Origin of the sequence: Paenibacillus sp. UNC451MF (genome assembly GCF_000686845.1) — a bacterium.
GTDB lineage: Bacteria > Bacillota > Bacilli > Paenibacillales > NBRC-103111 > Paenibacillus_S.
Window position 1 is genome coordinate 1 of the sequence record NZ_KK366026.1, and the last position, 57,671, is coordinate 57,671.

48 protein-coding genes (1 of these 48 running past the window's edge) are annotated in these 57,671 nt (G+C 48.0%); 24 read left to right on the plus strand and 24 right to left on the minus strand.

Features of this window, described 5'->3' with window-relative positions:
* Positions 1–138: 138 nt before the first annotated feature.
* From aspA to BP97_RS0133780, 7 genes are all read right to left on the minus strand, one after another.
* Positions 139–1,560, minus strand: a complete 1,422-nt coding sequence (aspA, locus tag BP97_RS0133750) for an aspartate ammonia-lyase (RefSeq protein ID WP_028553022.1) — start codon at positions 1,558–1,560, stop codon at positions 139–141.
* 214 nt (positions 1,561–1,774) lie between these two features.
* A complete protein-coding gene (locus BP97_RS0133755) occupies positions 1,775–2,641 on the minus strand; it encodes a protein phosphatase 2C domain-containing protein (RefSeq protein ID WP_028553023.1) in 867 nt (288 codons plus the stop codon).
* Between the two features lie 68 nt (positions 2,642–2,709).
* Positions 2,710–3,138 carry a threonine/serine exporter family protein gene (locus BP97_RS0133760; protein ID WP_028553024.1) on the minus strand — a complete coding sequence of 143 codons (429 nt, stop codon included), beginning with the start codon at positions 3,136–3,138 and terminating at the stop codon, positions 2,710–2,712.
* 50 nt (positions 3,139–3,188) lie between these two features.
* Entirely contained in the window at positions 3,189–3,944 is a 756-nt protein-coding gene (locus BP97_RS0133765) for a threonine/serine exporter family protein (RefSeq protein ID WP_028553025.1), read from the minus strand.
* A gap of 252 nt (positions 3,945–4,196) precedes the next feature.
* Complete coding sequence (locus BP97_RS0133770; protein ID WP_028553026.1) at positions 4,197–5,786, minus strand: SagB family peptide dehydrogenase; 1,590 nt, start codon at positions 5,784–5,786, stop codon at positions 4,197–4,199.
* 66 nt (positions 5,787–5,852) lie between these two features.
* The gene (locus BP97_RS0133775; protein WP_028553027.1) at positions 5,853–7,793 is read right to left on the minus strand and encodes a TOMM precursor leader peptide-binding protein; all 1,941 of its coding nucleotides are present in this window, start codon (positions 7,791–7,793) and stop codon (positions 5,853–5,855) included.
* A complete protein-coding gene (locus tag BP97_RS0133780) occupies positions 7,790–9,763 on the minus strand; it encodes a putative thiazole-containing bacteriocin maturation protein (protein ID WP_028553028.1) in 1,974 nt (657 codons plus the stop codon). Before BP97_RS0133780 ends, BP97_RS0133775 begins: the two co-directional genes overlap by 4 nt.
* Here BP97_RS0133780 and BP97_RS0133785 point away from each other — a divergent pair.
* Positions 9,742–10,188 (plus strand): hypothetical protein, encoded by a 447-nt coding sequence (locus tag BP97_RS0133785; protein ID WP_156043503.1) that lies wholly within the window; start codon positions 9,742–9,744, stop codon positions 10,186–10,188. The two genes, BP97_RS0133780 and BP97_RS0133785, sit on opposite strands and share 22 nt — an antisense overlap.
* 515 nt (positions 10,189–10,703) lie before the next feature.
* Here the strand turns inward: BP97_RS0133785 and BP97_RS40535 are convergent.
* Together BP97_RS40535 and BP97_RS0133795 are read right to left on the minus strand one after the other, a co-directional pair.
* Complete coding sequence (locus BP97_RS40535; RefSeq protein WP_064745769.1) at positions 10,704–11,351, minus strand: hypothetical protein; 648 nt, start codon at positions 11,349–11,351, stop codon at positions 10,704–10,706.
* Between the two features lie 137 nt (positions 11,352–11,488).
* On the minus strand, positions 11,489–12,508 hold the full coding sequence (locus BP97_RS0133795) for an NADH:flavin oxidoreductase/NADH oxidase (protein ID WP_028553030.1): 1,020 nt from the start codon (positions 12,506–12,508) through the stop codon (positions 11,489–11,491).
* 175 nt (positions 12,509–12,683) lie between these two features.
* Here BP97_RS0133795 and BP97_RS0133800 point away from each other — a divergent pair, with 175 nt between their 5' ends.
* The 4 genes from BP97_RS0133800 to BP97_RS0133815 all read left to right on the plus strand — a co-directional run bounded on the left by BP97_RS0133800 (position 12,684) and on the right by BP97_RS0133815 (position 19,431).
* Positions 12,684–13,022, plus strand: coding sequence for a winged helix-turn-helix transcriptional regulator (locus BP97_RS0133800; protein WP_028553031.1), 339 nt, complete (start codon positions 12,684–12,686; stop codon positions 13,020–13,022).
* A 617-nt stretch (positions 13,023–13,639) separates the two neighbouring features.
* Entirely contained in the window at positions 13,640–14,044 is a 405-nt protein-coding gene (locus BP97_RS0133805) for a hypothetical protein (RefSeq protein WP_028553032.1), read from the plus strand.
* Between the two features lie 109 nt (positions 14,045–14,153).
* Complete coding sequence (locus tag BP97_RS0133810) at positions 14,154–18,500, plus strand: NEAT domain-containing protein (protein WP_028553033.1); 4,347 nt, start codon at positions 14,154–14,156, stop codon at positions 18,498–18,500.
* 148 nt (positions 18,501–18,648) lie between these two features.
* Positions 18,649–19,431 carry an MBL fold metallo-hydrolase gene (locus BP97_RS0133815; RefSeq protein WP_028553034.1) on the plus strand — a complete coding sequence of 261 codons (783 nt, stop codon included), beginning with the start codon at positions 18,649–18,651 and terminating at the stop codon, positions 19,429–19,431.
* A 118-nt stretch (positions 19,432–19,549) separates the two neighbouring features.
* Here the strand turns inward: BP97_RS0133815 and BP97_RS0133820 are convergent, their stop codons facing one another.
* Positions 19,550–20,464 carry a dihydrodipicolinate synthase family protein gene (locus tag BP97_RS0133820; RefSeq protein WP_028553035.1) on the minus strand — a complete coding sequence of 305 codons (915 nt, stop codon included), beginning with the start codon at positions 20,462–20,464 and terminating at the stop codon, positions 19,550–19,552.
* A 230-nt stretch (positions 20,465–20,694) separates the two neighbouring features.
* Between BP97_RS0133820 and BP97_RS41375 the strand changes: the two genes are divergently transcribed.
* Positions 20,695–21,192 (plus strand): hypothetical protein, encoded by a 498-nt coding sequence (locus BP97_RS41375; RefSeq protein ID WP_028553036.1) that lies wholly within the window; start codon positions 20,695–20,697, stop codon positions 21,190–21,192.
* Positions 21,193–21,210: 18 nt separating this feature from the next.
* Here BP97_RS41375 and BP97_RS0133830 read toward each other — a convergent pair whose 3' ends face one another.
* The 3 genes from BP97_RS0133830 to BP97_RS0133840 all read right to left on the minus strand — a co-directional run bounded on the left by BP97_RS0133830 (position 21,211) and on the right by BP97_RS0133840 (position 24,036).
* Positions 21,211–21,963, minus strand: a complete 753-nt coding sequence (locus BP97_RS0133830) for an IclR family transcriptional regulator (protein ID WP_028553037.1) — start codon at positions 21,961–21,963, stop codon at positions 21,211–21,213.
* Positions 21,964–22,092: 129 nt separating this feature from the next.
* Positions 22,093–22,950, minus strand: coding sequence for a sugar phosphate isomerase/epimerase family protein (locus BP97_RS0133835; protein WP_028553038.1), 858 nt, complete (start codon positions 22,948–22,950; stop codon positions 22,093–22,095).
* Positions 22,951–22,971: 21 nt separating this feature from the next.
* Positions 22,972–24,036 (minus strand): Gfo/Idh/MocA family protein, encoded by a 1,065-nt coding sequence (locus BP97_RS0133840; RefSeq protein WP_028553039.1) that lies wholly within the window; start codon positions 24,034–24,036, stop codon positions 22,972–22,974.
* A 101-nt stretch (positions 24,037–24,137) separates the two neighbouring features.
* On the opposite strand from BP97_RS0133840, the gene BP97_RS0133845 reads away from it, so the two are divergent.
* The 9 genes from BP97_RS0133845 (at position 24,138) to BP97_RS0133885 (ending at position 33,622) form a co-directional block, all read left to right on the plus strand.
* The gene (locus tag BP97_RS0133845) at positions 24,138–24,986 is read left to right on the plus strand and encodes a helix-turn-helix domain-containing protein (RefSeq protein WP_028553040.1); all 849 of its coding nucleotides are present in this window, start codon (positions 24,138–24,140) and stop codon (positions 24,984–24,986) included.
* A gap of 202 nt (positions 24,987–25,188) precedes the next feature.
* Positions 25,189–26,667, plus strand: a complete 1,479-nt coding sequence (locus BP97_RS38415) for a fibronectin type III domain-containing protein (RefSeq protein WP_051621203.1) — start codon at positions 25,189–25,191, stop codon at positions 26,665–26,667.
* 75 nt (positions 26,668–26,742) lie between these two features.
* Positions 26,743–28,080 (plus strand): ABC transporter substrate-binding protein, encoded by a 1,338-nt coding sequence (locus BP97_RS0133855; protein WP_028553041.1) that lies wholly within the window; start codon positions 26,743–26,745, stop codon positions 28,078–28,080.
* Between the two features lie 252 nt (positions 28,081–28,332).
* Positions 28,333–28,665 carry an ArsR/SmtB family transcription factor gene (locus tag BP97_RS0133860; RefSeq protein ID WP_028553042.1) on the plus strand — a complete coding sequence of 111 codons (333 nt, stop codon included), beginning with the start codon at positions 28,333–28,335 and terminating at the stop codon, positions 28,663–28,665.
* A gap of 62 nt (positions 28,666–28,727) precedes the next feature.
* Positions 28,728–31,106: a heavy metal translocating P-type ATPase gene (locus BP97_RS0133865; protein WP_028553043.1), complete on the plus strand. Its 2,379-nt coding sequence runs from the start codon at positions 28,728–28,730 to the stop codon at positions 31,104–31,106.
* Between the two features lie 212 nt (positions 31,107–31,318).
* Complete coding sequence (gene yqeK, locus BP97_RS0133870; RefSeq protein WP_051621205.1) at positions 31,319–31,939, plus strand: bis(5'-nucleosyl)-tetraphosphatase (symmetrical) YqeK; 621 nt, start codon at positions 31,319–31,321, stop codon at positions 31,937–31,939.
* Between the two features lie 32 nt (positions 31,940–31,971).
* Positions 31,972–32,496, plus strand: coding sequence for a DNA topology modulation protein (locus tag BP97_RS0133875; RefSeq protein WP_028553045.1), 525 nt, complete (start codon positions 31,972–31,974; stop codon positions 32,494–32,496).
* A gap of 42 nt (positions 32,497–32,538) precedes the next feature.
* Positions 32,539–33,216 carry an HAD family hydrolase gene (locus BP97_RS38420; RefSeq protein WP_036747086.1) on the plus strand — a complete coding sequence of 226 codons (678 nt, stop codon included), beginning with the start codon at positions 32,539–32,541 and terminating at the stop codon, positions 33,214–33,216.
* A 31-nt stretch (positions 33,217–33,247) separates the two neighbouring features.
* On the plus strand, positions 33,248–33,622 hold the full coding sequence (locus BP97_RS0133885) for a zinc ribbon domain-containing protein (RefSeq protein ID WP_028553046.1): 375 nt from the start codon (positions 33,248–33,250) through the stop codon (positions 33,620–33,622).
* A gap of 124 nt (positions 33,623–33,746) precedes the next feature.
* Here the strand turns inward: BP97_RS0133885 and BP97_RS39325 are convergent, their stop codons facing one another.
* From BP97_RS39325 to BP97_RS0133900, 3 genes are all read right to left on the minus strand, one after another.
* Positions 33,747–35,210: a glycosyltransferase gene (locus BP97_RS39325; protein ID WP_051621207.1), complete on the minus strand. Its 1,464-nt coding sequence runs from the start codon at positions 35,208–35,210 to the stop codon at positions 33,747–33,749.
* A complete protein-coding gene (locus tag BP97_RS0133895; RefSeq protein WP_028553047.1) occupies positions 35,203–36,660 on the minus strand; it encodes a glycosyltransferase in 1,458 nt (485 codons plus the stop codon). Before BP97_RS0133895 ends, BP97_RS39325 begins: the two co-directional genes overlap by 8 nt.
* 95 nt (positions 36,661–36,755) lie before the next feature.
* A complete protein-coding gene (locus BP97_RS0133900) occupies positions 36,756–39,614 on the minus strand; it encodes a hypothetical protein (RefSeq protein ID WP_028553048.1) in 2,859 nt (952 codons plus the stop codon).
* 325 nt (positions 39,615–39,939) lie between these two features.
* On the opposite strand from BP97_RS0133900, the gene BP97_RS0133905 reads away from it, so the two are divergent.
* From BP97_RS0133905 to BP97_RS0133930, 6 genes are all read left to right on the plus strand, one after another.
* The gene (locus BP97_RS0133905) at positions 39,940–40,899 is read left to right on the plus strand and encodes a carbohydrate ABC transporter permease (protein WP_028553049.1); all 960 of its coding nucleotides are present in this window, start codon (positions 39,940–39,942) and stop codon (positions 40,897–40,899) included.
* The gene (locus tag BP97_RS0133910; RefSeq protein WP_028553050.1) at positions 40,896–41,717 is read left to right on the plus strand and encodes a carbohydrate ABC transporter permease; all 822 of its coding nucleotides are present in this window, start codon (positions 40,896–40,898) and stop codon (positions 41,715–41,717) included. Before BP97_RS0133905 ends, BP97_RS0133910 begins: the two co-directional genes overlap by 4 nt.
* 169 nt (positions 41,718–41,886) lie before the next feature.
* Positions 41,887–43,260: an ABC transporter substrate-binding protein gene (locus BP97_RS0133915; protein WP_028553051.1), complete on the plus strand. Its 1,374-nt coding sequence runs from the start codon at positions 41,887–41,889 to the stop codon at positions 43,258–43,260.
* A 213-nt stretch (positions 43,261–43,473) separates the two neighbouring features.
* Positions 43,474–44,685 carry a hypothetical protein gene (locus BP97_RS0133920; RefSeq protein WP_028553052.1) on the plus strand — a complete coding sequence of 404 codons (1,212 nt, stop codon included), beginning with the start codon at positions 43,474–43,476 and terminating at the stop codon, positions 44,683–44,685.
* Between the two features lie 164 nt (positions 44,686–44,849).
* On the plus strand, positions 44,850–45,320 hold the full coding sequence (locus BP97_RS0133925) for a DinB family protein (RefSeq protein WP_028553053.1): 471 nt from the start codon (positions 44,850–44,852) through the stop codon (positions 45,318–45,320).
* Between the two features lie 108 nt (positions 45,321–45,428).
* A complete protein-coding gene (locus BP97_RS0133930; protein ID WP_028553054.1) occupies positions 45,429–45,611 on the plus strand; it encodes a hypothetical protein in 183 nt (60 codons plus the stop codon).
* A gap of 199 nt (positions 45,612–45,810) precedes the next feature.
* On the opposite strand, the gene BP97_RS0133935 is transcribed toward BP97_RS0133930, so the two are convergent.
* The 5 genes from BP97_RS0133935 to BP97_RS0133955 form a co-directional block, all read right to left on the minus strand.
* On the minus strand, positions 45,811–47,037 hold the full coding sequence (locus BP97_RS0133935; RefSeq protein WP_036747087.1) for a Ger(x)C family spore germination protein: 1,227 nt from the start codon (positions 47,035–47,037) through the stop codon (positions 45,811–45,813).
* Positions 47,030–48,136: a GerAB/ArcD/ProY family transporter gene (locus BP97_RS0133940; RefSeq protein WP_028553056.1), complete on the minus strand. Its 1,107-nt coding sequence runs from the start codon at positions 48,134–48,136 to the stop codon at positions 47,030–47,032. Before BP97_RS0133940 ends, BP97_RS0133935 begins: the two co-directional genes overlap by 8 nt.
* Positions 48,137–48,160: 24 nt before the next feature.
* Positions 48,161–49,654 (minus strand): spore germination protein, encoded by a 1,494-nt coding sequence (locus BP97_RS38430; RefSeq protein WP_051621209.1) that lies wholly within the window; start codon positions 49,652–49,654, stop codon positions 48,161–48,163.
* Between the two features lie 163 nt (positions 49,655–49,817).
* Entirely contained in the window at positions 49,818–51,602 is a 1,785-nt protein-coding gene (locus BP97_RS39330) for a methyl-accepting chemotaxis protein (RefSeq protein WP_051621211.1), read from the minus strand.
* Between the two features lie 273 nt (positions 51,603–51,875).
* The gene (locus tag BP97_RS0133955; RefSeq protein ID WP_028553057.1) at positions 51,876–52,325 is read right to left on the minus strand and encodes a GreA/GreB family elongation factor; all 450 of its coding nucleotides are present in this window, start codon (positions 52,323–52,325) and stop codon (positions 51,876–51,878) included.
* A gap of 255 nt (positions 52,326–52,580) precedes the next feature.
* On the opposite strand from BP97_RS0133955, the gene hprK reads away from it, so the two are divergent.
* Positions 52,581–53,492: an HPr(Ser) kinase/phosphatase gene (gene hprK / locus BP97_RS0133960; RefSeq protein ID WP_036747089.1), complete on the plus strand. Its 912-nt coding sequence runs from the start codon at positions 52,581–52,583 to the stop codon at positions 53,490–53,492.
* Positions 53,493–53,509: 17 nt separating this feature from the next.
* Here hprK and BP97_RS38440 read toward each other — a convergent pair whose 3' ends face one another.
* Positions 53,510–54,403, minus strand: a complete 894-nt coding sequence (locus BP97_RS38440) for an alpha/beta fold hydrolase (RefSeq protein ID WP_051621215.1) — start codon at positions 54,401–54,403, stop codon at positions 53,510–53,512.
* A 98-nt stretch (positions 54,404–54,501) separates the two neighbouring features.
* A complete protein-coding gene (locus tag BP97_RS0133970) occupies positions 54,502–54,999 on the minus strand; it encodes an LURP-one-related/scramblase family protein (protein ID WP_036747090.1) in 498 nt (165 codons plus the stop codon).
* Positions 55,000–55,230: 231 nt separating this feature from the next.
* On the opposite strand from BP97_RS0133970, the gene BP97_RS38445 reads away from it, so the two are divergent.
* On the plus strand, positions 55,231–56,094 hold the full coding sequence (locus tag BP97_RS38445; RefSeq protein WP_051621217.1) for a helix-turn-helix transcriptional regulator: 864 nt from the start codon (positions 55,231–55,233) through the stop codon (positions 56,092–56,094).
* A 98-nt stretch (positions 56,095–56,192) separates the two neighbouring features.
* Complete coding sequence (locus BP97_RS0133980) at positions 56,193–57,068, plus strand: phytanoyl-CoA dioxygenase family protein (protein ID WP_028553060.1); 876 nt, start codon at positions 56,193–56,195, stop codon at positions 57,066–57,068.
* A 113-nt stretch (positions 57,069–57,181) separates the two neighbouring features.
* Here BP97_RS0133980 and BP97_RS0133985 read toward each other — a convergent pair whose 3' ends face one another.
* Positions 57,182–57,671: the 3' portion of an acrylyl-CoA reductase family protein gene (locus BP97_RS0133985; RefSeq protein ID WP_028553061.1), read on the minus strand. It continues 500 nt past the right edge of the window; 490 of the gene's 990 nt are visible here — the last part of the coding sequence; the start codon falls outside the window, past its right edge; its stop codon occupies positions 57,182–57,184.

Here is a 57,671-nt window from a genome sequence, read left to right on the forward strand (position 1 = left end):
TTTTTTGCCATAACGAAAAGCACCCCCTACAGTTTTCATCGGTTATTAACACCAGGGTGTTTTACCAATGTCCACTATAAGGGGTGCAGTTCAGATATGAGGGGGTTTAATGATGCTTCCTTACAGTGCAATCTTCTATTAATTCTTGTCCAGCAAAGACGCACCGGCGATGCCCGGATGTGTCATTTCAAAAGGATCAAGGATTAGATCCAGCTCTTCTTCTGTCAGCACGTTGTAAACCAAGCACAGCTCACGCACCGATTTACCCGTTAAAGTCGCTTCGCGGGCAATCCGTGCCGCTACTTCATAGCCAAGATGCGGATTTAGTGCCGTAATGATTCCGATACTTCGGTCAACATATTCTTTACATTGTTCTGCGTTCGCTTCGATTCCGTCAACGCAATGGATTTTAAACACTTTGAAGGCCTGATTCATAATGCTGATCGATTGCAGCAGGTTGAATACCAGAACCGGCTCCATTACGTTAAGCTCCAATTGGCCAGCTTCCGAAGCAAGACAAATTGTATGGTCATTACCGATGACCTGGAAGGCCACCTGATTAACGACTTCGCACATAACCGGATTGACTTTACCAGGCATGATCGACGAACCCGGTTGGCGGGCCGGAAGCTTGATCTCGTACAAGCCTGCGCGAGGACCTGATGCCATCAAGCGAAGATCATTGGCAACCTTGGACATGTTGATCATACATACCTTCAAGGCAGCCGATACCTCGGTGTATGCATCCGTATTTTGCGTAGCATCGACTAGATCCTCCGCATTCTTAAGAGGGAAACCGCTCCATTGAGCAAGCAGCTCGACTACACGTTTAATATACCGTGGGTCAGCATTCAGACCGGTTCCTACGGCCGTCGCCCCCATATTGACCTCATACAAATGAGCGCGGCTTTGTTGAATCCGCTTGATATCGCGCTCCAATACTCTCGCATAGGCGGCAAATTCCTGCCCAAGCCGAATAGGCACCCCATCCTGTAAGTGGGTACGCCCCATTTTGATCACACTATCGAATTCTACTGCTTTTGCAGCGAAAGCACCGTGCAGCTCTTGCGCTGTCTCCAGTAATTTATCCATAAGCGATAGTACAGCAATATGAATGGCAGTTGGAAAAGCATCGTTGGTAGATTGCGCCATATTCACATGAGAGTTCGGGCTGACCTTGAAGTAATCTCCCTTGGTTCCTCCCAGCAGCTCAATCGCCCGGTTGGCGATGATTTCATTGGCATTCATGTTGATGGATGTTCCCGCTCCACCCTGGATCGGATCAACGATGAATTGGTCATGCCATCTGCCTTCGATCATTTCATCGGCAGCTCTGACAATCGCTTCAGCCAATCCAGGCTGCAGACGGCCTATTTCCATGTTAGCTGTGGCCGCTGATTTTTTCACAATCGCCATAGCTTGAATTAATTCCTCATGAACCCGGTAGCCGGTAATCGGGAAGTTCTCTACAGCCCTCAAAGTCTGTATGCCATAGTACGCGTCAATGGGAACTTCCTTAGAACCTAAGAAATCTTTTTCAATTCGTACCGTTTCCGTCATCTTGCTTTCCCCTTTCATACCATCCAGCAAATTAATTATCCAAAGGTTAAATAAAATTGTAAGTTGAATCCGGTTTCATTGTAATCCAAATAGGTAGAAGATGCAACGTGTTGAATATTGTCGATAGAAACTCGTCTCCCGCAGGTATACGCGTACAAAAGAACCCCCGAAGCCGGAGGCATCTCTAATCCAGTATGTCAGTATTTAACAAGTTTCATTCAAACCGAATCCAAATGCCAGTCTTATCGTCAGATACCTTGAACCTCGGATAAAGCAGGCAATCCGGATCTTCTCTTTCCAACCGAACCAGCTTGTCGGCATATTCAGCCAATGACTGCTCCGCAACCTGCAGGGTTAGTTCCCTCATTGCATCATACGCCGGATTCTCTCTGGTTGCAAGCTCTGCAGGAGGGAACAACCCATCAGTTACTAATAGCAAGGCCTTTAGCTGAATCCGGTTGATTCTGCCATACTCAATGAAATCGGCTAGCTCTGGCTCACCGCTGAGGACAGAATAGCCTTCCGGCTTGTTCATTTTTGCTTTATTGCCCACAATAACCGGTCTTGCCAGTTCCCAGAGACTTTCCCGCTTTGTAATGCCTTGCCTGATCCCTTGCTCCCAGACACGCTTGGACAGTAGATCGACATGCGCAACCTGGTCCCTGGAAAGAGTCCGAATGGCTCCATCCTTATAGACAGCTGCAATCATGCAATCGCCGGCTTGCGCAAAATCAATATAAGTGTCATGAACACGAATAAGGGCTAGTCCACTGGTCCAAAGGGAGGCTTTATCCGTGACATCAACACCGGCTTCGAGCATCTTGCTTCTTAAGCGAGCATTCGCTTGGACGACCAACGGCTTTAAGCTGTCCTCTGGCATATCCGCCTCTTCTAGTGATTCCAAAAAGCTCTGAATGTGCCTTGAGGCAAGATGACCACCAGTCTCATTGTTTGGGCCCCTATACGGATGCAGTGAAGTAGCACCATCCAATACGCCGTACATTCGTAAACGTTCATGATTAACTAGAGCATCCTCATTCCATTCGGCCGTCCCTTGCAGAGATATCGTCTCGATTTTCATCTGAATTCTTCCTCCAGTACTCCTATGAATTTTCCGACCCGATTGCTGATCATTACCGCTCTTTTGCGCTATAAGCGAGACTTTCTAATGACTTGATTGATAACCTCCGAGAAAATAAGTCCAATGGCTATAGCACCCGAGATCATAAACGCCTTGGCTGCCAGCTGAACTGCAAGATCGTATTGATTTTCAACAATATTACGCATCGCATCATAAGCCAGTCCCCCCGGAACGAGAGGGATAATGCCCGAGACGCTAAAGATGATGATCGGGGTTTTATATATTTTGGCTAAAAATTGGCTGATCACCGTAACGAAAAAGGCGGCGACTAAGCTCGAAACGATCGGATTGGCAGACACTTTCATGCATGAAATGTAAAGCAGCCACCCCATCATGCCTACAAATCCACATTGCAGTAAATTACTCTTAGGTACGTTAAATATAATGCCAAAGGCTGCAGAAGCGATGAAGCTGGTTACCAGCTGTTCTATGATCAAGGTTGCGAAACCTCCTGTAGGTATGTTAATTAACCGGACAACCTGCTGCTTCAGTAAAGAGCTATGACAAGAGCAATCCCTGCCCCGATAGCGAATGCCGTTAAGAGAGCTTCCGCCCCTTTGGACAATCCGGAGACTAGATGACCCGCCATTAAGTCACGAACGGCATTAGTAATCAGAAGACCCGGAACCAGCGGCATGACAGAACCGATAATGATTGTGTCCAGCTGGTGACCTATGCCCTGCTTAACGAATAAAAAAGACATCGCACCAATCATTAACGACGCTAAAAATTCGGCAAAGAACTTGATTTCGATCCACCGCTGAATATATATGAGGAATAAGAAGCCACACCCACCGGAGATGATTGCCGGCAGCACATCCTGCCATATCCCCTGAAACATGATAAGGAAGCAACCGCTGGCCAAAGCCGCCGCCGCTACTTGTACCCATACCGGATAAGCGATTCTGGCCGCATCAATTTGTTTTAGCGCCTCATGAGCCTCCGTAGCCGACAGCTCTCCTGCACTTATTTTTCTGGAAATATCGTTAACGAGAGCCACCTTCCGCAGGTCGGTAGACCGCTCCATAATACGAATCAAACGAGTCATCGGTTCGGTTCCATCAATCGAGAAAAATATCCCCGTAGGAGTCACATAACTATGAGAATTGTCCACTCCGAGTGCCGCTGCGATACGCATCATCGTATCTTCTACCCGGTAGGTCTCTCCGCCGCTTTGCAGCATGATTTTCCCGGCCAGCAGGCAGATTTGCGTAATTTCAAAATGTTGCTTCGATGGCTCCATCAAGCTTCTCCCCCGGAATGTGTTTGCAATTTCGACTGTTCTCAGTATTCCTAATTTTGTAACTTTATAAAGAAAACGCTACGGCTTCGTAAGCCTTTCAGTTCCAAAGCCTCCCATGTCTCCAATGTAACGCAAAATGTAAGAAAAGCATAGTGGATGACAGCAAGATTCTGGTTGAATAAAAAAAGCAGCCTCACGGCTGCTTCCTGGTCTGTCGAGAAGCTCAACTTTTCCTACAAACCAAAAGCCAATTTAGCCATGCAAGCCTGCCGTCAAACGAGGACTAGGGCGATAAGGGCCGACAGGAATTTGGATCAAGCTGCATAGTCCCTTCTCTGATATCCCATAAATGCTGTCGCTCAACCTGGTATCATATCCGAGCAGCGGATGGCCCCCTAACCCGAGAGCGGATGCCGTCAACAGCAGCCGCTGCACGAGCATTCCCGCCTCCATCTGCTGTATCCTGAAGCCTCTGTAGCCAAGCGCTGCTGCAAGATGCCGTCTATCTCCCGCCACATGAAAGCAGAGCGGAACCTGAAGCACATTCACATTGTCGGCGGGCATTCCCTGCTGTATCCATAGCCGCTGATCACCGCTCCGTGCCAGCTGCAGTGTGTGCTTCGCTCCGTCGTAACCATAAGCTCCGTCCGGCAGGTCTTCCACCTTATGTGTACATACATGCAGCGATACACGTGGTAACGCATGCTCACTGGAAAAGTCCAGATCATTCTGGTAAGCAAAAGAAGCCACGGTCTCCCTCAGCAGTATGGCAAGCTCTTGTCTGCTCACTTCACCGAATATAAAATCACCGTCCGGCGAATAACGATTCCGGCTCACTGCTGCAAAATCGTACGTTAGCCGCTCCGGGGAAGGCAACGACATGGATCTTTCTTCCCCGAAGATCGAAGTCCTACCTGTTGCAAAAGGGAGCAAGGGCTCTATAGAGTTAAGCATTGCGGCCTCATTCATCTCAAGCAGCAGCGGAAATGGTTGGATCGTGCGCGACCGCACATAGTGCACATGCTGCAATGTAGGAAGCTCCCGACTTAGTGAGGAGGAGACATCAAGCCGCTCCCGGGTTTCATTCATGCCGGGTGCATTAAACCATGCGGCTGCAGGCTTCGCTGACAGCGCAATCGCTGCATACACGCTTTCTTCCTGTTCCGATAAGCCCAACAGATGGTTTACCGCCCGGTCCAAAAACCTGAAGCACACACCGGCATCGTAACCATAACGTTTGGCTGCTTCCAGCAGCTGGCCGATCATTGCCCCCGCATCCAAACCCTGCAAACGGTAGGAAAAACTGCTGTATTTAAAAAGGTTTTTCCAAAACATAGCCGTCACGAAGACAACCGCGAAGCATTCTTCTACATCACAAGAATAGCCCAGCGCACGCTTTAAATAACTGTCAAAGCAGCCTTCGCGAAGCTGCACGAGACGATGATGGGCCGCGTCGTAATGGTACACTCCCTTAGACAGCCCCTCGATATTCAAATACACGTAGCACTCATTTGGATACAACGCCCCTCCGGATGGGGCAAACCTGCGGTACATCTGGAACAAGTCTCGTTCCGACTCCTTACCAGGAAGAATGCAATGACTTAATTGCGCCAAACCGCAAGAATACCATAAAAAGTGGCCGAGAGTCTTGAGATCAGGAGGCTTCCTCTGCTTCATCCCCTCTGTTAGTGTCAATGGGATGTCGGCAGAAAGAGGCACAGCAGGTAAGCCACGGTAAAGCTTATAGGGAAGCGGTCCATCCTCCCAATCCACGACACGCTCCGGCGGCTTGGTTTTGTCGATGTCGTATAACAGATCGTACAAAAATGAGTCAAGGCTCATCCTTTTCCCCCCGGTCAGAGCAAGATGGGTCACACATATTTATACTCATCGTGTCACCCGTTACGGCTACGGAAACGGGTGAGGATAGGGATTCAGTTGTTCAGGTGTTAACGTATGCTTCGCATAGCCAAGCTGCACCGGCACCTTGAATATCCTTTCCAGCCCGGTTACACGAGTATAATGATGACCGAACGTCATCGGAAGCAAGCCCGGTATCAGCACTTTGACGCAATAGAGTCCGTTGCGTTCGATTTCCGGAGCTGTCACATCCACTACGACTACATCAAGGTCGCAACGGCGAAACGCCTGAATGATATCCTTCACATCCTCTGTCAGGTCAGCATGAACAGTCCTGCTCTTGAACTGTTCGTCGAACCTATGGAGCGGACGTTGGCCACCAAGCAAAAAATGCAGCCGCTCCTCAGCCTGCGGCAATCCGTACAGCAGAGCGTGGTCATCCATCGACCACACGAGTGAAGAGTCGTGAAGCATGCTCTCACACGCCTCCCGCTTCGCCTCCAACTTCGAATCCAGATTAATCACCATCCCTGCCAATTCATGAAGGGAACCTTTGACAGCCCGGATGGGATCAAGGTGTGCTCCAGCGGCACAGATGAGATTCATTCCACTTTGCTTGCGATTCTGCGCGACCCCCCACACGCTTGGAATTCCATGCTCCATCGTTGAATTAAAAAACCTTACGTCAAACCCAGAGATAGCCCGCAATCGTTCAACCATCCATAGCAGCTCCGTATCATCGGAAGAAGAGAGATCCAGCTCCGGAATAGGAAGACGGCCATACCAGGTCATCAGGAACGAGTCTCGCTCGACCACTTCCAATATGCCGTACAGAGCTGCTTCTACCAAGCTGCCACCCAACGCGCAGCCGTTAGACGATTCGAACACATAAGGATTACCGGAAGTCATGCTGTAATACGCTAACTGCTCCGGAACCAAGATAGGACGCTCCTGCGTCAACGAATACCCCCAAACCCAAGAAAGCGAGGCTTCTGGATCGAATGGCTTAAACGGGAAGCCATCCCGAGCATATTGCTCCTGCGAGTGAACCCCTACGGAGAACGGGTTCAGTGCATGATGGGACAGCTCCCTATAGCTGCCGCTAATGACTGTCCGTTTTGCCCGGGGCTCCAAGCTGGAGTACCGTTCAACGCCCTCCAATATAGCCGTGAAATGACTTAAATCAAATGAGTGTGTTCTTCCCGCAGTGCCTACGTCCTCATTTATTAACGGCAGGTTCACGCTGGCATCGGCAAAAGGCGAAACCAGATCGGTCATTTCCCCATTCAGCAGGCCGGTACGATAATCCAAATAATCGGCATTCAGAGTGTGCTTCAGGTCATTCATGGTTCGGGTACGATAGCTATCCGCACTTAGTTTGGGACATGGCTCTAGTACAAGAAGCGCGGCTTCTGCAGTATCATCCGCAGCTAGACTGCAGAGCGGACAAAGCGAATCCGGTAGAACGAAATGGCGAGTGCATTCCAGCGTTGACAAGTTGAGCAATACGAGGCTGCCTTCCTTGTACTTCGAACTTAACAACATGCTCCTGATCTCAGCCCCGAGCAAATACGCAGCGTGCCGCAGCCCTGTTCGCGATGCCCATGCGTCGCCAGAAGAGCCTCCCGACTCCACCAATTGTGTCCGCAGCTGTGTCATTTCCCATCGCTCTTGTCCTGCACGGATTCGCCTCCGTTCAGCGCATTGGGAGCATCCGGGAACACCTGGGCGGACAAGGGGGCCCAGAACTGCATCTCCAAACGTTACAAAGCCTCCAAACCAAGGGATTCCAGCTGGCTGCAGTAATTCTTCTGTCCTAAGCTGAAGCGAAGGGTCCCAGCCATCGCTTAATACGATGACCAGCTGGGCAGCCTCAGGAATGCCGACTTCCCAATCCTCCTGCCGGGAGACCTCGAATTGGGATGCTAGATCCTTAGACACATAATCTGCCAGCTGTCCGGCACCTACTATGGTAACGACAGCGTTCACTCTACCTCCTCCTCTCGCAGTACAACGCCGAATACTCCGGCAAGCTCTTCCTTCAGAAACGGCTCTACGGCCAGATTGAATACCTCAAGTCTCAATCCGTGGCTTTCCAATCCTTGCACTGCCGATTGCAGCAGATCCAACGGAACCGCTGTGCCGCTTGCAGCAATTTCAAGGCGAAGGGGTTCATTGGCTTCCACCCTGACGTAGGATGATTCCAGTGCTTGAGCGAGTGAATGCTCGATACCATTCTGCTCATACAGCAGTGCTTGCTGCAGTGCCCTGCGCAATGCGAAGGTCAAGTTCAAGCCGACGCCGGCAAACCAGCGTGAGTGATGACCTACCCAAGCTACGGGGAAACCGAATAGTTCCTCCCCTAGCCCAATGATTGGTGCGCCTTGTTTCACCGACAGAGCTTGAAAATAAAACCGGCAGCGTGTATCGTCTATTCCCTCCAGCTGGACTAGGCGAATGGAGGGCATCTGCTCCTGATGTCGCCGAACCATTTCGGCAAGCAGCTGTTGATGCAATCCCCGCCCTACAGCTTCAGCTACCGTTTCGCCTGCTCCGATACTAACCTGATGGCTCGTTTTGCCAATGTTATTTTCTTCATCAAGCCGAACTGTCCATCTCTCAAGAAGATGCTCCGCCAACCGGGCTGCATATGCTTCCAAACCGGCTAACCCGGCTTCCCGCCTCGCCTCCTCATGCGTTAAGCCCGAACCTATCATTTCAGGGAGCAGCTCTGCAGGTCCTTCCGTTAATGGATCGACGGCCTGAACACAGCATTGAGCCAGCGGAAGCTGAATAAGCTCTTCTTCCTCCCACTTGTGCAAAATACCGGTATGTGAAGAAGTCAATCCGCTGAGATGGGACATCAATCGACTGTCCTCCTGCTCTAGGCTATCGTCTTGATCCAACGGGAGCTTTACTGCACCAGCTCCTTGCTCTAACATCGCCTCAGTCGCCAAAGGGTGTGGCCAATAGGAATGCCAGCGTCCTTCCAGGGTTTCTAAGTTCAACAAGTATAGCTGGCCGTTTCGCCCGGTCGGAGATACTCCTGTTATTTTTTTGAATAGCTCAAATACGAGCACGTTCACCAGCAGCGCCCCTGCCGTTGTGGAGAAAGCCTGTTGATCGTTCTTATTGCCCAGCACAGTAGAATGAATTCTACGCCAGGCTGACTCCCACCCGCCTTCAAGCTCAGGATGGACGAGCGGGCCTGCAATACCCGTTTGCTGAACCATCATGGCGGGAGCAAACCATTTACCCTCTCTTCGGCAAGCCTCATGTATTGTCTTAAGCTCCTGAACGTCCTCCTCTCTGGATACGTAAGCGACAATGTCATAGGATTGAAGCGTTTCTCGCCAGAAATCCGTCTCTCCCTCCGGCTGAGATAACTCCATAACTTCAAGTGCCACCTCGGAATCGTTCTGGAGGGCATGCCCGGCTAGCTCCATCAATCTTTCTCGATCTGTAGGCTCTGTTGTTGTTAGCAGCACATGAAGCTTAGGTAAGCCTGATTCCAGCAGAGCGGCCAATAGCGAGACCATCAATGGCCCTGAACCGACCGCTAGCAGCCGGGTTCCACGATAGCTTTGAAACCGATAACCTCCCGAATGACCGAGCTGATCTAAAAATTCGATCTGCGAAGCGTACCTGAGGGCTACAGCTTCAGGCAATTCATGGGGAAGATCCGTGCTTACATCCCGAACGAAGCCGTTGTCATACAACACTTGCGCAATATCGTACATTTGTTTCATGTAGGCATCAGGCAGCCCATCACTTAATTCGTCCATCGTATATTCGCCGTTGAACACCGGGAGCAGCCGCTCAACCCACTGATCGATCATATTGCCCTCTATGCGAAATGAGCTCACATTGTTGCGAAAATACACACTGCCTTGGGGCTCAGGAAGAAAAAAAGTGTCCCTCTTCACTTTGAGACGCATTGAAGGATGAATTTGACTCATACTATCCCTCCTTTGCACTTGGTTTTGCTCCGTATGCATTACAAATTATTTTATGTATGCCTAGTTGTCCTTCATGTCACGTGAAAATGCCGGAAGAAGCAGAAAAGCCCCTGCATTCAAATGAATGTAAGGGCTTTTGCTGCGGAGCATTCGGTTCCTTTCATTATGCAGCCATGGGCGTACCGGTATGGCAGCGCCTTTTGGCGGTTAGCTTAATCGGAGACTTGCTCTTAACGATGTCCTTGACCACCGCCATGATGGCAGTTATGACAGTTGTGGCAGTTGTGGCAATTATGATGACAGTTATGGCAGTTGTGGCAGTTGTGGCAGTGGTGGCAATTATGACAGTTATGGCAGTTATGACAATTGTGGCAGTTGTGACAGTTAAAACAGTTATGGCAATTAAAACAGTTATGACAATTTAAAAATGTACGATCGCTTTGTTGGTCCGTTACCTTCCAGGAATTCACCTCTCCGGCTTTCAAATCGGAAACATTCAGCTTTTGTAAATCCTTTTTAAAATCACCCATGTATATCATCCTCCGCCTAGTTAATTATGCTGGCAGGATATACCGATACAGACCTTTATGCCTGCTCCATGTTCCGCCAACGTCATGAATACCCCATGACAACATATGTAACGGATTCCGCTCTTGTTACTGATTTGGACACCTAATTTTTATGGTATAAGCCTACAGTGGTTAGACGTAATTGTTCTTGCAAACAAAAAAAGCCTGTCTGCGGGAATGCCGCTGACAGGCTTTTTCGACCGGTGCTTCCGGATTATTGATATTAGATTACCATATTACGCATCTATCGTCTACCATTATTTGCTAGTGACTTCTTTATAAAATCATTCTCCAAAGCCGATACTGGCTAAGTATCCCCTTTAACCCAGAAGGATTACCCAATCGGCAGCCGCGGTGCATACAACAGCAGCCTAAGATTTTTTGCTGCGGCTTTGCCCTGATCTGTGGCCGCCCTGACCTTGTCCGTGACCGCCCTGGCTTCCACCGTGACCTCCTTGACCTCCCCAGTGGCCTCCTTGTCCGCCACCATGTCCGCCGTGGCCTCCACCATGTCCGCCTTGGCCTCCCCAGTGGCCTCCTTGTCCTCCGCCATGTCCGCCGTGGCCTCCACCGTGACCTCCACCGTGACCTCCACCGTGACCCCCACCGTGGCCTCCATGTCCGCCTTGGCCTCCCCAGTGGCCTCCACCGTGACCTCCATGTCCGCCTTGACCTCCCCAGTGGCCTCCACCGTGACCTCCATGTCCACCATGGCCTCCCCAGTGGCCTCCGCCTTGACCCGGCCACATGCCGCCCCCGCCTTGACCCGGCCACATGCCGCCCCCGCCTTGACCCGGCCACATGCCGCCTCCGCCTTGACCCGGCCACATGCCGCCCCCGCCTTGACCCGGCCACATGCCGCCTCCGCCTTGACCCGGCCACATGCCGCCTCCGCCTTGACCTGGCCACATGCCGCCTCCGCCTTGACCTGGCATCATGCCACCTCCGCCTTGGCCTGGCCACATGCCGCTACCTTCTTGACCTGGCCACATTTGGAAAGAGCGTTTATTTTTACTCATATCATCCCATCCCTCTCTTTTTCCTCGTAGTTCACATTAGACTATGTCGGAAAATGAAAAATGGATGCTTGCCATCCAAGGATAGGCTTCATTTTAGGCATATGACAGAATAAAAATTCTATCTTGCGAGATTCATTTTAATAGGCTCTCTCGTACTGTTTGGGCGCTGAAATCTGTCCGGATACAGCTTGAATGGCATGTGTCGCCCAATAGGGGTCGCGAAGCATTCCACGGGCCACAGCTACAAGATCTGCCTCTTCGTTGGCAACCGTCGCTTCTGCCAATTTGGCGTCATCCAACAGACCAACAGCTATAACAGGAACATCGAGTGCTTGCTTGACAGCCCTTGCAAACGGCACTTGATATCCCGGATGGTTACCCGGCTTTCTTGTACCTACAGGACCTTCACCGCCGCTGCTCACATGGAGTATATCAACTCCGGCTTCTTTATATCGCCTGCTTATTTCAATGCCATGTTCAAGGTCGTACCCGCCATCCATGTATTCTACTGCGGAGATTCTTAAAATGAGCGGCATGTGCTCCGGCATAACGCTTTTGACCGCTTGAATCACTTCAACGCCGAACAGCGCCAAATCTTGACCGTATTCATCCTCGCGATTATTGATCGCTGGAGAATGAAACTGATGAATCAAATATCCATGAGCCCCGTGAAGCTCAATCGTATCGACACCAGCTTCAATAGCTCTGATGGCCGCATCCTTGAATTTGACTACCATTTGTTTCACTTCCTCGGTAGAAAGGGCGCGCGGCTTCTTGAATTCCGGACTGACCGGAATGTCGGAAGGTCCCACAGGTACCTTCGCATCTTCTGCCTTACGGCCTGCATGAGCTATTTGAATGGCGACTTTTGCACCATATTTGTGTACCTCAGAAATAATTCGCTTGAATGCAGGGATTTGTTCATCCGACCATAATCCCAGATCATAGTCGGTGATACGTCCATCCGGCTCAACGTCCGTCATTTCCATAATGATTAATCCGGCTCCGCCGACCGCTCTGGATACGTAGTGAACAAAATGCCAATCAGTCGGTTTGCCGTCTTTTGACTCTACCGAATATTGACACATCGGCGGCATCACGATCCGATTTTTTAAATTCAAGCTTTTCAATGTAAATTCCGAAGATAAATGAGCCATAGGGTTCTCTCCTTATATTTGAATTTCATTATTTTGCTGTTACCTTACCCACGATTATTATATACAGACAGACTTTATTTATGGAAGTAGTGATAATATTATCATATAGTTTCTCAAAAGTTAGTTTTGTGCTATATTAGGCTTAATTCATCCTAGAGCAAAGGAAAGATGTGCTGTGAGTTCCCATGAGCCGCTTATATTAACGAAAGGCTTACCTGATGAAGTATGCCCCATCGCCAAAGTGATAGATATGATCGGAACCAAATGGACTTTTTTAATCCTTCGGGATTTGCTTATTGAAGGAACGATGCGGTTTAGCGATTTGCTAAGATGCTTGGATGGCATCAGCCCAAAGACACTTTCCTTACGGCTGAAAGAGCTGGAGGACCATGGCATCTTAACCCGCACCGTGTACCCTGAGGTTCCCCCAAGAGTAGAATACACATTAACGGAAAAAGGTAAACAGCTGGAGGGCGTATTTATCGAGCTGAAACGATTCGGGCTTACGCTGTAGTGTAAGATGAATTATTAAAAACACGTTGACAATGGCATCGGAAAAACATAGATTGCCCGATCACCCAACATTTTTATCCAACAAGACCTTCCCGCACCGAGTGCGAAGAACGGTCTTTTTTTATTTTGCATCATGAAAAATTAATCCTATAAAGATCAAAAGTCCTGAGTTATTTTTTCCATTTTTTGGTCATCAGAAAATCAAATAGATGTCTCTTCGCTGTTCCTTGATAGCCTAAAAAACCCAGATAAATCAACGGTTTTCAGTATTTTCATGTGAATCAAACGACCAAAAACTGCATAATTCCTGAATTGACAAAATTTAGTTTCCAAATATAAGATAAGTGTGTCGATAGTTGGTGCACACATTATCGGCATTCTGAAGAAGGGGTACTGTTAACCAACAGCTACCTTGGGCCGCAGATTTTTTTTAACAACACGATTGATAATGATTATCATTATCGTATAGCTCGGCTTTCTGTGGCATCCAATTTACTTTGAGGGGAGGAATGAGAACCACATCGTCTTGTCCCGTGTAAAACAGTTGCTTTAAGTCATATTCATGGTTTCACAGAAGTACAACCCTAATTATACCTATCCTAAGGAGTGTGTTTATTCATGAAATTATCATTCAAAAAATCGTTTTCCATGATGCTTTTGGTGTTTATGCTTGCTCTTGCTTTCGCAATTCCAGCTTCCGCTGCCAGCCAATCCTATGAATTCTATTACAATGGCAGCGCGACTTCTCCTTATAATGCTCACGTGAATCCGTTCATTGTTGGCCCTGCTGACGTAACTGGCACTTCCGTTACAATTACATTGGACGACGAATATTATGGCTACCTGCAAGCTGACAATGGTTCCGGTACCTTCGTAACTGCTACGCAAGGTCTGGATGCAAACGGCGATACAACGTTCACTTTCACTAACTCCAACCCATCCAACGATATTAATGTAAAACTATTTGTTGAAGTTCCTGGCCAACACTCCGCTCTTTATCCTTTAACTATTCACTGGAACTAATCGTTTAGCTTAACCCAATAAAATTATTGCCCTAGCGAAAAGTGGTCTTACCAGACTGCTTTTCGTTTTGGCATTTGGTCCAGGACCGAGAAGAAGGAGTGTACATAAAGTGTTAAAAAGCAATTTGAAGCAGTCCATAGCCTTTTGCCTTTCTTTGGCATTATTTCTATCTTCTTTATTTACAGCCTTGCACTTCCATGTAACGCCAGCCGAGGCGGCCGTAACGCTCCCGGATAATGTGTACCAGGTTAGCTACCTGTATGTGAAGGACGGTACCAGCAGCGATTCCGCTGCAAATCTGTATTTATCCGTTCATAATTCAGGCAAGCTTATCGTTCAGAATGGCAAGATCACATTTGAGCATGAAATAACCCCTCAATATTACGGGTATTTCCAATATCTCGCTTTTCGTAATCCAGGGGCAGCTAAGGCGGTTATTAACACTTCAACCAATACAGCTCAAGGAACGGAAGGCTATACGCTCTTCCCTGTTCGACCCGCCAACAACGGCACCGGTAATTTGATTACTACGATTCATATTGAAGATATTACAAAAAAACAAGACGTGCTTATGCATGTCGTTATTAAGGATGCTCCCGAATTCGGCAACGGTTTTCATTATGATTATTGGTACAATGTTCAGTTGGACATTAATACGAAGGATCTGCCTTTGGAAGGCAATAACGGTGGAAATACGGGCGGTGAGACCGAACAACCGATAACGCTCGCTTCATTACAGGAGCTAGTGTCCGTCTCCAAGTCAGTGTACCAAAGCACATATGAAGGAACCAGTCTGGGAGACGCACCAGCAGGGACCATGCTTCCGTTCTATACCAAGATCGTTCAAGCGGAAAATTTCATAGCAACCGGAAATACCTCACCTGAGGCAATCAAGGCTGCCTTTAATGAATTGACAGCAGCTCTGAATACCTTTCAATCCTCAAGATATTCATCGGATAAGCGGGTTCTTGCTTCCTTAATAGCAGTAGTAACCGAATTCAGAGACGGAATTAAAGAGATTGGTTATACAGACGATCAGCTTGGCTCCTCTCTCGCCCCTGCTTCACCAGGAGAGTTCATAGTAGGTCCCAAAGTCAGTTTATCGACCCAAATTGAGCGTGCGCAAACCGTGTACAATGAGCCCAAGTCTACGCAAGCTGAAGTGGACAATGCTGTGAGAATATTGACCGGAGAATATAACTCTGTTAAGGATTCGTACTACATCATCAGCGATGATTCGGTAAGAGTGATTGCTCTGGATTCGCTTAATCCGACGAACGTTCCTTCAGTTAATGCGCCGGAAATCTCAGGTACAGCCTCGTTTACTACACTTAAAGGAGCGGATCTTGGTACAAGAGCCAACATTACCTTTAACACCTCTTCTGCGATCACTGATGTGATGCAGCCGAATGTTTCCAGTAATGGCGGCTACACTGCAGTGGAGTATCGCACTCCTCAGTTCATCAAGAGCTCTAACGGACAGACAAAGGTGTTTCAGGCAACCATCCGAAGATCAAATGTTAACGAGGATACCAAATGGCTGGGACAATCGTATCTCCGCTACAAACTCGACGGTGTGACCAAGGTCGTTTACCTCAGCTTCAACGCTGACCAGCTTGATGCATTAAATGCGTCTGCTGAAGCTGCGCAAACGCTATCCGAATCCGCTACAGCCTTACCGGGAGCGGAATCAGCTTATAGCACTGCCAAGACTGCGCTGCAAAGTAAAATCGATGCAGCGAAAGGCACAGCCCAGAATTTAGCAAGCACCCGGCCTCAAATCAATACAGCCAGTACGGCACTGCAGCAAGCGGTGGATACTTTTAAAGTAAGTGCAGCCTATCCGCTATACTTCACCACCACCCATGCAACAAGCGATACGTTCTCTGCTGTAGAAAGCTACTTTTTGAAACCGGCTACCGTTACGACAGAGGGCGGCGCTGTTTATGTGTCTTTTACAATAAAAGATAGCGCGGTCATTAAGGAATTCCAAGTTAAGACTGGCGGTCAATATGTGGATGCAGCTGTCGTTAGCGAGAATACAACGGATAATACGAGAGTTGTCAAATTTAAAGCAGATAGTCTGTCAGCTCTGCTCGACGCTAAGGTGCACATCTCCATTCCTGCACAAAATTATGACCGCACGCATGATATCCGTCTGAATCTGAATAATGTGGATAATAGCGCTCTGGCACAAGCGGTTGCGGATGCGAACACACTTTACCGGACGTCGGTAGCCGGCACTGAGCCTGGCCAATATCCGCAAGCTTCCAAAGCGGCCCTTCAGTCAGCGATCAATACCGCAGGTGCGGAAGCAACGCGCTTAACAGGCACAACCGAACGGACGGCTGCTGCTTTGCAAACGTTACAGCAGGCTGTGAATGCGTTTAAAGCATCTGTCATTGTAGAACCGACGAATCCGGGGACGATTAAGGACGGCGAGTATCCTATCGGCTTTACGATCTATAAGAAAGGCACCGACGAGAAATCGGTTATGTATGATTATGTCGATCCACAAAGCGGTAAGCTAACCGTAATTGGCGGTAAAAAGTACGTAACATTTACAGTTAAGCAGAATGCCGAAATCAAATCGTTCAAAACCGAACGCAACGGCGTCTTGACTGAAACTGAGACGGTTAGCACTGATGCCGCCGCCAATACCCGTATCGTTAAGTTTGAAGTAACAGACCTTGAAGCTCGTTTAAACGGATGGGTCAAAATTTATTGGGTGCTTCCCGCTCCAATCGGTATTTATGACCATGAATATGAAGTAGAGCTAGGATTTGATTTCCAGCTGCCAACAGCAGCAGATAAGTCGCAGCTAACAGCTGCAATAGACAATGCCAAAGCCAAGCTGGCCGCAGCCGTTGAAGGCAGCTCCGCCGGACAATACGCCATAGGCTCCAAGGCTGTATTGCAAACAGCTATTACTGCGTCTGCAGCCGTAATAGATAGCTCTTCGGCTACGCAGCAGGCCGTCGACGAAGCATTGAAGGCTTTGAAAAAATCAGTTGCTATTTTCCTTGCATCCGTCACATTGGCAGACGCCAATTACAGCTTCAACTGGCCGTCTACAATCAAGGATGGAGCCGGCACGCCGATGACGAACTTCATCTTATCTGGCGCGAGCATGAAAGTGAGCGGTGGGAAGCAAGTAGTCACCCTCCAGCTCGTTAGTGGCGTTACATTCAAAAAGCTTCAAATGAAAAAAGCAGACGGCGCTCTTGAGGATGTTTCAACGGTTGCCGCCGCCAAGCAAGCAGGCATTGTTAAAGTTTTAGATACTAGCAGCGCAGCTGCATCTGTTAACTTTGAAATCAAGGACCGCTCGGCAGTATATGTGCTTAGCCTATCGGATGCTGCGCAAACAGAGCATGCCTTCGAAATTGATTTCTCCGAGATCAGTCTGTCACCGGTAACGGATCCAGGAACCGATAACGGCTCCGGTAAAGGAAGCTCCGGTCGCGGTGGCGGCGGCGGTGCAGCAGTCATAATCAAGCCACTGGCTGAAACACTTGAAGCTGGGAAGTATACCATCGATTATGCTCTATATTCCCGGGGAACAGCCCAGACTTCAGTTGCAGACCCATTCGTCAAGCATCCAGCCAAGCTGGAAATTGCAGACGGCAAGAGCTACATCTTATGGACGGTATCAGGTAAAGAGGTTACCGGGCTAAAGGTGACGGATACGAGCGGTGCTTGGACCGATGCTCAAGTTGTTGCAGCAAATGACAAACTGAATGAACAAACCGTACGATTCGAAATTCAGAATGCGCAAACCAAAGTTCTAACCCAGTTCAAATTGTCAGTTCCCGACAAATACAATGGGGAATATGAGGCGGACATCGTATTTAACGAAGCCAGCATTCAACAAGACAAAAGCTCAACCGATATTCCAAGCCAACCTGATGGGAACGCAGCCATCACGGATGTACAAAATCACTGGGCTCAAGCCTCCATCGAGCAAGCGGTAGCCTTGGGAATCGTAAACGGGTACGAAGACGGTACCTTCCGTCCAGACTCGAATATCAACCGCGCAGAGTTTATTACGCTGCTGAACAAGGCTCTTAAGCTCGGACAAAGCTCTAACGAGCTCAGCTTTACCGATTCGGCAACCATTCCTCAGTGGGTGAAACCGTATCTTTCACCGGTTGTAGAGGCAGGAATCATTACCGGGTATGAGGATGGCGCTTTCCGGGCTGATCGCCAAATCAGCCGGGCAGAATTGGCCGTCATTATCGTTCGAGGCATGAAACTGAAGGTGGATGCCGATGCCCGTGCCAGCTTCTCGGATGCGGACAGCATACCTCAATGGGCGCAAGCAGAAGTAGCAGCTGCGCATAACCAGGGTATCATTAGCGGTCGCGATAACAATCGGTTCGAACCTACACAGAATGCAACGCGCGCTGAAGCCGTATATCTTATTTTGTCTCTTTACAAAGCAGCTCATCAATAAAGAATGTTTAAGCCGGGCGGCCATCTAAGATGGCTTGCCCGGCTTATCTTTTTACTCGTGCCTTATGTCCGTATCCACCATCTTGTTGAATACTTCAAATCCTGCTATCTTTAAAGCAAAAGATCATGAAATCGGAGAGACAAATAATATGAGCGACATACTGACATTCTGGGGGACAGGCGATTCGATGGGAGTTCCACGGGTCTACTGCCCGTGTGATATATGTACGGAAGCCAGAACAACTGGACACAACAGACGCTTCCGTTCTTCGGTAATGCTAAATGCAGGAGGGCATGAGCTATTAATCGACTGCGGACCGGATTGGAGAGCTCAGATGGAACGATCCGACAAAAGGTTCATTGAGCATGTGCTTATTACGCACGCTCATTTCGATCATATCGCAGGGCTGCCTGAGTGGGCCGATGCCTGCCGTTGGCTTGGACGCAAAGCCCATCTCTACGCTCCGCACGATGTGCTGCATACGATTACGCAGCAGTTTCCTTGGCTAGAACGCCATCTGAACCTCCATGATTGTATTCATGGCTTGACATGGGAGAACTGGCATATTACACCTTGGAAAGTGTGCCATGGCAAAAACGGCTTTTCCTACGCGTACAAGTTCACCCGGGCAGCTGCTTCTCCCTATCATTGGGTATACTGCTCCGATGCGATTAATTTGAATGCAGAAGAAAAAGCCCCCATGTTCGGACTGCAGCTGCTTGTTCTGGGAACAAATTTCTACAAAGAAGAGGCCGAGCTTAAGACCCGCTCCGTCTATGATATGGTGGAAGCGCTAGAGCTGCTTGAAGAGGTTCAGCCCAAACAGGTCCTGTTTACCCATATGTCACACGGAGTCGATGTACATCGCGACTATCGTCTGCCTTCTTTCATTACATTGGCACAGACCGGTATGCAGGTCCCGCTAGAATAGGAATAAATGGCTTATCGCGAAGCATGGCCTGCCCTAATGTGCTTATTAGTTAACCATGTCGTTCATTTATATAGCTAATAAAAATAGCCTGCTCCCCCTACAAGGAAGCAGTCCTTGCTTATAGCTCCTTAATTATTCCCGCCAGCAGCTCCAGCTGCTCAACCTCCAATCGGTGATTCGGCTTGAAAGCAGACGCGTCTCTTGACCTGCAATACGTCGTTATGGGCAAACCCAGCTGTTGAAGATGAACCTTCGCATTCACTGGGTACATTTGCAGCTCAATAAAGGAAGCTACGGTTAGAAATGCCTGCAGCTTCTCTGCCCCCTTCTCATCGTTCTTCCACTCCTCTACAAGCTTTACATAGAGCGATGGATGAAAGTTAGCCATAACTCCGCTAAAGCCGGAGGCCCCTTGTCTTAACGAGGCAAGAAGCGTTGTCGAATTAGCGTTAAACAGCTTCAGTCCGCTCCCCGCGACCGCTTTCAGCTTATCGTTGATTTGCTCTGTATCGCAGCTTGTATCTTTCAGAAACAAGAATCTCCCGGAAGCAGCGCACCACTTCAACACCTGAGGTGAAAGAAGTCTTTTATATGGATAGGGACATTCATATAGACCAAATGCAGTATCCGGTAGAGCATCCAGCAGCTTCTGAGCACGCTCAAGCCACACCTCTTCGGATTCATTCTCCTTGGCCAACCGATTCGTAACCAGAACGACTGCATCGACTCCAGTCGAAGCGATCTGTGCCAGTTCGTGGATCTGCTCTTCCAGATCATCGGAGGTATGGCCGGAGGCTATGACTTGAATGCGCCCAGCGGCTTTTTCCTTTACGAAACGGGCAATTCGTACACGCTCCTCTAGTGTTAAGAAGAACATTTCGCTCGACTGACATACAGCAAACAAACCATGAACGCCTTGATCCATATACCACTCGATCAAAAGCTCCAGAGCTGCATAATCCACCTCGCCAGTCAACTTAAAGGGAGTAATCATCGTCGGCCAGACTCCATCCGAAATCGCCGCAGCTCTCATCCCATCGCCTCATTCCCACTGTATTGATTCTCTATATTAGAACATAATTCTAATACAATAACACAATTTGTTCCGTAATAAAGAACTATGTTCTTAAATAATTGTAATATAGGATTCATGAGATTACAATTATTTTTTCCAGATGACGGAAAAAATCTGTAACCTTCTCTGCTCTATTTACGTTATTCAATCAACATCATCAAATACCACTCAAAAGAGGGAGTATGGTTATGAATCATAACGTCTTCAAAGGACTGTTCATCGGAATGATGCTAATCCTCGTTTGCCTCATTGGCTGTAGTAAGGATGTGACCGGAGACGAACTAACTGCTTCGCAGTTTGTGAAGTCGCATGGCTATGCGGTAACTGAAAGCAGCGGCCCAGTTCATACCTACGAGCTGAACAAAAGCAAGCTGTACGGCAGCCCGGAAGCAACGCCCTATATGCAAATGTGGGCGGTTCAAGCTTCGGAGCCTGACCGCTATTTCGGGCAGCAATTGACAATATATCGTTTCACAGTTAAAAACCATCCTCTTGAACCCATCTACAAAAAAAGGACCCATGTTTATATTATGATGTCGGAAGGCAAGGTGATCGGAGGATATTCATTTCCAGATGCCGATTTGGCGGGAGCCGTCTACTCCTTAGACGGTAGAACACTAGAAGAAGTCACGGGGATGAGCTATGCGGACTGGTTGGAAAAGTGGAAAAGGAAGTACTCGGAGTGACTCCCTCCCCCTGTTGCGTTACAATTTCCCTTCAATTGACCGGACGGCTTCGCCTAGCTTCACCGCGTATTCCTTAATCTTATCCTCTTCGAAGCGCAGCGAGGGTCCGGAAATACTGATACCGGCGACGACCTGCCGCTTCGTGTTAAGAATGGGCATCCCGATGCACTTGATCCCGAATTCATGCTCCATGTTATCGATAGAGTATCCACGCAGACGGATCGCTGCCAGCTCTTCCTTTAATTTTTCAGGATCAGTCAAGGTATTATCCGTATGTTGCTTTAAGCCTCTTGCCACAACGGTATGGAGGACTTCCTCCGGCAAGAACGCAAGCATCGCTTTCCCGATCCCCGTGCAGTACATCGGGGCTTTGACACCAAGCATTGATCTTGTGGAGAGCTGGCTTTTGGGCGAGGAGGAATCAAGGTAAATAACCTCTCCTTCACTCGGTGTTCCCAAGTAGACGGTCTCATTGGTAAAATCAGCAAGCTCCTGCATGAAAGGCAGCATGATTTGGCGAATATTCATACGGCTTGAGATGACATGGCCAAGCTCAAGAATTTTCATCCCCAGCCTGTACTTCTCGTTATCCGGATTCTGCTCCAAATAACCTGCCTTCACAAACGTATCTACGATATTGTGCACATTGCTTTTATACAATCCAAGCATCTCGCTGATCTCGGTAATTCCCAATTCCGGCTGATTCACGGTAAAGCAGTCCATGATGCGAAGCGCTTTATATAAGGATTTCACTTTGATTTCTTCCGACACACTACCGACCTCATTATCAAATAAAGTGAGGGCTTCAGCCCTGTTCCCTATCCGGTAACAAGGTTCTGAAACTCTCACTTTAGTGTAATGGTTCTTATTCTTTTTTACAATATGCCGAGCCGTATTCCCTTATACTTCACTCCATAATCTGCGAACCGTTTCCAAGCCAAGCTTCGAGCCTGTATAGCAATCCTCCATGCCTTCGAACTCCACCGAAATATATCCGTCATATCCGGAATTCTTGACGACGGTAAGCACCTGACGCATATCGATATCACCATGACCAACGATAGCTCCACGCAGATGGTTGCCGCTTGCCGTTGGGAACCATCCGGTTCCCGGGTTCAGACTTGCAGGACGAAGGTAGAAATCTTTGACATGCACCATAGAAGCGTAGGAAATGTTTTTCTTCACAGCTGCAACGGAATTCTCATCCGCACACATGAAGTTACCGACATCCAGCGTCGTCCGGAAATTCGGACGGTCTACCGCATGGATCAATGCTTGAACCCTATCGCTCGCCTGGATGTAGTAGCCGTGATTCTCAACGCTCGTCACAATATTAAACTGTGCCGCATAATCGGCAACTTGTCTGCAAGCCGAAGCGAGCTTCTCCAAGTCTTCCTGGAAGCGGATCATAGAGGTATCCTTGCGGGACGCTACGTCATGGCGCATCCGTTTGACCCCGAGACGATGTGCAATATCGACCTCACGCTTGACGCGCTCAATCTCATTCTCATACTGTTTTTCAGTTTCGGTAATAAAGTTGGCCCCGATCGCATAGTTGGATACATCGATCCCGACCGCTGCCGCTTTATTCCGGATAGCATCAATCAGCTCCGGATTTTCCGTTAGATTAAAGCCGATAGGAACGATCTCTACATGCTCCCCGCCGTTCTCAGCGATCCAATCGATAGCACCGAGAATATCCAATTCTTGCGATCTGATTGCGCGCACCAAGCTATAAGAGCTTAATCCAAGCTTCATAACTGCTGATCCTCCTATCGGTTATTCGTAACGAACTTCACGGCCCGTCTCAGCCGATTCGTAAATACCGCACAAAATTTTCATCAATTCCACGCCGTCCTCTACTGGACTGATCGGCTCGACGCCTGTCGTGCAGCTTTCAATGAAACAACGAATTTCATTTTGGAAGGCCGCCGTAACATTAAGCCCCTTCTGGTCCGTTTGCGGTGTGATGTTCAAGATCGTATCATGCTTCTCCGAGACGAGAGCCAGAGCTGGCTCCAGCTCCAATCCGCCCTTATCTCCGAACAGCTTGACTACGGTTTCGTCCTGCTTCGCATGCAGCGTAAAGCTCACATCGACCATTAAGGAGGCTCCGTTATCAAAACGGACGAGTGCATTAGCCATATCCTCGACGGAATTTTGGCTTGCGTCATAATCGGCTGCTTTATAGAACGACAGGTTTTTCACGTTGCCGCGGTTTCCAAGCTTTTTGTAAGTGTTACCGGTGACAGAAACAACTTTAGGACGCCCCATCAAATACCAGCAAATATCGATAACATGGACTCCGATATCAATCAACGGTCCGCCGCCTGAACGTTCTTTGTCAGCGAACCAGCCTCCCGGATTGCCCAATCGGCGTATGCAAGAAGCTTTGGCATAATAAATATCGCCGAATTCACCATTCTCCACGAACTTCTTCACCAGCTGCGCATTGGCATCGTAACGACGGACGAAGCCAACCTGAAGCACCTTGCCAGAATCGCGAACCGCCTGCTGAACGTTAAGCGCTTCCTCCACCGTACGGCATAGCGGTTTCTCTACTAGTACATGCTTACCAGCCTTCAGCGCGGCAATGCTAATCTCAGCATGAGTATTGTTCCAAGTGCAGATGCTAACAGCATCGATAGAGGGATCAGCCAACAGCTGATGATAATCTTCATATACTTGTGAGGCGCCGTATTTATCCGCTTTCTCCTGTGCCCTTGCCCGATTCAAATCACAAACAGCAGCAATTTTCACCGTTTGCCCCAGCTTTTGGTACGCCTGAAGGTGTAAATCCGAGATCGATCCTGCTCCGATAATTCCTATGTTCAGCTTGTTCAATTTGAATCCGTCCTCCCTTAAGTCGGTTTGATCGTTGAGCTATTGATGAATGCACTATATACTCAAATTATCACGTATCCAACAAAGAAGGAATGTATGCCATGATCAGTTACATGGACTATAAGATCAGTCGACAACCTATTCGGATCGTTGATCTGATGGTGGATAAAAGCATATTGAAGGTGCAATCGCTAAGGGTCATCAACGTCGGTCACATTCCGGCCAGAATACACTACCGAAGCCATGCCCGTTTTACCTACTGGGCGGTCGTTTATATATCCAAAGGCTCAGGGACCTACCAGGTGAATAACGGGGAAAAGCAGAAGGTAAAACAAGGGAGTTTTTTCCTTTTATACCCTGGCGCTGTGTTTCATTACGGCCCCGGAGAAAATGAGTTCTGGGATGAGCATTATTTTACGATCGAGGGGCCGCGCATTCAAGAATGGCTTGGGACCTGGCTTACCGATCCAGGTAAGGTAAAGCAAACAGAAGAAGAACAGCTGACGCGGATTAATCGTATCTTCATGCTGATGGAAAGCGGAATTCCAAGCAATATCGACAGAGCTGCACTATCGGTCGAAGCGATGCTGCTTGAATTCGTTATGAGCTCAGAGTCCGTGCCTAAAATCACGAAAGCGGAAAATGCACTCGCGCTGATCGAAGCGATAGCCGACTATATTTACAGCCCCTTCGATCCCAGACAGCTATGTGAACAGCACCACATTTCATTTCCGACGCTTAGGCGAACCGTAAGTAAATATACCGGCTATCCACTGAACGAGTACGTACACCGCTTGAAGATGGCCGAAGCTAAGAATATACTCCTCAATACCGATCAATCGTTGAAGGAAATTGCATCCGCATTGGGGTACCAGGACGTATTTTATTTTTCTCGGCTGTTCAAAAAAATCGTCGGCGTGTCACCCAAGCTATTCCGCAGTACGATGTGATAGGGTGATTCAAATCGTTGGAAAAGAGTAAAAAAAGTATTGATATATCAGAAACAATCCCTTACTATACAGATAGATGGTTTTTTTGAACGACATTCTCTATTACAGAACACAATGCTACTTATGTATTCTTTTCTCTTTTTTTCAACTTTATATAGAATATCGTTCTTTAATAAGGAACACATACAAAGGAGGAATAGAAGTGAAACTTACGAAGGAATCCTCATGGGGCTTTAAAGATCCTCGAGAGCTGCATCTGGCCGCACAACTGCCTGCTGAGCAGCCTTTCAGCGCTCTCCACATTACCAGGCTAGCCCCAGGTAGCGCCTGCTTGGAGATGGATTGGAACCATTTTGATTGTTCCTCTTCTTGCAGTGCATCCTACAGGGTACATTACCGATTGCGTGACAGCGGCCCGTTCGTCCAGTTCAACGTGACAGGTCCCATGGGGACCACGAAAATACAAGGGCTGGAAGATGGCCAAGATTACGAAATTTATGTAAGCGCTTTACAAAATGGGGAATCTCTGCCGACCATTCAAAGTCCTGTTAGGCTCTTCCGCCCCGGAGAGGTACCCGGCACCGTAGTTAATTATATTCATCCCGACGATTACACATATGGCTTCTCCGGTCGCTCGCCGGCCAGCCCCTCCATCGTGCGGCTCCCCAATGAAGACCTGCTTGCTTCGCATGACGTTTACTGGGGAAACGAAGGGCAAAATCTCAGTCTTCTCTACCGTTCCAGCGATAACGGCTATACATGGAGCTTCGTTACTTTCCTGTACCCATGCTTCTGGGGGAAGCTGTTCGTTCATCAGGAACGACTCTACATGCTGGCGACCAGCACGGAATATGGCGCCCTTTTAATCGGACGTTCCGATAACGGTGGTGAAACTTGGAGCCAACCAACGGTGCTTATTGAAGCTGGAAGCAGAGAAGCAGGAGGCCCGCATAAAGCGCCAATGCCCGTCACCGAGCACAACGGACGCCTGTGGACTGCAATCGATTATGGCTCATGGACTACGGGAAGCCATGCTTCCGGGCTGATCTCAGTGCCTGTCGATGCCGATCTGCTGGATAGCGCCAATTGGACGAAGATGCCCTTTCTGCCTTATAACAAGGATTGGCCGGGCACAGTCATGGGGGGGAAACGCAGCGGTCTGCTGGAAGGAAATGCGGTAGTCCTCCCCAGCGGCAAGCTGGTCAACCTTCTGCGCTACCAAACCAACGGCGGTACGCCGGATCACGGCAGAGCCATTATGTTAGTTGCAGACGCAGATCATCCGGAGCTGCCGCTTAAGTTCGGCAAGGTGATAGACTTTTACGGCAATTTATCAAAGTTCACTATTTATTATGACTCTGAATCCGGGAAATATTGGTCTTTGGTGAACCGAGTCAACCCTCCCACTACTGGGCAAAGAAACATTCTAACGCTTGTATCATCGGCGGATTTGGAGCATTGGGAAATCGTTAAGGACGTGTTGGACTATGAACACAATGGTTGGCCGGAAGATAGCAAAAAGGTAGGCTTTCAATACGTGGATTGGATATTCAGGGGCAGCGACATTTATTTCTTGTCGAGAACCGCCATTAACGGAGCCTATAATTATCACAACGCGAATTATATCACATTCCATCGGCTGGAGCAGTTCAGAAGATTGGAGTGTACGGACCAAGCTTAGTGTAACCGGCTATTATTGGATTCAGCATGATGCGAAAGTGACGGAAATCAACTATCCCAGGATGAGGTGGTCGTGATGTTTTCGCATACTAAAGTACTGCTGTCCGCGCTGCTCTTAAGCTGCTCCTTCTTTGCCGGCTGCTCCAGCGGGTCGAATTCCGCGGTTGAACCGACAACACCGCCCAAGAATGATACTCCCGCTGTCACCCAAGCACCTGTAACCATCCAATTGTATGCAAGAACGCTGCTGTTAAACGAAGATTTCGAGAAATATATTCAAAAGCCGCTTAAAGAAAAATTCCCGTACGTAACTATTAACAAGATAGACAATGAAAAGGGAAAAACCATTCAAGATTTGCTGACTGCAGGACAGGTACCAGACCTCATATGGGAAGGCTTGACGAACATTCAAACTTTAACCGATCTCAACCTCCCGCTCGATCTAGATCCTCTTGTCAAAAAGCATGCATTCGATCTGAACCGAATCGACCCTCAATTAATCAAAAGCGTCCGATCCTACTCCAGCAAAGGACAGCTCATCTACTTGCCGTTTCGCGAATTTGCGTTTGGACTTCATTATAATAAAGATATTTTTGACAAATTCGGCGTTGAGTATCCCAAAGCGAATATGACTTGGGACCAAGCCGTTGAATTGGCGCGCAAAGTGACTGGAACCCGTGACGGCGTCAATTACCGTGGACTTCACTCAGGCATCAGTATCAATCGGATACAGACCCAGATGTCACTCCCCTATGTCGACACGAAAACCGAGAAATCCCTTCTGGGGTCAAATGACCGGTGGCAGGCGCTGTTCCGCACCTTCAAAGACATTTATTCCATCCCGGGCAATTGGCCCGCTGGCTCTACCTTTGGCGATGGACGCAAGGCTTTTCTTGAGACGAGGAATCTAGCGATGTTCCCTCATCTGATTTTGATCGGGGATGCAGATTTTGCCGACTCGGTTGGCAAGGGGCTGAACTGGGGAATTACCACCTTCCCTGCTATGAAGGATAAGCCCGGCGTAGGTCCTGGGGTCTTCTCGGACGGTTTTATTGTTCCTGATGGCGGAAAAAATCAAGATCTGGTCTTCCAGCTCATTGCTCATCTACTATCAGATGAAGTCCAGTCCCAAGCCGCCAAGCTAGGCAATCCAACCGCTCTCGTGAATCCTGAAGTCAAGAAAAAGCTGTACGAGAGTAACCCTCTCGCAAAAGGCGTCGACTTAGCTCCCGTGCTTGCATTGAAGTCCGCCGATCCATTCGCCAGAACTCCTTATGACGCCAAAGCTCAGGGCATAGCCCAAAAATATTTGGAGCAATATTTCACGGACAAAGCCGATCTTAACGAGGCGCTGCGCGTGGCTGAGGATGAAATGAACAAGATGATCGATCAGGAGAAATTGAGCCGTAAATAAGTTGAATTCTTCATTTCTTCTTATATGAAAAGAAAACGTTTGGAGTGGCTGCATCCATCAGGATAAGCTGCACCAGGCGTTTTCTTTTTTTCATGATCCTGCACTATATGGAGCATTCTATTCTTATCTGCGTAAAAATGGGTTCTTCCATTCGACAATCGGGCCATTTGTTATTGACAAAAACATCCTTTATAGAATACTATATGAACATATACTCATATATTCATACGCTCATTTTTGGAGGTAGTTTCTATGGAATCTTTCGATCGCCCGCAAGGTCCGGATGTTACAGTCCGGTCATTAGATGAAGAAACCTTGTTTATGGTGTCTCAAACATTCAAAGCTTTATCCGATACAACACGAATTCGCATTCTATACTTGCTGTCACAAAAAGAATGTTCGGTCAATGAAATTGCCGATGAGCTCTCGCTTCTGCAATCGACCGTATCCCATCAGCTTCGGTTTTTGAAAAACTTGCGATTGGTTAAGTTCAGAAGAGCCGGCACCACCTTATATTATTCCCATGATGACGAACACGTGATGGATTTGCTTAGCGAAGCGATTCACCATGCGAATCACGATTAGCTGATTATGGAGAGCCGGGATGGAGAGCAGACCGGAGACAAGCGTGAAATGAGGGGAAAACCATGCTGGAATACAGAGTAAAAGGTTTAAGCTGTGCGAACTGCACCCGGGAGATGGAAGAACAGATTCAACGACTCGACCACGGGAAAAATGCAACGCTCAATTATAATAACGGCAAGCTGAAGATCGATCCTAACGTAGCATTGCCTGAAGTTCAAAAAATATTGCGCTCTGACGGGGCATTTATCGATTCACTAGCCCCACGCTCCATCCGGGCAGGCGCAGCTGGAAAAGTTACACAGCTCGCTCGTGGGCACAATAACAGCCTTGCTGAAAGCAAGGAACAGGTAAGCGCAGCAGTCGAGCACGAATGCACGGATTGCGGTACCGGACATCACCATACCCATGTCCATACATCTGCTGATACTAATCAGGGGCTCGGAGATAAAGCTTCCCGTGCGGTTCAGCATATGCATCGGGACAATGCGTCTCATAGCACCCATAATCATGTTCATTCACCTGACCACGATCATGCTCATGACGACGATGACCATGGACACGACCATTCCCATTCCCACGGGGGCTCATCGATGATCAAGCAATTGATCGTTTCAGCTGTACTGTACGGAGCTGCGCTGCTTCTTGAAGACCGTGTCCCGGGATTTGTCGGAATTATTCTTTACCTCGCTGCCATTGTGCTGAGCGGATACGGAACGTTCATTAAAGGCTTGAAGCGCCTGGTTCGCCTTCGCTTTAATATGGATACATTAATGACGATTGCTCTAATAGGAGCCGTAAGTATCGGTGAATGGAAAGAAGCGACGATGGTCGCCATCTTGTTCGGAATTAATGAGCTGCTCGAAGGCATTGGGATGGAGAAAGCGCGGCGCTCCATAGAAACACTGCTGCAGGTAGCACCTAAGCAAGCGCTCCTGGTTCAAGATGGCAAAGAAACTCTTGTGCCTATCGAAAGTTTAGAGGCGGGAGATGTGGTTCTCGTCCGGGCAGGGGAGAAAATCCCTTCCGATGGACGCGTGCTCGAAGGCGCGAGCTCCGTAAATGAAGCCGCAATAACGGGTGAATCGCTGCCTCTAGAGAAAGCCCCTGGGGATCGCGTATTCGGCGGCAGCATCAACCATGATGGTGTGCTGCGCATTCATATAGAGAAAGCCTACGAAGACTCGTCGCTTGCACGTATATTGCATTTGGTGCAGGAAGCCCAAGAGACGAAGACGCCAACCGAGCTGTTTATTAATCGGTTTGCCAAATATTATACTCCTGCTATTATGATTATCGCTCTGCTTGTCGCTATCTTCCCTCCACTCTTCTTGCAAGGAGACTGGAAAGAATGGTTGTATCAAGGACTTGCCGTATTGATCGTCGGCTGCCCATGCGCTCTCATTCTTGCATCACCGATTGCGATTGTTGCCGGTATTACCCGCAACGCACGGCATGGCATTCTCGTCAAAGGCGGTGTATTCCTTGAACAGCTAGGCCGTATCGACACGCTTGCCTTCGATAAAACAGGAACATTAACCCGTGGGGAGCCGCATGTCGAGCAAATGGCGGTTTACACTAAAGACGAGCGGAATTTTTACCAGGTCGCAGCGAGCATCGAGCAGTCCTCGACCCACCCATTAGCCAAAGCGATCCTGCGTGAAACGGCTAAGCACGGTATTCAGGCCGGGCAGCCCGATGAGGTCGTCGCTGCCTCAGGCGTAGGTATTCGCGCTGTACTGAATGGCAAGCGCTACTGGCTTGGCAACGAAGCCAGCGTCAGCCATCTCTCCCTGCCGGAAGCGGTGCAGCAAGACATTGCACGCTTCAAAGCGAGCGGTCTAACGCTGGTGCTCGTAGCTGACAGCGACGAGGTTCTCGGACTATTCGGCATTGCTGACGAGATTCGTCCGGAGAGTGCCGATGTGATCGCCTCGCTGCATCGCCGCGGTATCCGTCGTACCGTCATGCTGACAGGAGACCATCCGCAAACGGCGGAAAAGGTCGCACGGGCCGTCGGCGTCACCTCCTTCTTCGGAGGTCTACTGCCAGAGGATAAGGTCGAGAAAATACGTGAACTCGGCCGCGAAGGTCGGGTCGCCATGGTCGGCGACGGTATCAACGATGCACCGGCGCTCGCTACTGCCGAGCTTGGAATCGCGATGGGCAAAGGCACGGACAGCGCCATCGAGACGGCGGACATCGTGCTGATGCAGGATCATCTCGGCAAGCTGCCAGATGCGATAGCTATCGCCCGCAGCACGAACCGAATTATCGCTATTAATATTACGATTGCGATGGGGCTTAAGCTGGCTGCGCTGCTACTCACAATCCCAGGAATGCTTACCCTCTGGTTCGCTATCTTGTCGGATATGGGGGCGACGATCATTATCAGCTTGCTCAGTCTGACGATGCTCATTGAACGTAAAGCATCGACGGATTGATTGCTTCATTTAATGCATGTTAAGAATGGATCATTTGCACCCCTTGCCACCACGGTCAAGGGGTGTTTGTCTTATACTTATGGGACTAAAATCTCTAATTAATAGACTTACTGGCTGTCTCCTCATCTTATTTCTATTTTATTCTAATATGGGCAGCCAACCCATAATATGGTACGATGAAGATAATTCACTAATAAGGGAGTGGTTCCCGCATGAATCCTTTACTTTTGGCCATACGACAAGCTATGGTATTTTCAGGCCAGCTGGAGAATGACGTGAACCGCCTGCTGCATGTGTACCATTGCCCCAAAACGGCCGAGCATAGTGCACGAGTCGGCGCAGAAGCCGAGAAGTTGGCCGCTATATTCGGTGGTGATAAGGCCGCTGCAAGAACTGCGGGTTGGCTTCACGATATAAGCGCTATCATTCCGAACAGCGAAAGAATCCCCTCAGCCGAGAAGCTCGAAATCGACATTCTACCTGAAGAAGCCATGTTCCCCATGATCATTCATCAAAAAATTTCCCGCGCCATAGCCCAAGATGTTTTTCAAATCCGCGATCAAACCATTTTGAGTGCCATTGAATGCCATACAACCTTAAAATCCCATCCTTCCCAAATGGACCTGATTGTTTTCATTGCGGATAAAATCGAGTGGGATCAGCCCGGAAAGCCTCCATATTTGGACGAGCTTCTGGCAGAGCTTGAGTACTCTCTTGAGCGAGGAGCGTTCGTCTACATTGAGTACTTGTGGAATCAGCGGAATCAGCTGAAGGTTGTCCACCCCTGGCTTATTGATGCTTACGAGTATTTGAAACCGAAATGTATGCACTAACTGAAACTATATAGAAACGGAGAGCTTGAGCGATGAATAAAGTGGTTGTTATCGGCTCCGGCGGTGCAGGCAAATCAACGTTCTCAAGGCAAATGGGCGAGCGCACCGGGCTTCCCGTCTACCATCTGGATGCGCTGAACTGGCGTCCCGGCTGGGAGCCAACACCGAAGGATGAATGGGATGCTCTCATGAAGCAGTTGGTCGGTAAAGAAACATGGATCATTGACGGCAATTACGGTAGAACGATGGAAATCCGTTTGCAAGCGGCAGATACGATAATCTTCCTTGATATGCCGCGTCACCTGTGTGTCTACCGCCTCTTTAAGCGAAGAATTATGTTCCATGGCAAGACGCGGCCGGATTTAGGCGAAGGCTGTCCAGAGCATTTGGATTTGAAATTCGTCAAGTGGGTGTGGTGCTATAAGAGGGACAGTCGGCCCGCTTTATTACAAAAGCTGAGCACTCTCACAGGTCAGAAAACCATCTTCATCCTGCGATCTCCCCGTGAAGTCAGGCAGTTCCTTGAGCAGCTGCCCGCGGCGAAATCCACCGTTTGACTTCCAGCATTCACATTCAAAAAAAGAGGGAGTTCTGCAGCCATGAAAGCCGTCATGTTCGATTTGTTCGAAACCTTAATTACCGAATTTGCAGATGGAGTGCGTAAAGTTCCGAGAATCAACGATTTCGATGAGCAATGGGGACTGACCAAGCAGGAGTACGATGAGGAATGGAGGGCGCGTCAGGATCGGAGAATGAACGGTACCTTTGCCGATTATCCTTCCGTTCTCCGCGATATGTGGCACAGCAAAGGAAAGATTCTGGATGAAGCCTGTATTCAAACGCTATACGATTCTCGACTCTACGCTAAGTCCATCCCCTTCCAATCCATCTCTCCGCACGTTATTTACATGTTGAAAAGACTAAAAAGCCGCGGTATTCGTATCGGACTCATTAGCAACTGCACGGAGGAAGAAATTCGCGCTTGGGAGCGCTGTGACCTGGCTCCTTACTTCGACGAGGCTGTCTTCTCTTTTGAAACCGGCTATGCCAAACCTGATCCACAGATTTATGCATTAGCTTGTGACCGCTTGCAGGTACAGCCTGACGAAGCTGTATTTGTTGGCGACGGCGGCTCTAGAGAGTTGGAAGGTGCTACAGCATACGGGATCAGAGCCTATCGGGCTGCATGGTTCACTCTCAAATCGGGCGATAGGTTCAAAGATTTCGAGCAGCTTATACAGCCACAGGATCTGTTAGATCGTCTGGGTATCGATTGAGATAGTTTCCAAATAAGGAGGATGAAGCCTTATGGCAACACTTGTCAGGCATAAGGAAAGCGGTAAAACCTATGTGCTCATCGGCACCGGATATGGAGCTTATAAATCGATGCTGCCAGGCGTCATTGGCGGAAGCTTATTCCCTCATGAAGAAGCGGCGGAAATCCCTTTAGCTGCTTTGAGCGACCGTTACGGGAATATCACCTGGATGCTCACCCGGGATTTGCAGGTGATAAAAGTCGATGGTCAAGCTATAGGCGATTACTTCACTGCCGAATCAGATCAAGGATTTCCTTCCGTCATTGAGGAATCATGTCCTGCTTGCGGCTTCAGAGTGGCCTCCAATGCAAAAGAATGTCCCTCCTGCGGCCTTACTTTAATAATAGAAGAGCATGAAGACTCCTAGGTCCTTTCTGAACATCCATGGTGCATTCTCTACAAACCGTTCCTTATAGTGAAACCCCCGAGGGCGCAACCGTATTCCGGAGCAGCGTACTCGGGGGTTCTTTGCTTATCCAATCAAAGCCCTTTTAATCGGTTCCACCTGTCTCCGTTCCGTCTAGCAACCTATGGATGATTCCCTCCAAATGCTGCTGCGCCGTCTGCAACGCCTCTACATCGGGATATCGTTGCGCGTAATATTCGAGCAGCTTCTTAGCTTCTGCCAATTTACAGCTGCGCACTGCCAGCTCTGCCATATGAAGCCCAGCTTTCCAAGCCTTCAGCTCCGGATCAGGTGTCGTAGCTCCTCGATAAGAGATTATCGCTTCGTTATAGGCTACCATTTCTTTTTTTGCCTGTTGAACAAGTGCTCTCGCCTTTCCAACCTGTGCCTGAGCCAAATGGTAATGAGCGTCGGGATAATCAGGCGATTGCCATAATATTTTGGTACAAAGCCGCATAGCGGCCTCCCACTCTTGACGCTGCAAGTGGATTTTTACCATAAACAGACGAACCGTGTCTATTGCGGAAAAACCAGGCGCGTCTTGCGCCAGCCTCTCTGCCTCCTGTAGATAGGTGAAGGCGCGTTCTTGTTCTCCATTGCTGAAGCATTCCCTTCCATAAAAAAACCAGCCTGACGGGTTCAGCGGCTCCTCCTCTACCATGAGCTGCAAGAGCTTCATGGAACGATCGCTTTTGAGTCGGCTTTTCCAAATCGCCGGATCATAGCCGTCGTGAATCAAACGGATTCTTACTTTACGACTGATCGTGTTTACACGCTCCTGCAGCCCACCGGGCGGAACAATCTGCTCATGGATTCGGCCGAAATAACGAAGTCCGTGACGCAGTGAGAACATTCTTGATTGGGAGAAATCCTGTTGATAATGACGTCCGTATTGATTGGCCATCCATACTTGCAATATAACAGGCTGCTTGGAATCGTCGAATATGCCGGCAATTTCGCGAAGATGCCTTGCATCATCCTGATGAAGTACTTCATCTGCATCGACCCAAAGAACCCAATCGCTCGTTAGCAATGGAAGTATCTCATTGCGCAGCTGTGAGAAGCTATCCTGCCATTCCGTCTCATACAGCTTCACCTCTGGGAACTGCCGTACAATGTCCAATGTACGGTCTGTGGAGCCAGTATCCATTACAACGATCTCATCGACGGCGCCTATCAAGCATCGTAAGCAGCGTTCGATACAACGCTCCTCATTCTTGACCATAATCGCTGCTGTTACCGTTACTAGCTTTATCTTAAGCAGCTCTATGATGTCTTGTCTTACAGGCCCACTTTGCGATTGTTTAAGTGCCGCATAGACGGATTGTACCCAATTGGCCTCTGGATCAAGAAGCCATGCCCGTTGAAAAGCCAGCTGTGCCATCGCCCCGTGATGACGCTCCAGCAGCGACTGAGCCAAGAAAAACCAGCCTTGTGCTACGGCAGGGAAAGCTTTGACATACTGGATGGATAGCAGCTCCGCCGTGTCAAAATCGCGACGGTGCAAGCTTTGAACGATTCGTTCAGCCCCCAAAGCAGCCTCATCCATGGGGCGTCTCCCCCTTCCTGTCGTTCATAAACACGGATCTCTGTTCCTGTATCGCAGTGCGCCTTCGCTTGAGCTCATCCCACTCAGGAAACAATTGCAGCAGCTTCCCATACTCGTCATCCGCTACCGCCAACTGCCCTGAGTCCAATGCAAGCTCGGCTAGCATATAACTGCTCTTCCAATCTACAATATCGTGATCGGCCGGATCAGGCCCTCTGTAACTGGAGAACCCTTGCAGTGCCCGACTCAGGCTCTGCTCCGCTTCTTTATAAAGCTGCTCTGCCTTGCGGATATGGATTTGACTCAAGTAGTACGAGAAGTCAGGGAACTCTGGAAATCGAAGGAGCGCCGATAGGACTGCCTGCTCCGCTTCTTCCCAACGGCTCAGCTCCATCAGGAGGCGAATATGGAGCGAATTGAGCTCCAAACGATGGGGAAAATCCGGCATCTCCCCCACTCGCTTACCCGCTTCGTTTGCATAGCTCAAAGCCTCCTCCCAACGGCTATGCTGAGCCAGCTCCTGCGAGTAGTGAAAGAGCCAAATCGGACTGTCCGGTTGTTCCTGCAGCATCCGCTGCAGCAGCTTCAAACGGGTTTGCTCCCTATCGCTCTCTATGGCGGGATTCGCTATGGAAATCAGCCTTGTCCTAATTTTCCGGCTAATAATAGGCATAGCGGAGCTCTCTGTTAACCCTCCCACTAACCGTTCATAAACGCCCCCCTCAAAGGAAAGCCCCCTTCGGAGCGGATAAACCCGCGATTTCGCTGAGGTTTCCAGCATTGCTCCATTCTTTCTCTGCACCAAGATCAAATCAAGTGCTACCGATACCTCGCTCCAATTGAATATTGACGCAGCTTCTTTCAGTTTACGAGCGTCTGTCGGATACAATTGTTCATCGGCTTCAAGCCAAATAATCCAATCCCCTGTTAAATGCGAGTGTGCCTCATTACGTATTTGCGCAAAGCTATCCTGCCAGGCAACCTGCATAAGCTTCACCTGTGGTACGCTGCTGACTATTTCCACTGTCCGGTCCGTTGAGCCATAATCTATCACTACAATTTCGTCTACGGCGTTTGACAGACTTCGGATACACGACTCGATCGTCTCTTCACCGTTTCTTACGATGACGGCGGCACTTAGCCTTATAGGCTTCGTGAGCAGCAGCAGCTCAATATCGTATCGCTCCGTACCTGCTTCCCGCTTACTGAGCTCCGACTGGATACGTGGCATCCACATAGCATCGGGATCCAGCAGCCATGCGCGTTCAAAGACCATGCGGGCAGCATCACCATATCCGCGATGCATTAACGCCTCGCCTAAGGATGTCCAGCTCTGTGCATCCAGAGGGTCTTCCTCCAGTCGCGTCTTAGCTAATCGTTCAGCTAGTATATAGTCTTGCTGCTGCAGCGCTACCTTGATTGGATGGTAGGTATCCTGGTTCTCCCTCATGCTGACTCAGGCCTCCCTTTTTAATGCAATGCTGCACTCCTGATGGAAAAGAAAAAGGTCAACCCGTGAGTTGACCTCATCTAATCCCATTATCGCTACACTGTTGGAATGATAGGGAATACATCTAGCGTTAACGTATGATCTACCTTATTTACATAATGCAAGTTAATAGTTGCTGGATAGTTTAATGAGGCACCATTCATTATATTTACATAATTATCGTTAGACATGTGATAGGCATTATAGGTTAAATTATTCAGATTGTTCATGTCTACCAAGTAAATAGCTTTTGACTTGTCACTGGTGTTTGCTGGCAGCGCCGGAAGTATTGTATCAGGGTACATGACCGTCATCACCGCATTTGAGTTTACAAAATCAACATTGCTGCTGCCGAGCGGTGAGTTTTGTACTGATATAGTTTTACTAATGACATGGCCCGCCTTATCCTGAGCAGAGACTTTAACTGTGGCACCCATATCGATGCTTGAGCCGCTAAGAGTCATATAGTGATCGGACGTAATGCCGCCCTGGATAGAGTTCGTCACTTCAAGGGAATAATTCAGTTTATCTCCTATATCGGTATCCATATCTGTAAAAAGTCCGAGTAGGTTCAAATCAATTAGATTACTTCCATCTCGATTATCAAGATAGATTGTGTCTATACCATCAGCATCTAATACTGGTGCGCTATTGGGATTTACCGTAACAGGGATTTGAAGATGCGCTGTCTGATTGAATTTGTCTACAGCCTTAACCTTAACCGGGAACGTCACTGCCTGAGTGTTCCCAATGGGAGACACAATTTCAAAATATAGATTTGCCCCATCCATAGATGCTCTTGCATGGTACAAATTCTGTAATTCATCCGAATTCTCGACTTCCAGGTCCAGATTGTCCTTGGTGAAATAGGAGCTTAAAAAGTCCACTTCAAACTGAGTTTTGACTCCATCAAGAAGAGGTTCTATTACTGGAACACTCCTTACCTCTGGTGCAGGTGCCGCTTCCACCGTCACCGGAACTTCCAGTACAGCACTTTTGCCGTACATATTCGTGCCTTTTACTTTGACAATGGTTGAAGTGGTTACATTGTCTGGATAGTAGGCCCCAATAAATTCAATCCATGTGTTTTCTCCGCTTCCTCGTAGCTCTGCAAAGATCTCTCCGGAAATATTCGCGTCTTCTACGATACTGTACTGGAGTCCCTCAGGATTACTAAAGTATTGATTTAAAACGAGTGGATACCCTTCTCCCCACTCACGGCCGTTAGATACCGTCACATGCTCTGCCTCTTGGGTAATAGTTGGCGCAGCATAATCCGTAACGAAGCGGATCTTGACCTCTTTTGAAGTGCCGTTTGCTGGGTTTCTTCCTACTACAGTAAACTCTGTATCTCCTATAATCCCACCAAATACGAGTTGAGCTTGATCCGTTTGGTTACCTTCTATTGTAACTGTGACATTACTCTCCCTAGGTGGTGAAGAAAGCTCAAAATCCGTTGCCCCTGTCCCATCAAAAATCGTCGATAACTTAACAGAATAAGGATTAGGATAATTTTGAACGTCATCCTTCTTCCAATTAATCGTATAAGAGGAGATTACATTCACTTTTACATTTAAAAGAGCACTTTTGCCGAATTTATTCGTTGCTTTTACTAGAATCACTTCAGAACCGTCCGTCGTTGTCTGTACACCTTGTATGACTAGCTTGTCCTTATTAATGGAAGCAGTAATTTTTGGGGGCAGATTTTCTATACTATAAGTTAAGCCCGAAGCTCCCTCCATCGTGTCATGGAAAAACTCAGATATAGTCAACACTTTGGATTCCGTAGCCCCAATAATCCATTCAATCGGGCTAGGAGTAGACGTGACTCCCGGTGTTGGATACTCTATTAGGACAGGAATATCAATACTCGCGCTATTTTTATCTGAATTGGTTGCCAATACTTGTATAAATGGCGGAGTAGGCGGCAGTGATGAAGGATTAACGCTATTAATGGTTAATATGCCTTCGTTTTTATCTATCGAAGCATTGATATAACTTGGCAGTTTATCTTCATTGATCGTATACGTTAAGCGAGATTCTGAACTGAAATAGGTAGCCATGGACACCGTTTGAGGCTCTGACAATCCAAGCTTCCAGTTAATAGGGTTTGGAGTGCCATTAATCATCGGAACTGCCTGAATAGTAACCGGAACATTCAGCGTCGCGCTTTTTCCATACTGATTCGTAGCCGTAACCTGGATTTCTACCGTTGTCCCTACATATTGACCGAGTGTGGCTGTCCCCGTAAGCTTCAATACGCCTTCCTGATCAATGTCAGCCTCGATATAGCTATAAGAGCTGCTAGCTTTGAAACTCAAAGTCTCTTCAGCCGTTTTCGTAAAATAAGAAGCCACAGGCAGCGTCTGCGCTTGTGTCTGCCCCGCTGCTAAAACAACGGCATTCGGCTTTCCGTTCACACCAGGCGTCGGCGATACTGGAGTACTAGAGTTGCTTATGGGTTCAATACCGCTCAATAATGTCCTTACATCAGCAGCTTGCGTCACATCTGCAGGATGCGCTGCCACATACTTGGTCACATCTCCGATATCGATACGCTTGTCCGCCCCAGCGTCCAATACATGAACTTTGAATTCCTCCAGCTTGCCGGAAGCGTCAGAAATTGTCACCATGGAAGATCCGATCTGGTCCCCTCGCAGACTCAAGGGATTATTAGCTGAATACGAATAGGTGGCGTAGACGACACCGCTGACAGACTGAGAAGTTACTTTGTAAGAGCTAAGATTGCTTAAATAGTCGTTCAAATAAATCGTTTTTTCCGTTCCTTGTGCGATCGTCATATCTTGAATAGGGTTCAAAATGGCGGTTGGAGCAGCCATTACGGAAGGCACAGCAATAACAGACATGACCGCCGCTGCGGATGCCGCTTTTGTGACCGAGCTTTTGGATACCATGGAATTCCACCTCGAAGTTCCAATTTAATGTAATTAAACTTTATTTTATCATATGAATTATTAAAAAACAGTAGTTTTGCCATGTAAATCCGCGGAAAATGTGGACCTTTTCCCCTACTATCTATTATATCAGCCAGCCAAACGAAGCTACCAGCCATTTCCTCTCAAAATATTAATCTTATATGAAGCTTTCTGCTCTTCTCAATAAAACCTTTAGATCCCCCTAACTCCCGCTTTACAACTGAGACTTATACTGAACGAGTCAGATGAGATTCGGTACACCGCCGTGTGCTCTCTGTGATAACCGTTAGGGGTGAAACCAAAGATGAGTCTTATGCCAAAAGAGATCAGGATGCCTTCTGCTGCTTCGTCCAAGCCCATTCGCATAACGCGTATCCGAAGCCTGCACCCATTGCGCTGGAAGGAAAATCTGTTAGCCTACTTATTCATGGCTCCGTCGCTGCTGCTGTTCGGCATCTTTCTTTTTTATCCATTGGTCAAATCTGTTTATCTAAGTCTGCATCTGACCGATCCTCGCGGACGGGTTGCGGCTTTCGCCGGACTGGACAATTTTCAAGAGCTGCTAACTTCGGAAAAGTTCTACCAGAGCCTGAAGGTTACATTCTCCTTCACCTTGCTTACCGTGCCTACAGGCCTTGTGATTGCCCTTCTATTTGCTGCTCTGTCGCACAATAAGCTGCGGGGGATACGTGTGTTCCAATTCGTGTTCTCGCTGCCTATCGCGATTTCGGTCGGAACGGGCTCCGTCATCTGGATGATGCTGTATCACCCGAGTGTCGGGATTTTAAATTATGTTCTCAGCTTATTCAGTGCCGCTCCAGTAGGCTGGCTAACCGACCCGGCTGTAGCTCTTCTCTCCGTATCGATCATGACCGTATGGATGAATCTCGGCTTCAACTATATTGTGCTGCTAAGCGGATTGCAGGGTGTTCCCGAAGAAATCTACGATAGTGCCAAAATCGACGGCTCTGGTCCTATCCGTACCTTTGTCCAGTTGACGCTCCCTCTCATTTCACCGACGATCTTTTTCTCTGCCATCGTCTCTGTCATCGGCGCATTCCAATCGTTCGGACAAATGCACATCTTGACCAGAGGGGGCCCTATGAATACAACGGACGTCGTCGTTTATAACATTTATCAGGATGCTTTCGTCAACTTCCGCTTCGGTATCGGCAGCGCGCAAGCGCTCTTGTTGTTCGCCTTCATTCTTGTGCTGACGCTTATTCAATTCAAATTTTTCGAAAAGAAGGTGCATTACCAATGAGCTCCCGTCTGCAGCAAACACTGCTCTATATCTTGCTATGTATTGCAGCGGCTCTGGTCCTGTATCCCGTTTTCTTCACCTTGTCCGCAGCCTTCATGACGCCTGCCGAATCCTCGGCTTATCCGCCCAAGTTCATTCCCGGCGGTTTATACTGGGACAATTTCATTAAAGTGACGCAGACCGTTCCTATCTTCAAATTCATTATCAATAGTCTGTTCGTTTCGACCGCTATCATGATAGGGCAATTACTTACAGCAAGCTTGGCCGCTTACGCGTTCGCTTATTTAAGATTTGTCGGCAAAAGCGTCCTGTTCGCCCTCTTCCTCTCGACGATGATGATCCCGTGGGAAGTGACGATGATACCTAACTATTTGACAGTCAAAAGCTGGGGCTGGCTGGACACCTACGAAGGACTGATCGTGCCATTCCTTGCCACTGCGTTCGGCACATTCCTGCTTCGCCAATTTTTTCTGCAGCTGCCCGCTGGGCTATTCGAAGCTGCTCGTATTGATGGATGCGGCCATATTCGCTGCTTCTTCCGCCTCGTGCTGCCGCTATCTCGCCCAGCCTTGGCAACCTTGGGAGTGTACTCATTCCTGACGCATTGGAATATGTACCTGTGGCCGCTATTGATCACCAATGGTGAAAAAATGCGCACTGTCCAAATCGGTATCAGCATGCTGCAATTTGAAGAAATGACCTCGTGGAATCTGGTGCTTGCCGGCGTCACTATCGTGCTGCTGCCATCGCTTCTGCTTCTCGTACTGGGCATTAAGCAGCTGGTTGGCGGCTTAACTGCTGGGGCTTTGAAAGGCTAGCTGAGTGACGCTAGATACTCGATTTCCCGTAATCTGATTCAATCTTAAGTTCGCTCGTTTGAACATAGCTTGTCCTTGTAGTCACTGGGACACCTATCCTCAAATAAATAATACAGCATGTGCTCAACATCCGGTTGAAGCACATCCAAAAAAAGGGAGAGAAGTAGTAATGAAGAGCTTTATGAAAAAAAGCCTGATCCCGCTTTGCATGGCATCGGTCATGGCCTTATCCGCTTGCGGCAGTAACGCAGCTCAACAAGGCTCCGAAGGCGGCAGTGCTTCTCAGCCAGCAGCACCTGCCAAGAGCCAGGAGCCGGTTAAGGTTGTATGGTGGCACTCCATGAGCGGAGAGCTTGGCAAAGCGGTGGATAAGCTCGTATCCGACTTCAACGCATCCCAGAAAAACGTCGTGGTAGAAGCGGTATTCCAAGGAACCTACGATGAAAGCTTGAATAAAATGAAGGCTTCAATGGATTCCAAGAGCGGTCCTGCACTTATCCAAGTTTTTGAAGTGGGCAGCCGCTTCATGATTGACTCCAAAGCCATCACCCCTATGCAAAAATTCATCGATCAAGATAAATATGATCTGTCCCAGCTTGAAGAGAACATCCTCAACTACTACCGAATCGACGGCAAGCTGAACTCCATGCCATTCAATACGTCCAATCCGGTTCTTTATTACAATAAGGACATGTTCAAAGCCGCAGGCCTTGATCCTGAGAAGCCGCCTGTAACCTACGAAGACATATCCAAGGCAGCTAAAGCGATGACCAAGGATGGAAAAACAGGAGCTTCCTTCGCAATCTACGGTTGGTTGATGGAGCAGTTTTTTGCCAATCAAGGTGCAGAGCTGCTGAATAACGGTAACGGCCGCAAAGCGGTGGCAACCGAATCTATGGTCAACAGCGACGCAGGTGTTAAAACATTGACCTGGTGGAAGCAACTGGTTGACGATAAGGTCGCCTTGAATCTCGGACGCAAAACCGATGATACGAAAAAAGCGTTCCTCGCCGGCCAAATCGGTATGACACTGGACTCCACTGGTTCACTTCGCGGTATTGTGGACGGAGCTCAAGGCAAATTCGAAGTCGGTACGGCGTTCCTGCCTAAGCCTGCTGACGCTAAAGACGGCGGCGTGATCGTTGGCGGCGCAAGCTTGTACATCCTGAACAACCGCAGCGAAGCTGAGCAAAAGGGCGCTTGGGAGTTCATCAAGTTTCTAGCAGAACCGAAGCAGCAAGCTTACTGGCATGTTAACACCGGCTACTTCCCTATAACGAAGAAAGCTTATGATGAACAAACCGTCAAAGACAACTTAAGCAAATATCCTCAATTGAAAACAGCGGTTGAACAGCTTCACGCTACCAAAGCAAATACCGCTACTCAAGGCGCAGTCATGGGCGTATTCCCTGAAGCACGCCAATTGACCGAAACGGCAATTGAGGAAGTATTGAACGGCAAGAAGCAGCCGAAGGAAGCGCTCGACGCCGCAGCGAAAGAAATCAGCAGTAAGCTCGCCGCTTACAACAAAACCGTGAAGTAGTACAGCCACAGCCACTTACAATAAAGAGTGACAGACCCTTACGAGAAACAAGTACAGGGGCTGCGCTCTTTTTTCCTTTTTAGTATGAATAAACTCATTGGTAAAAAGTACCTGCAAATAGGTTTGTTTGCGCTTATAATGATGAAATAAAGATAATTACGTATACATTTTGAACTGCAACCCCAATACATAGCAAAGGAATGATGAAGAGGCATGGCAGTTTCATTCATAGCGTATGGCATCCTATTCTGGCTAGGATTATATATAAGCAACCGGGATACGCGAAATGTCCGTTTGCTGCTCTGCGGAATCAGTTTAATTCTTAGCGCTTTAGGCATCGGAGCTTCCTTAGTGCTTTCCATCACAGAGTCTTCGATAACCTTGCTGATTGGACTAATACCTGCTTTATTCCTATGCTTGTCATTTGCCGCATGGTTGATCACAGTGATTTGGGGCTATTTCTCTAATCAAGATGAGGTGCAGCAACCTTCCTATAAATGGAATAAACTTTCAGGAATCGGTCGTATCACTTCAGTATTGCCACTGCTCTTTGTAGTCGTTAACGTCGTAGCAGACTCGCTTCATTGGTGGAACTATGCTCACACGTGGGTGATTGCATCATTCGGAGCTACCTTGGCCTTGTTCGGTATCCATCGTTTAATTAAGGAAGTGGAGGCCCAGGGGGAAGCCTGGCTCCCCGACTTTCTCCGTTCCTTTGATTATTCCGTTATCTTTACTGCATTGTTCTCCGGACAAGTAGCTGTCGTCATCCTTCTTGGAACAGGCTGGAGCATAGTGACCGTAATGCTCTTGCTGCTGAGTATAGTCGTATCGATTGCTTTCCAGGTCTATGTGTACCCGGTACGGGCATTATTGGACCGTATAGCATTCGCCACATTCCCGAAGCTACGCGAAGACAGAGCGCGGTTGAGATTGGTTGAAGATGTACAAGTGCGTGTGGATGATCAGGCTGAACCGGAAGAAATGGACGAAGAAGAGCTATATAGACATACCCGCCGTGCCCTAAGCCAATTTGGGGATCTTCAGCGAATCGCTGCCAGCCCGCTCACGCAGCTGAAGCTGATCGACCGAAGATTGCAGCAGCGCGGGGCCGAGGATGAGGTTGTCGAACGAGCGATCGAGTTGAAGGCCGTTCTCCTTGAAAGCGTTGGGCAGTTAAAGCCGAGACAAGATGAATCGTTCGGTACAGCTGATGAATGGAGGCACTATAATGCGCTCTATTTCCCTTATATTATTGGCATCAAGCCCTACAGTCTCCGCTACTCGCCTGACAAATTAGATCCATCATCCTTGGAAGCCTTCGAATGGTTTAGAACCTATATACCGGAACGCACCTATTATAATTGGCAAAATGCAGGCGCCAAATTAGTCGCACTTATGCTCAAGGAAAAAAACGCAAGCTAAACAATGGATACGATCGTTTTCCCAGAAATAAGGGAAATCGGTCGTTTATTTTTAAAAAATGACTGTTTGGCAGTGAATTGCAGTGAAATGTATGGTTATGGCAGTTCTTTTCAAGCTAGGATAGGGCTGTGAGAACCACCAATACCCTTTAGGAGGAATGTTCAATGTCACAAGCAATCATTAAAAATGGTGTAACGGTTCGTCAATTGGTTCTGGGCTCCGTCGAGGCGATTCCAGAGGAATGGTACGATAAACAGCCCCATGGATTTAACCATACGATTAGATGGAACATTGGGCATATGCTAACCATGATGAATTGGTTTCTTGCGAATCAAGCGGCATTCGAATATAAGCTCCCTGAGCAGTACCTTTCCTTATTTATAAGCGGGACGAAACCGGATGACTGGTCTGACACGCCGCCGACGAAGGAAGAATTGCTGTGCCACCTATCCGGACAATGCGAAGCACTGGCAAAGATACCTGTGGAATTGCTAGAACAGCAGCTGGAACATCCTTTCGAAATGGGGCCCTTAAGTTTTATGAGCATAGCGGAATTACTTAATTTTGCCGTGGCTCATGAAGCCGTGCATCTCGGAATGATCTCCGGCTTGGTCAAAGTCATCAAGGTGAGCTAGTTTAGCTGCCATCCCTGTGAGCTAATCTTTTCAAAAGGATGCATTCTTTCCCAACTATCCGTCCATACTAACTGAGGTTTTCAATTTTAAGGTAGGAGGTACACAGGAATGCCCACTAGTAGAGGACATCAAGGCGCTCACGGGATTGGACAGGTGGAGGAACAGTTGAACGAACAAGCTCAAGCCGCTGCCGAGATTCAAGGCGAAAGCGAGCTGGATCAAGCTGTTTCAGCACAAGCTAACCAGCAAGAAACCGAGCTTGACGAAATCATCCCGTCGGAGCAAGACTAATATAAGTACAGCAAAAAACAGATACCCATAGAGCGGTATCTGTTTTTTGCTGTATTTTATGGCCTTTTCCAGGGCGGGTCCCCATACTTATGAATCAAATCCGAGACCGTATAGAAGCAAATCGGAATCACGACCGTAAAAATAGTACAAACAATAACCATTCCGGAAGGTAGTCGCCTTACAATCATTTCCCACATATTTATCGGCTCCTTTCCGACTTCAATATACTGCCACTCCTTTGGACCTCAGTATCAACTGTAACCTCAATTTTAGCTTTAGAGAACAGCTTCTTCCCTTCCTCCCAATCATCTTTAATTTTCTTCCATGTTGGGTAATGCTCCTGATATAAGAAAAGCTCTAAATCAAAGACATCTCGGACATATTCCTTCTGTAGCTTGTGAATGACATGATCCGTTATTCGTTTAACCTCTTTTGATATCCCTTCCTCCAGCTTCGTTATGGTTTCTTCCTTCGTCAGATCCAGCTGCTCCAAGCTCTGATCAATAGTTCCTTTTGTCTTAATGTGAATATGGAATACTAAGCGCTCCGGATTACTGACATCTACCCGTGTGCTTCTTTTCTCCCAATTAATTTCATAACCGATTAACTGTTGATCTACCTCGGCATTCACAACCCCGCCCTTAATATTTTCTTTGATGAAATTGATACCTGCTGTATCTTTGCCTCCGATAATACCAATCAGATTGTTGGTTTGGCCATCAAATAAGGCGCTTCCTACTATCGATATATCCTGCATATCCTTCGTCGCTGATATGACTTGAATCAAATAACTTTCACGCTTCAGCAATTTCTCATGAACCTCACCCAGCCTGGATTCGGCCAGCATCCGCGAGCTTTTCCTTGTGTTTTCCGCTGCCGATGAGATGAATTTGACAGGTAGTTTCTCATTAGGCGGATTCACTTCCAACACTTGCTTCGCATCTCCTTTCACTACCAAGACTTTGAGAGATCTTCTCATTTCACTATCCCTCAAAAAATAATCGATCACATCTGCGAAAGCCCCTTGCTTTCTGGCAACCTCCTCCGAAATGAGGACAACTTGAAGATGCTCGAAAAAAGGAGCACGGCTCGTTTTGGTCGATAATTTCGCTGCTATCGAGGTTAATGTATCTCCTTCAAGCGTCATGTTGAAAAACGCTTTTGACCCGCCGCCAGCTACACCGCTAGTGCTCCCGCCTTGCTTCAAGCCTGAGGGAATAACCAATTGATAAGTGACGACAAATTTCCCCCTTTTCTTCTTATTGTTAGAATCCCCTTCACTGCCTTTCTCAGGGACCTCCTTTATCGCATCGATAGCAAGACCGATAACAAATCCTCTCTCGTCAATTTCTATGCGATCCCAACACCCCGTTGTGAGAAAAGAAATAATAATGATAACGACCATTGCACCTATTCTGTTAGCCATTTTCTGTAACCCCACGGACTTTCGCTACAATTAGAAGCATAGTAGGCACAACAGCCGCAAACAAAACTCCCGAGTAGCTTATTATATTGCCGAGCATGGCAAACTCCACTTGATCCTTAGGAAACATGCCGAGCAAATAAACCAATGGACTAAGAATCAAAATACATGTTCGTTTGGACATTTTTTTAAACACCGAGGTTAAACAAATGCGTGAAACGTCCATAGCCATGCTTGTCGTATTAAAGATGGTCATCATCCAAATGACAAAGAAAACGGATTCGAATCTTTCGAAAAATTCACCGGGAATTTCTATTTCTTTAGCTATTTCAATAGCAGGAAACATAATATTCACTGTCCCGGCGTGCGAGAAAATACCTATCCCGAAGATGAAAATAATCAGGTAAAAAATAACGGGAATAGCAATCCCGTATACCATAGCTTTTGTCGTTTCTTTCGGACGTCTCATTAAACTGATATAGAACAGCACGATCTCGAAGCCTAGCATCGAGTACATCGCTTGTTCCGATCCTTTCAATATTCCTAACGGCGGTGTTATAAAGAAGGGTTTTAAGTTACTGAATTCAAAAATTCCAATGCTGAGAGCCAGCATTAATAACGCAATCGAAAGAACGAGTGGCAAGAACATGACATTCAACCGAATCAATCCTACACTAGAACCCGAAACCGCATAGATGATAACAAGAAGGAAGGACAGCGCAACAAACTCAATAGGCGTTCGATCAAATAAGTACTGTTTGGAAATACTGGCAATCGCCCTCATTTCATAAGCGCAGAACAGAAAAAAATAGATGCTTTGCAGAAAGGTCAGAACATAAGCCACTGGCTTAGAAGCAATGATGCTGGTATATTCGAAAAACGATTTTTGATTGAAGCGGCTACCCAGCTTAGATACGATAATGCCAAAAAGCAAGGTCACCGCTCCGGCTAAAAGGATGGAAATCCATCCGTCCGAGGAACTCGTTTCATGAGCCACAAGTCTCGGCAGGGTCAACACTCCTACTCCGATCAACATGGAGGCTACCGTCATGATCATTTCTTTTTGTCCGATTTCATCATCTGCATATTTGAAAACACTCATGAACGTTTCCCCTCTCCATTACGATTATGTGCGCTTCTTGTCCTGGGTCTCCAACATTTCAAGGCGATTGTCCAATTGCGTTACAGGCACACGCATCAACACCTGCTTCCAATCCTTAATGAACATCGGTGCTACAGGTGTGGAATAAGGCAAACCGAAGCTTTTCAGGTTCACAATATGAATAGATATTATGATGTAGGCTAGAACAATCCCGTATATTCCAAATATACCTGCCGCAAGCATAACCGCAAAACGAATCATCCTCAGCGAGATGGCGAAGCTGTAAGTCGGCAGTGTAAAAGATGAAATCGCGGTTATCGCAACGACAATGACCATGATCGGACTAACGATACCGGCCGAAACAGCAGCTTCTCCGATGACAAGGCCACCGACAATTCCAATGGTTTGCCCAATCGGCTTGGGCAGACGTATCCCAGCTTCCCGCAGAAGCTCGAGCGTTCCCTCCATCATGAAAGCTTCGACGACAGCCGGGAACGGAACGCCTTCCCGTGCACCGGCAATTGAAAAAGCCAGTTTCGATGGCAGCATTCCATGATGAAATTCGGTCAAGGCGATGTACAAGGCAGGCAAAAAAGTAGTCATAAAAGCCGCTGCAATCCGCAGAAAACGGATTAGACTGGATATCATCCAATTCTGATACAGATCCTCCGGCGAATGAAAGGAGGATACGAAACTAATTGGCATGATCAACTGGAAAGGCGTACCATCGACCAATACAGCCACTCTGCCCTGTAGTAATGCAGTGGATACTTTGTCCGGTCTTTCCGTATTTAAAATTTGAGGGAACGGAGACATGAAGTTGTCCATAATCCATTGCTCAATAAAGCCTGATCCATCCGTATCATCCCGTTTGATGGATACTAATCTTCTTTTGACCTCATCGACAAGCTTGGGATTTACAATGCCTTCGATATAAGCAACAATAACTTCTTTGGGAATGCGCTCACCAATTTTATAGGTATCGAATCTTAAATTCGGATCGGGCAATCTTCGCCGAATCAACGACGTCGTCGTACAAATATCTTCGGTAAAACCGTCTCTCGGGCCTCGAATAAGGGCTTCAGTCTGCGGCTCCTCTATTCCCCGGCTTTTCCATCCCTTCGTTCCGATGACCAAAGCCTTACTGCTGCCATGAATTAAAAGTACCGTGTCTCCAGAGAGAACGGCACTCAGAACCTCATTCATCATAAATACTTCAACCATAGCATGCATTGGAAGCAATTCCGATCGCATAAAGGAGACGAACTCGTCCCCCTTAACAGGAATGATTTTGTTCGATTCTCCCAGGTCGATCAGCATGCTTTTTAATATCTGCTCGCTAATTAAGTCTCTGTTGACTAATCCATCGATGCACACGATTGCACAGGAATGACTCCCGCCAACCTTAAATTCTTTAATAATGAGGTCGCTGGGAAAGCCCAATATATTTTCGATATGATTTATATTGACGTTGAGATCTACAGACAGCTTGGTTGCGTTCTTCTCTGGATTCGTCATGTTGCACACCGCCTTATCATGCTGAAATCCCATTAATTACTATTGCCTGAAATAGCAGCGGTTATCCAATAGATGGCTGAACTGCGGTTTCAGAGGTTGAAATAAAACAGCCCGTCATACTGCATCTGCTGCAGCATGACGGGCTGTTTTCTCTTTTTACCAGTTATGCGGTTTTAAACTGGGACAGAAGCTGTTGAAGCTCACCAGCCATGTTGGACAATGACTGCGCTGAGGTTTGCACCTCTTCCGTCGTATGAAGCTGGCCTTGAGCGGAGGCAGATACGTTTTGCGACGAAGAAGCGGTTTCTTTGGCAATGTACGCCACTTGCTGGACAGCAGCCGTAATTTGTTGCGCCCCGGCTGAAATTTCCTCGGAAGTTGCAGCCATCTCCTGAATTTGTGAAGCGATGTGTGAAGTCGATACCAGAATATGATTGAAGTTTTGCTCGGTTTCTTTGACCAGCTCGATCCCCATCTGCACTTCGTCCTTCACTTTTCCCATCGACTGACCGGATTCGCGAATGCTTGATTGAATCTCGTGGAGCAGCTTCGCGATTTCGTCGGAGGAGCTGCCGGACTGCTCGGCAAGCTTGCGCACTTCTGCTGCAACGACAGCAAACCCGCGTCCCTGCTCGCCTGCACGTGCAGCCTCAATAGCAGCATTCAGCGCCAACAGATTGGTCTGTGCTGCAATCTCTTGAATCGCCTGCAAGATGCTGCCTATTTGTTGCGATTTATTTTCAAGCATATCTATGACCTGATCGGTATGATGAACTGAAGTATGGATGGACTGCATTTGATTCACTGTATTTTGAACAAACGCTTCTCCGCTTTCCGCCTGCTGCTTCGTCCATTCTACCGATTCAGCAATAGAAGATGCACTTTCTGCCATACGGCTGATCCCTTCGCCCACTTCCTCCATGGAACGGGAAGTCTCTTCCATCGTTAACGTTTGCTGATCCGCACCGGTTGCTACTTCCTTAACCGTTGCAGCAATTTCCGCCGATGCATGCTGCATTTCACCCGAGCTCGACTTCAGCTGTTCTGCTGACACCGTGACGAGCTGAGCATGCTCATTGATGGTTTCGATCATTTGTCTCATACTGTCGGTCATTTGTACGAAAGCAATACTAAGCTCTCCAATTTCATCTTTCCGGCTTAGAGCAACGGCTCTTTCCGATAAGTCTCCTTCTGAAATCCGCTTAGCCGCGCTGCTCATCTCTTTAAGCGGTTTGGACACATTTTGAGCCATAATGAAGGAGACGGATAAGCCTGCCAAAACAGCTAAAATACTAAGAACAATAACCCAAGTTACACCGGACCTATTGGAAGCTTCCAGCTCTGACGCCCATTCATCTGCGTGAGTTTGAATGTTGCGAGTAAGCACATCGATAATCATGCTGCAACCGCTTATGAATTCATCTGCCTGCTGTATCAGTCTCATCCCGTCAGGACCATGCTGTTGGGCAGCACTTAGAATCGTGGGAAATAGATTCTCGTACGATTCCCATTGTTTTGCAAATAACTTTTGAAGCGTAATATCTTTATCGGTAATAGCAATCTTCTCCAACTGCTTCGCTTTGGATTGAATTTCTACGAACAGTGCCTTCGCTCTATCCGGCTGTGTAACGACCTCATCCGTTATCCCCATGCTGGACATGTCGCCTGAGTTTTTCTCTGGCATATTAAGCTGAATACGAAGAATCAGATCATCTAATTCTTTAATATCGTGGTTCAAATTACCCAGTAAAACAACGCTAGGAAGCCCGGTTTGCGTCATTTGCTTTGACTTCTGACCCATTGTGTTCATTTTAGTCAATGAGGTTGCACTTAGAGCTGATAAAAGCAGTAGCACAACCAAAAAACTGAAGAATAGCTTTTTGTACAACGATAACTGCGACAGTTTCATAATTATGTCTCGCATGGCCCGTAAAAGTTTCTCTTTCATTCCGTTTTCCTCCGATTCTGTCTGTTTTGCAGGGTCTTTTTCTATTTTTTGAAAGCGTTTTTTCCTTTCATTGGCATTTCATCCCCACTTTTATTTCGACAGGATAGGTACAATACTTTATAGGTTTTGTCGAAATTTATTGGTTTTTTCGAAAAAATGTTGCTATTTTTCGAAACAAATAGGTACTTTGGCCTAAAACTCAATTAAAAAAGCCCTTTCAGCCAATAGGATTCGACTGAAGGGCTTTTCTGCTCAACGTATGATTGTAAGATGCTATATTCTATGTTTATCGTAAGGCTCTCCCATATTGACATACTTCACCTGGCGCACTTGTACGTTCGAGCAGCCGATCGGGGTTTCGATAGCTCTGCTCTCGTCTTGAGCCGCCAGCAGCAGTTGAAAGCCGAATGGAGCCAAAAAAGATATTTGATTGCGATCCGGATCAGCTTGATGCGGAAATACGATCGTATAGCAATCTTCGAAGCCTTCGTCCAACGTTTGGATTCGACTGCCTATAAGCGCAACGGAATGAAGAGTATCTTCCTCGAAATTAGCGATAATATTCTCTAAAGTCCGGGTGTAATCCTCGACGAATTGCTCCCCTTTTTTCTTCGTACGCTCATTAGCAAAGTAATTATCCAAAATATGGAATCTTTCTTCATCAAAGTAAACGAGCTGATGAATCAGCTGCAGTCGGGCGGATTGGAGTAAACTATGGTTCAAAATAAGGATCACCTCCGCTGCGAACAATTTCGCCTTCCGTAAAATAGCCGTATAACGCTTTCATTTTAAATAACCTCCTTTGTAAAAATAAGACCTCTCCGAGTAAAGAGGCCTTGACGCTATATTACCAGATTCAGGCTTGTATGCCCAACCCCATCCATCGAAATAGCAACAAAAGCATCTGATCCGAAGGGAAACGGCCGTTCCGTGTAGAATGATTATAAGCATAAAAAAATGAACAAGAGGAGAACAACGATGACGAAATCTGTAACTGTACAGGATCTGGTGAACCGCTTCTCCTTGGAAGTGCTTGCCGGCGAGAAAGAGCTGCATCGACCGATTGAAAAACCTAAAACCCACCGCCCCGGACTGGAGTTTGTTGGGTACTTTGAATTTTTTCAACAAGCCCGTGTACAGGTTCTGGGAAGCAAGGAAATTACTTATTTGCATACGCTGAGCGAAGAAGAACGGAATGAAAGAATCGGCAACATTGTGAAATACCATCCCCCCTGCTTCGTCGTTACCCGAAATCAGGAAGGGCTCAAATATTTAATGAAATATTGTGAGGAAGAAGGCATTCCTCTGCTGAGGACCCATGAGCCAACACCTAAATTTATAGAATTGGTAGACGGCTTTTTAACCAAAGCATTAGCGCAAGAGATCACGATCCATGGTGTTATCGTCAACGTATCGGGAATAGGAATCCTGCTGCGAGGGAAATCCGGTGTCGGCAAAAGCGAGACCGCCCATACATTGATTCGCCGAGGCCATAGGCTGGTAGCTGACGATATTGTTGTGCTGAAAAAAATCAGTCCGGAAACGCTGATCGGAACTCATAACGGAAAAAGCAAAGAGTTCCTGGCTCTGCGCAGCATCGGACTGATTAATGTATCGCGTCTGTACGGACGGAGAGCGTTTCAGGATGAAACGCGCATTGTGCTAGATATCGAGTTGACGCAATGGAAGGATAATGCGTTAAATAATGAATTGGAGCTGGAGCACACCTTCACGGATTATATGGATGTGCGTATTCCTCATATCGAAATCCAGCTCCAACCAGGAAGAGATGTGGCAGGACTGATCGAGGCGGCTGCGAACAATTGGTATCTTCGCCAGCAGGGCTACAGTGCGGTGGAAGAATTCATGAAACGGCTGGAAGAGAACTAACCTTACATTTCATTGCGCTAAGACTGCGGATGAACCGTCTCTGCTTCAGGAGGCGGTTCCCGATGCAGCCAGTCCTTCAAGGGAAATATTTCTTCCACAGGCGGTTCTTCCCCCACAACTTTAGACGCCGATAGTGGCGTCAATGCCGGATCAGCCATCCATAAGCGGATCAGCTCACCCATTTCACGTGGGTTCTTGGTTGGAATTTGATGCTGTGCACCAGCAATCAAATGATACGTACAGTGAGGCACATGCCTCTGAATCAGACGGGCATAACGGTGGAAGCCCGTATCCTTCTCCCCATAAATAAGAAGTACCGGTTTATGAATACGATGAAGCTTATGTGTGCAGTTGTAACCATAGCTGCAGTCAAAGTATTGCCGCATACTGCGGATCTGCCCCTGCACCGCTCCAGAGTACAGCTTTTTGAATGTAGACATCATATCGGCATTGCCCATAGCTATCGCAGCGGACAATAGCCTTTTGCTTGACAGCTTGCACAGCTGCCTCGCCGTCCATATTCGGCTCTTGTTGTACCAGTCGCTCAACTCGGACATGGTGCTGATCAGGACTCCCCCAAGAAAACGCTCCGGATAGGCAAGCATAGCTTCCAAGGCTACAGCTCCCCCAGTCGAATAGCCGCATATCACTGCTTGGGGTATATTCAGTGCGTTAAGCAGCTGCCATATATCGTCAGCTATGAGCTCATAGGTTACTTTTTCTTCTGAGTAGCCACTTTTCCCATGCCCGCGAACATCGAACGTAATGACCTGAAACGTGTCCGAAAGCTGCTGTCGCTGATAGGCAAACACTTCTCCTGTCAGCAGCGGTGGGTGGATGAATACAATCGGCACCCCGCTTCCGGTCTTTTCATAGAACAAACTAACCCCGTTACTATCTACCATCGGCATGTTGTTCACCTCATTACGGTTTCCATTTTTACCCGATAGTTTCTCCGCATTTGCCCAATCAATACATCATTTACATGTATAGAGTCTGCACTGTCTTCTTAAGTGGCCGCCGAATTATTTTGTCTTTTTTGAATAGCGTGCACACCCATAACGACTAAAATAAGCTCTTCAATCGGAAGGGCGGAGTAATTGGATAATGCGAAGGCTCCTGAGGCAAAAAATCCATCGGTTCTTCTGAATTCCGCGGCTACTTCTCCACCCATCGAACGTACCGTATATTCCCGTGAAAATGCCGGCGATTCAATTTCGAATGATCCTTGACGGCTCTCGTACCAATACCGTTTGGAGAAGAAGGACACTTTTGCCTTGAGCACGCCGATCTCCTCGCCATATCGGTCGAACACCAACCAAGCATTGGAAAAAAACCGGAATTTGCCGCTGTTAGATATGTTTCCTTGATTATCGAGTAAATGAATGCCTGCTGTGAACATACTTTGCAGATCAAGCTCTCCGATTTTGCCATTGTACTCGTCCACGATATCCGTGAACCCCGTTGAAAAAAAACGATCCGAGAAATAGACCGTATTGGTCTCCATATGCACGACCTCCTCTGTCTTCTTTCCATCTTTTTTCCAAAAACACTTCTCTTCTTATTACGACTTCAAGAGGAGAAATGTTTCGTTCAATCCTATCTATTCCATATAAAACCATTTTCCATCTTCGATACCTGGTTGGTTCGTGCTATTCTATTATTAAATCCGCAAAACTCAAGCCTATGCTTGCGAAGATAGTTTTGCCTTCGGCAAAACTCTTAGGACGGTGAACCCATGTATCCACCAATCGACTCCCTATTAACCGCGCAGTTTCAACGCAGCCACAATACAGGAAAGGCACGCTGCGAGCCGAGCTGGCATTGGAAGCCGCAGCAGCCATTACATGACTATGATTTATGGTACGCCATGTCCGGTACGGGAAAGATGACGATCAACGGGAAGACTTATCCCATAGAAAAAGGAACCTGCTTCCTTATCCGTCCCGGAGATCATCCTGAGGCGATTCAAGATCCTGATGATAGGCTGACGGTCATTTTCATTCATTTTTCAATCATAGATCCGCTTAACGGTCAGCCCATACAGCCTTCAAGCATGCCGGAGCGCCATACGGTGGTGGGGGATACCTTGCTGCTCGAAATGCTGCTGAATCGGCAGCTGCAAATGATCCATACTCAGGAACCCTGGCAGGAAACTGAATTCGACTTGATGATGAAGCAAACCATGCTCCATCTGCATCGCTGGCAGAAGACGGATGACTCTCTATCCACAGGTAAGCATAAGCAGCTGATTGCCCGTGTCATCAGCTATATCCGTGAGAATCCCGGGAGGCGCGCCTCCCACCAGGACATAGCCGATCAAGTTCAACTGTCTCCAGAATATTTGAGCATCCTTTTCAAGAAATATACAGGTACCTCCATTAAAGAATACATCACTGACGTTCGTTTGGAGCGAGCCATGCACCTGCTGATGGAGACACCCATGAACGTATCTCAAGTTGCAGAAGCTTTGGGCTACGCTAACGTTTACTTGTTCAGCAAGCAGTTCAAGGAGCGTTATGGAACGCCGCCCTCCCTCTGCAAATGGAAATCAGAGCCTTCCCAAGCGCACGCGCGACTGGAACCAAATCCAAATGAATGAATATCGGTTTAAGTATAAAAAATTACGCCTTGCCCCCATTCAACGATCCCCCTTGCTCCGCTAAGATGAAATTATCAACATCCTAAGGAGGAATTAAGGTGAGCCAATCGTCCACAAAGCGCACATTGCATTCTTACGACAGTCAGGATGAGAAGAAATTAGCCCAGCAGGTTGCCGAGACGTTATACCGTTATGATGCCATAGCGGCTGACCGTATCCCAACCTTGAGTGATTTAACCGAGCAGCATGTCAAACAGTTTTGGGAACGCGGTTACCTAGTCGTCGACCAGGTATTGAGCCCTCAGGAAATTAACACTTCCTTGGAAGCCGTCATGGACGTTCTGTTCGGACGCTCCGTAGGAACGAAGATTCAATTCGTGAAGCCTCGGTCCGAGCTCCATTCCGAAGAAGAAATCGAGCTGGCTGCCCGCAAGCTGTACGACTATGTAGATCACGAACCTAGGCTTAGGGACATTGCCTATCAGCCCGGCATTATGAAAGCCATGGAGGCTTTATTCGGTGAAGCGCCCAAAGTAGCCCAGGATCAGGCGATTCTGAAACCGCCTTCAGGAGGCGTCGAAAAACCATGGCATCAAGACATGGCCTACGGCAATTTAGCTTACGATCAATCCGTTATTGGTATTTGGCTCGCATTAGACCCGGCTGAATTGGATAATGGCTGCATGCATGTAATCCCCTACTCTCACAGACAGGGAGCTGTTCCGCACTATGCAGTGCGCGATTGGCAGCTGTGCGATGTGAGCGTCCAAGTCGAGCAGGACGTCGCCGTACCATTAGAGCCAGGCGGAGCCCTCATCTTCTCAGGCTTGCTGCATCACGGGACACCACCGAATTTTTCCGATAAAAGACGCCGTTCACTCCAGCTCCATTACGCTCCCGAATCGGCTAAAAAATTGTCGCCGCAGGAGTACAAACGGATGTTTACGAATGAAATGACCGGCGCAGAGTGCTGACGAAATCGAAGCTTATGTATCGAGATCGATTCCCTTTCTACCAAACGAAAAATGCCGCAGACTCCTTTATTGAGAGAATGCGGCATTTTCTATGAAAGCCTAATAGACTGGGCTTACAGTTCGACAATAACTCTTCCCTTGATCCGTCCATGCATGATTTCCTCCGCATAATGCGGTGCTTCGTCAAGACGGATGCGTTGTGCTATCCGGCTCAGATGGCCTGTTGGCAGCAGGTCGTCAGCCGTTCTCTTCCACAGCTCGTAACGGCGTTCCGCCGGATACTGTACCGAATCAATTCCGAGCAGGTTAACGCTACGGAGAATGAAGGGATGCACCGAGGTTGGGATCGCCCCACCACCGGTGAGACCGCTCACCGCTACGGATCCTCCGTAGCGGATAGAAGCGAGCACATACGCTAGCGAGCGTCCGCCGACCGGATCGACCGCTGCCGCCCAGCGCTGCTTCTCGAGCGGCCTGATGGTCTCCGGGCTCAGCTCGCTGCGCTCGACGATCTCCTGCGCACCGAGCGAGCGCAGATAGTCGTGCTCCGCAGCTTTGCCCGTGCTGGCCGCGACATGATAGCCGCGGGCCGCGAGCAGCGCC

Bases quoted from the DNA above. Each gene is read 5' to 3' on its own strand.
- BP97_RS0133900 (WP_028553048.1), bottom strand. From the start codon at position 39,614: ATGGTATCCAAAAGCTCGGTCACAAAAGCGGCATCCGCAGCGGCGGTC.
- hprK (WP_036747089.1), top strand. From the start codon at position 52,581: ATGACGAAATCTGTAACTGTACAGGATCTGGTGAACCGCTTCTCCTTG.
- BP97_RS39325 (WP_051621207.1), bottom strand. From the start codon at position 35,210: ATGGATGAGGCTGCTTTGGGGGCTGAACGAATCGTTCAAAGCTTGCAC.
- BP97_RS0133860 (WP_028553042.1), top strand. From the start codon at position 28,333: ATGGAATCTTTCGATCGCCCGCAAGGTCCGGATGTTACAGTCCGGTCA.
- BP97_RS40535 (WP_064745769.1), bottom strand. From the start codon at position 11,351: ATGAGTAAAAATAAACGCTCTTTCCAAATGTGGCCAGGTCAAGAAGGT.
- BP97_RS0133875 (WP_028553045.1), top strand. From the start codon at position 31,972: ATGAATAAAGTGGTTGTTATCGGCTCCGGCGGTGCAGGCAAATCAACG.
- BP97_RS39330 (WP_051621211.1), bottom strand. From the start codon at position 51,602: ATGAAAGAGAAACTTTTACGGGCCATGCGAGACATAATTATGAAACTG.
- BP97_RS0133755 (WP_028553023.1), bottom strand. From the start codon at position 2,641: ATGAAAATCGAGACGATATCTCTGCAAGGGACGGCCGAATGGAATGAG.
- BP97_RS0133795 (WP_028553030.1), bottom strand. From the start codon at position 12,508: ATGGCTCATTTATCTTCGGAATTTACATTGAAAAGCTTGAATTTAAAA.
- BP97_RS0133820 (WP_028553035.1), bottom strand. From the start codon at position 20,464: ATGAGAGCTGCGGCGATTTCGGATGGAGTCTGGCCGACGATGATTACT.
- BP97_RS0133935 (WP_036747087.1), bottom strand. From the start codon at position 47,037: ATGGCTAACAGAATAGGTGCAATGGTCGTTATCATTATTATTTCTTTT.
- BP97_RS0133895 (WP_028553047.1), bottom strand. From the start codon at position 36,660: ATGAGGGAGAACCAGGATACCTACCATCCAATCAAGGTAGCGCTGCAG.
- BP97_RS0133970 (WP_036747090.1), bottom strand. From the start codon at position 54,999: ATGGAGACCAATACGGTCTATTTCTCGGATCGTTTTTTTTCAACGGGG.
- BP97_RS38430 (WP_051621209.1), bottom strand. From the start codon at position 49,654: ATGACGAATCCAGAGAAGAACGCAACCAAGCTGTCTGTAGATCTCAAC.
- BP97_RS38440 (WP_051621215.1), bottom strand. From the start codon at position 54,403: ATGCCGATGGTAGATAGTAACGGGGTTAGTTTGTTCTATGAAAAGACC.
- BP97_RS0133915 (WP_028553051.1), top strand. From the start codon at position 41,887: ATGAAGAGCTTTATGAAAAAAAGCCTGATCCCGCTTTGCATGGCATCG.
- BP97_RS0133835 (WP_028553038.1), bottom strand. From the start codon at position 22,950: ATGAAGCTTGGATTAAGCTCTTATAGCTTGGTGCGCGCAATCAGATCG.
- BP97_RS0133940 (WP_028553056.1), bottom strand. From the start codon at position 48,136: ATGAGTGTTTTCAAATATGCAGATGATGAAATCGGACAAAAAGAAATG.
- BP97_RS0133815 (WP_028553034.1), top strand. From the start codon at position 18,649: ATGAGCGACATACTGACATTCTGGGGGACAGGCGATTCGATGGGAGTT.
- BP97_RS0133805 (WP_028553032.1), top strand. From the start codon at position 13,640: ATGAAATTATCATTCAAAAAATCGTTTTCCATGATGCTTTTGGTGTTT.
- BP97_RS38445 (WP_051621217.1), top strand. From the start codon at position 55,231: ATGTATCCACCAATCGACTCCCTATTAACCGCGCAGTTTCAACGCAGC.
- BP97_RS0133920 (WP_028553052.1), top strand. From the start codon at position 43,474: ATGGCAGTTTCATTCATAGCGTATGGCATCCTATTCTGGCTAGGATTA.
- BP97_RS0133845 (WP_028553040.1), top strand. From the start codon at position 24,138: ATGATCAGTTACATGGACTATAAGATCAGTCGACAACCTATTCGGATC.
- BP97_RS0133905 (WP_028553049.1), top strand. From the start codon at position 39,940: ATGAGTCTTATGCCAAAAGAGATCAGGATGCCTTCTGCTGCTTCGTCC.
- BP97_RS0133855 (WP_028553041.1), top strand. From the start codon at position 26,743: ATGTTTTCGCATACTAAAGTACTGCTGTCCGCGCTGCTCTTAAGCTGC.
- BP97_RS0133910 (WP_028553050.1), top strand. From the start codon at position 40,896: ATGAGCTCCCGTCTGCAGCAAACACTGCTCTATATCTTGCTATGTATT.
- BP97_RS0133865 (WP_028553043.1), top strand. From the start codon at position 28,728: ATGCTGGAATACAGAGTAAAAGGTTTAAGCTGTGCGAACTGCACCCGG.
- BP97_RS0133885 (WP_028553046.1), top strand. From the start codon at position 33,248: ATGGCAACACTTGTCAGGCATAAGGAAAGCGGTAAAACCTATGTGCTC.
- yqeK (WP_051621205.1), top strand. From the start codon at position 31,319: ATGAATCCTTTACTTTTGGCCATACGACAAGCTATGGTATTTTCAGGC.
- BP97_RS0133770 (WP_028553026.1), bottom strand. From the start codon at position 5,786: ATGAGCCTTGACTCATTTTTGTACGATCTGTTATACGACATCGACAAA.
- BP97_RS0133780 (WP_028553028.1), bottom strand. From the start codon at position 9,763: ATGAGTCAAATTCATCCTTCAATGCGTCTCAAAGTGAAGAGGGACACT.
- BP97_RS0133765 (WP_028553025.1), bottom strand. From the start codon at position 3,944: ATGGAGCCATCGAAGCAACATTTTGAAATTACGCAAATCTGCCTGCTG.
- BP97_RS41375 (WP_028553036.1), top strand. From the start codon at position 20,695: ATGAATCATAACGTCTTCAAAGGACTGTTCATCGGAATGATGCTAATC.
- BP97_RS0133925 (WP_028553053.1), top strand. From the start codon at position 44,850: ATGTCACAAGCAATCATTAAAAATGGTGTAACGGTTCGTCAATTGGTT.
- BP97_RS0133930 (WP_028553054.1), top strand. From the start codon at position 45,429: ATGCCCACTAGTAGAGGACATCAAGGCGCTCACGGGATTGGACAGGTG.
- aspA (WP_028553022.1), bottom strand. From the start codon at position 1,560: ATGACGGAAACGGTACGAATTGAAAAAGATTTCTTAGGTTCTAAGGAA.
- BP97_RS38420 (WP_036747086.1), top strand. From the start codon at position 32,539: ATGAAAGCCGTCATGTTCGATTTGTTCGAAACCTTAATTACCGAATTT.